The sequence below is a fragment of the Pseudooceanicola sp. NS-SX9 genome (genome assembly GCF_057380705.1).
Genome location: NZ_JBXXRN010000002.1, coordinates 279460 through 336249, shown reverse-complemented (window position 1 = coordinate 336249; position 56790 = coordinate 279460). Strand labels below are relative to the sequence as shown.

Here is a 56790-nt window from a genome sequence, read left to right as displayed (position 1 = left end):
ATGTCAGTCCTTCCCAGCGGGCTTGGCGTTGCGGATCAGCCGGTAGCGGGCGAATTCGTCGCCGATGGCGGCGTAGAACAGGATCAGCCCGGTGACGGCCAGCACGGTCTGGGTGGTCAGCCCCTGCGGTTGCAGGATGATGCCGCCGTTCAGGATCACTGCCATCAGCAGCGCGGTAAAGATCACCCCCAGGGGGGCGGCGCGCGCCAGCACCGCGACCATGATGCCGATATAGCCGAAGTTGTTGGAAATCCCGCCCTGCAGGCGGTGCACGGTGCCTGCGACCTCCATCATGCCGCCCAGGCCCGCGATGGCGCCCGACACCAGCATGACGGTGATCAGGTGGCGCCGGACCGGCATCCCCGCATAGCGCGCGTTGCCGGGGTTCGAGCCCCCGATGCGCACCTCGTAGCCCCATTTCGTGACGCTGAAGACGACGGCCATCACCAGCGCCAGGATCACGCCGATGGGCAGGCCCCAGTGCACGATGTCCCAGACCGCGGGCACCTCGACTGGCAGGCGCGCGGTGGTGGCCAGCGCCATCCCCGAGGGATCCAGCCACGGCCCCGTCGACACATAGGTCACCAGCAGCGCCGCGACAAAGTTCATCAGCAGCGTGGTGATCAGTTCCGACACGTCCGCATAGGCGCGCGCCAGCGTCGGGATCAGGATCCACAGCGCGCCCGCGATCATGCCCCCGACGGCCATCAGCGGCAGGATCAGCGCCGGCGGGCCGGGGATGAACAGCCCCACGGCGGTGGCCGCGAAGGCGCCCAGGTTGAACTGGCCCTCGGCGCCGATGTTCCACACGCCGATGCGCAGGCCCACCGCCACCGCCAGCCCGGTGTAGATCAGCGGCGAGAACAGCAGCGCCAGATCCGCCAGCCCGAAGCTGTCACCGAAGGTCGAGGACAGCACCCGCCCGCCAAGCGCCAGCGGGTTCATCCCGACGGCTGCCAGGATCAACCCCGCCGTCACCAGCGCCAGGATGACCGAAACCAGCCGCGCGGTCAGCGACACCGCGGCCGAAGCCGCGGGAAGACGTTGCAGACGATAGCTCATGCGGCGCGCCTCCCGCCCATCATCATGCCGATATCGTCGATATCGACCCCCTCGGCGGGCACGATGCCCATGACCTCGCCGTGGAACATCACCGCGATGCGGTCCGCGAGGTTCATCAGCTCTTCCAGTTCTTCCGAGATCAGGACGACCGCGACACCGCTGTCGCGCAGTTCGACGAAATAGCGCATCATCGTGTTGATGGCGCCGACATCGAGGCCCCGCGACGGGTAGGCGGCGATCAACACCTTGTCGGCGATCCGCATCTCGCGCCGGGCCACCAGACGCTGCTGGTTGCCGCCCGACAGGTTGCGGGCGGGCATGGCGAAATCGGGCACGGCGACCTCGGCGATCTTCGCGATCTCCTGCGCCAGCAGGAAGGCCTGGCGGGGCAGGTACCAGGGGCCCTTCGCCAGCGGCGGCTGGTCGTATTCGCGCAGCACCGCGTTATCCGTGATCGGCAGGGCGGGGGCCATGCCGGCGTGCAGGCGGTCTTCGGGGATATGCCCCACGCCCGCCTTGGCCAGCGCCCGCGCGCCCTTCGACGACACGTCCTGCCCCTCCAGCAGCAGCTGGCCAGAGGTCGGACGCGCCATGCCGCTCAGGACGTGGCTCAGTTCGCGCTGGCCATTGCCCGCGACGCCCGCGATGCCCAGCACCTCGCCCGCGTGCAGCGTCAGCGAGACATTCTTCAGCAGCAGTGCGCCACCCGACACCAGCGAGACATCGCGCAGCTCCAGCACCGGTGCCCCGATGCCCGCCCCCGGGGGCCGCCCGCGCAGGGTGTTCAGCACGATCTCGCGGCCGACCATCATCTGCGCCAGCCCCTTTTCCGAGCAGTTTTCCGTCCATTCCGTCGCCACCTTGCGGCCGCCGCGCAGGATGGTGACGCGGTTCGAGATCTCCATCACCTCGTCCAGCTTGTGGCTGATGAAGATCACCGCATTGCCGCGCGCGGTGAAGGCGCGCAGGGCCGTGAACAGCTCCTGCGCCTCGGCGGGGGTCAGCACGGCGGTCGGTTCATCCAGGATCAGCACGCGGGCATCGCGGCTGAGCACCCGCAGGATCTCGACCCGCTGCTGTTCGCCGGTCGACAGGTCCGACACCCGCGCCGCGGGGTTCACCGCCAGCCCAAGGTCCTGCGACAGCTTCAGCGTGCGCGCCTCCAACGTGCGCGCCGAGATCCGCCCCGGCGTCTGCGACCAGCCTAGATGCACGTTCTCGGCCACGGTGAAGGCCTGCACCAGCTTGAAATGCTGGTGCACCATGCCGATCCCGGCCGCGATCGCGTCGATCGGAGAGGAAAACGCCACCGTTTCACCGCCGACGATGATTTCCCCCGCATCGGCCTGGTAGATGCCGGTCAGGATGTTCATCAGCGTCGACTTGCCCGCGCCGTTCTCGCCCAGCAGGGCGTGGATCTCTCCGGGGTAGATGGAAAGGTTGACGTCCTCGTTGGCGATCACGCCGGGAAAGTACTTGGCCACGCCCTTCAGCGCCACCAGCGGAGGCGTCCCGGGCTTCAGCCCGAGACGTGATTGCACGCTTTCCTCTGCCATGGATCAGCTTTCGAGGCCGCTGACGCCCTCGATGGACCAGTTCCAGTGATAGAGCTCCTGCTCGGTCATGGTCTGGCCCTTGGCAACCTTGACGTTGCCCTTGGCATCCTTGATCTCTCCGACGAAGGGGCTCCAGCCGCCCAGCATCTTGGTGCGCGCCTCGTCGGCCTTGGCGGCGACATCGGCGGGGACGCTTTGGCCCCAGGCATCGCGGTCGACACCGCCGCCCATCGGCAGGATTTCATAGGTGGGGGTCCAGGTGCCGTCCAGGCGGCGGCCCACCTGTTTCACGTACCAGTCGTTGAAGTTCACGACGATCGAGGTGATGTAGGCATCGGGCCCGAAGCGGCGCTGGTCGGTGTTCCACATCACGGCCTTGACGCCGCGCTGCTGGGCGACCTGAAGATAGCCTGCCTCGTCCATGATGCCGAACAGCACGTCGCAGCCGTTGTCGATCAGCGCCGTGCCGGCCTGGGTGGCGGCCTGCGGATCGAACCAGCTGTTGATCGAGATGCATTGCAGCGTGGCCTTCGGGTTGACCGTGCGCGCGCCCATCAGGAAGGCGTTGGTGCCCGAGAAGACCGAGGGCACCGGGAACGAGGCCACATAGCCCATCTTGCCGGTGGGCGACATCATCCCCGCCGCGATCCCCGCGACATAGGACGGATACCAGTGCGCCACGTAATAGGTGCCAAGGTTGTCCATCGGATGGCGGCCGTCGCATTCGTAGAAGGCGACCTTGGGGGCGCGTTTCGCCACGTCGTACAGGAAATCGCCGTAGTTCGAGGTCGAGAACACCATATTGGCGCCCTGGCTGACGAACTGGCGGAAGATACGCGTCGCATCGGCGGAATAGGGGATCGATTCCACATAGGTGGTCTTGATGCCCGGATAGGCGGCCTGCACGGCCTTCATCCCCTGGTCATGCGCCCAGGTCCAGCCCTCGTCCGAAACGGGGCCGGTGTGGCCGAAGGCGATCAGCGCGTCCTCGGCCTTGACGGCGGGCAGGGGGGCTGCGGCCATCGCCGGGCGGATCAGCCCGGTCTGCGACAGCACAAGGCCCGCGCCGGCGGCCGCGCCCAGGTTCAGGAAACCCCGGCGGGAAAGCTCTTTGGTGGAAATCATCTTGGTCCCTCTTGTGGTTGAGAGCGCTCTTCTGCGGCAGTCCGGCGCCCCTGGGGCACCCGCCCCACCGGGCGTCCCGGGGGCGGGTCCGACAGCCGGTATGGCAGATGCCGCCGGAACCCTGCGAAATCGGAAATCACGTGCCAAGAGCGAAAAATCCGATGCAGTTGTTGCGTAATACGCAACACTTGACCCCCATGTCAGGGCTTGCCTAACTGTCCCTGAATCGCCCCGAAACAGGGGCCGAAAGCCTTGCAAAAGGCCATAAAACCAAGGCGGAATACCCTCGTGAGCACCCAGGACAGGACCGTGACATTCACCTTCACGGGGCATCTTCCCGAGGCCAGCTTTGCCGAATTCGCGCAACACCGCGCAACACGGCTCTCGATTATTTTGAACACGGTTGCCCAAACTTCGGGCAGCGCTACGCTGCGGGTGCACGGCCCGGTAGATTTGCTGGAGGCCTTCGAGATGGCGATGAGCCTCGGGCCCGCCGACTGCCTGGTGCAAGAGGTGCACCGCGTCGACAACGACAGCCAACAGGAGTGAACTGAGATGACGATGACGGGATGGATCCCGCTGGCCCTGTCGCGCGAGATCGAGGCCGGGACCTCGGCCGGGGCGGTGCTGGAGGGGGCCGAGATCGTGGTCTGGCGCGACAGCGCCGGCGCCCCCCATATCTGGGAGGACCGCTGTCCCCACCGCGGCATGAGGATGAGCTTTGGCTTCGTGCGCGGCGATCACATCGCCTGCCTCTACCACGGCTGGGAATTCGCGGGCTCGGGCAACTGCCAGTACATCCCCGCCCATCCGCAGCTCGAGGTCCCGGCCTCGATCTGCGTGACCACCTATGCGGTGGCCGAGGCGGCCGGGATGATCTGGGTGCACGCCCCCCTCGGGGGTCCGGCCGAAGGCGCGCCCGAGGCAGCCGAGGTGACGCCGGTGCGCTCGCTCTACCTCGATGCGTCGCTGGATGCGGCGCTGGCGGCGCTGCCGCAGGTTTTCGAGGGGCCGATCACGCGCGCGGCTTCGGTGGCGGTGCTGGACGCAGGCGCGGTGACGCTGCGCATCGGTCTGCAACCGGTGGGCGCGGACAGATGCGCGCTGCACATCACGGCCATGGGCCATCCCGACACCGGCCTGCTGCTGGACCTGCTGGAGCGCGCGCAACGCCTGCGCGCCCTCGTCGAACCCGCGGAGATCGCCGCATGAGCCTGCCGCTGCTGTCGAATTACGACCTGGACGACCAGTGCTACCGGATCCGCCTGACGGCTTCGGTCTGCGGGGTGGAGCTGGCGATCCGCAACCTGGATGTCTTTCCTGGCGCCGATCACCGGGCGCCGGAGTTCCTGGTGCAAAACCCCCTCGGGCGGTTGCCGCTGCTGGAGCATGACGGCCAGTTTCTGCGCCAGACCGGCGCCATCCAGTACCATATCGCGACGCAGCCCGGCGCACGGCCGCTGATCCCCGCGGATGCAGCCGCGATGTGGGACTGGATCCTGCTGGCCGATGGCGATCTGCGCGCCGCCAGCCAGGCCCGCGCCGTGTCGCTGATGGATGCGCCCGGCGATATCGACACGCTGCGCGCCGCAGCCCGGCGCCTGTTTCGGATGATGGATGACCACATGACCCGCCAGGGGCTGCTGGGGCAGGGGTTCTTTGCGGGTGCGCTGTCGCTGGCGGATCTGGCGCTGTTTCCGCCCTTCGCGCTGTCGCGCGATTTCGGCATCGACCATGACGAATATCCCGCCCTGCGTCTCTGGGCGCGCCGGGTGCGGCTGGTCGAGGGTTTCATCACCATGCCCGGCATTCCCGATTACCACTGACCCCGCAGGAGGCCCCTCATGACACCGATCACCCGTTTCTCGGTCCCGCCCCTGTCGGGGATGACGCGCCGCCTGGCCGATGTGGCCTCGGGGCGGGTCGATCCGGACCTCGTGATCACCGGCGCCCGGGCGCTGTCGACCTATTCGCAGCGTTTCCTGCCAGAGCGCGAGCTGTGGCTTTCGGGCGGGCGCATTGCCGCGATGAAGCCCGCGGGCAGCTACAAGGGATCCGCGCCGCGCCATGACGCGGGCGGCGGCATCCTGGCCCCCGGGCTGGTCGATCCGCATATCCACATCGAAAGCTCGATGATCACGGCCTGCGCCTATGCCGAGGCGGCGCTGCTGAACGGTACCACCACGATCTTCTGCGACAGCCACGAGATCGGCAACGTCATGGATGTGGCGGGGGTCGAGGCGATGCTGCACGATGCCCGACAGGCGCCGCTGTCGATCTTCCTGACGGTGCCCTCGACGGTGCCGGCGACCTCGGCCGAACTGGAAACCGCCGGGGGGGACCTGACGCCCGCCAAGATCGCGGCGCTGTTCGACCACTGGCCCGAGGCCGTGGCCCTGGGCGAGAAGATGGATTTCGTCCCCGTCGCCATGTCCGACCCGCGCAGCCATGCGATCATCCAGGCGGCGCTGGAACGCGGGCGGCCGGTTTCGGGCCATGTCTACGGCCGCGAATTCGTGGCGGCCTATGCCGCGGGCGGCGTCACCGACACCCACGAGGCCATCGACGTCGACATCGCCGAGGACCTGATGGAGGCGGGCCTGTGGCTGTTCCTGCGCGGCGGCCCCCCCACCACGCCCTGGCATTCCCTGCCCGAGGCGATCAAGGTCATCACTGAACGCGGCGCCAGCCCCAAGCGTGTCGCCGTCTGCACCGATGACCGTGACGCCGATGATCTGCTGATGTTCGGCCTGGACTGGGTGACGCGGCAGGCGGTCGCTTGCGGGATGCGCCCCGAAACCGCCTGGTCCATGGGCTCGCTGCACGGTGCCACGCGGTTCGGCATGGGCGACGAGATCGGCGGCCTGGGCGGCGGGCGCCGTGCCGATCTGGTGCTGCTGGATGACGATCTGAAGCCGGTCAACACCTGGTATGGCGGCGAGCTGATGGTCGAGGGGGGCAAGATCACGCCGCTTCTGGATCAGGCGCTGTCGCAGCCCTACCGCTATCCGGAAGCGGCCTATCACACGGTGAAGCTGCCGAAGGGGCTGAAGCTTGCGCCCGATCTGCCCACCACCCCCGTCATCGCCCATGCCATCCGCACCGAACTGCCCGGCATCACCCTGCCGCATGAGCGGATCCGGCTGGAGCCCGCCAACGACTGGCAATCGCATTTCGACACTCACGGGCTGTGCTTTGTGACCGTGGTGGAACGGCACGGCAGGTCGCAGGGGAACGTGGCCCATGGCCTTCTGTCGAACTTCAACCTGAAGGACGGCGCGGTGGCGTCCTCGGTCGGGCATGACAGCCACAACATCATCGTCGCCGGCACCAACGAGGCCGACATGCAGACGGCCCTTGCCGCCATCGAGGCCGCGCAGGGCGGCGTCTGCGTGGTGCGCGGGGGCCAGGTCACGGCCATGGTCGAACTGCCCGTCGCGGGCCTTCTGTCCGACAAGCGCGTGGGCGTCGTCGCCGAAGAGGTCAGGGCGCTGAAGGCCGAATGGCAGAAGATGGGCTGCACCATCCCCTACATGGGCTTCAACCTGATCCCGCTGTCGGTCATCCCGGAAATCCGCATCACCGACAAGGGTCTGGTGCTGGTGCCGGAAATGGCGATCCAGCCCCTGTTCGAGCCCGCCTGATGGATCTGCACCGACTTGGCCTTGTGTCCTCGCGCGTCCATCACTTCATGCTGGTGGCGCGGCTGGGGTCGATCCGGCAGGCGGCGCTGGCGCTGAACGTGGCGCCCTCGTCGATCAGCCGGACGATCAAGCAGCTGGAGGACGACGTGGGCATGCCGCTTTTCGAGCGCACCAAGCAGCGGCTGCGGCTGACCTCGGCGGGGGAATTGCTGTCGTATCACCTGCAGGAATCGACCTCGGAGCTGAACCGCGCGATGACCGAGCTGGGCGACCTGCGCGGCCTGCGCCGGGGCACGGTCAAGCTGGCGGTGATCGAAAGCGCGGCGCGCGGGCTGGTGCCGGATGTGCTGTCGTCCTTCTGGGTGCGGCACCCGGAAATCAGCGTCGACGTGCGCGTCTGTTCCGGCGACGAGGCCGCCACCCTGGTCGAGGAAGGCGAGGCTGACATCGCCCTGGCCTTTGACGTGCGGGTTCCGCGGCGGGCGCGGCGGCTGGGGGCCATCAGCCTGCCGCTGGGCGTTCTGGTGCCCCCCGGCAGCCCGCTGACGCGCCGCGAGGGGCCGCTGAAGGTCTATGACCTGACGGGGGAACGGGTGATCCTGTCGGACGGCTCGCTGACGCTGGCGAATTCGGTCGAGCAGGTCTTTGCGGGCAGCATCGTGGAATTTTCCCGCCGCACCAGCACCAATTCGATCGCCCTGATGATCGAGCTTGCGATGCGCGGCCTTGGCACGGTGATGCAGACCCGGCTGGGGGTGCAGGCGGAAATCGCCTCGGGTCAGCTGGTGTTCATTCCGCTGAACGACGCGCGGCTGGCCTCGCGGCGGCTGACGCTGATGTGCCGCCAGAAGGGCGAGACGTCAGACGCCGCCGAGGCGCTTGGCCACAGCCTGCTGCGCGCCGTCGAGAGGATCTGACAGATGTTGCGTCGGGACGAACAACTGGTTTCCAAATCTCTGTCTTTTCGGAACATCTTCCCTCTGACACCTATGCCGCATCACTGGTTTGAAAGAGACGTCCCATGCAGCAGACAGCCGTCGACGCGGTGATCCGCGGGCTGAAGCGGGCGGGGGTCAGCATCGTGTGCTACCTGCCCGACAGCCTCTTCAAAGAGCTTTACCCGGCTCTTGATGCCGATCCCGACATCCGCACCATCCCCGTCACCAACGAGGGCGAGGGGGCCGCGATCTGCGGCGGCGTGTTCCTGTCGGGCAAGCGCGCGGCGCTGATCATGGAGAACTCGGGGCTGCGGGCCTCGGTCGAGCCGCTGGCGCGGATGGGCCTTGGCGCGGGCATCCCCGTCATCATGCTGATGAGCTATCGCGGCGACATGGGCGAGAACAACTGGTGGGCCGTCCCCCATGGCATCACCATGGAACCCGTCCTGCAGGCCCTGCGCATCCCCTATGTGGTCGAGCGTCAGGAAGACCGGATCGAACAGGCCATCGTCGATGCCTATGAACTGGCCTATGCCAGCTACTACCACGCCGCGGTGGCGCTTTCGGGGGGGATCGTGCGGTGAAACGCTATGATTGCATGACGAAACTGGCGGCGCGGTTGCAGGATGAACTGGTGATCCTGTCGCTGGGGGCCTCGGTCGATGAATGGTACAATGCGGCGCCGCACATGCGCGCGGCCTCGCTGTTCCAGCAGCAGCTGGGCTGCGTGACGCCGCAGGCCTTCGGGCTGGCCGCCGGTCTGCCGCATCGCCGGATCGTGTCGCTGGATACCGACGGGGGGCTGCTGTTCAACCTCGGGATCCTGGCGACGCTGGGGAACGAGCGGCCGAAAAACCTCTTCATCGTGGTCTGGGACAATGAGATGTACCAGTCGATCGGCGGGCCGCGCACCCATACTGCCGCCGGTCACGTCGATCTGGCGGCAATCGCCAAGGGCGCGGGCATCCGCCACGCCTACACCGCCCGCACGCTGGAGGAGTTCGACGCCCATTGCGCCCGGGGTCTTCAGGCCGAGGAGCCCTATATCGTCGTCGCCAAGGTCGCGGGCACCGTCCAGCCCGAGATCCGCCGCAAGCATTCCGACGGCCGCGAGGACAAGTACATCTTCGTCCGCCATGTCGAGGCGACCGAGGGCATCACCATCATGGGCCCGTCGGAGCACAACTGATGCCGTCCAGCGACTACATCGTCATCGGATCGGGCAGTGGCGGCGCCCCTGTCGTGCGTCGCCTGCTGGAGGCGGGCGCGACCGTCACCCTGATCGAGGCCGGGCCCAGCACCCTTGGCGTGCCTGAGATCGAGGATGCCTCGGGCTGGTTCGCCCTGCAGGGCAGCCGCTGGGACTGGGGCCATGCCTATCAGCCGAACGAGCGGGTGCTGAACCGGGCGATCCCGATCCCTCGGGGGCTGGGGCTGGGCGGCAGTTCGGCCACCAATGCGATGATGTGGTATCGCGGCGTGCCCGCCGATTACGCCCGCTGGGATGCCCATGCCCCCGGCTGGGACTGGGACGCCTGCCTGCCCGCCTTTCGCGCCTGCGAGGCCTGGGCGGGTCCGCCCGGCCCCCTGCGCGGCAGCGATGGCCCGCTGCGGATCACCGCGTCCGGGCCCGCGCATCCGCTGACCCGCGCCATGCTGGGCGGCGCCCGCGCCATGGGCCTGCCGGAAAACGCCGACCCGAACGGGCCGGAACCCCTGGGCGTGGCGCTGGCGAATTTCAACATCGCCCCCGACGGGCGGCGCTGGACCTCGGCCATGGGCTATCTGGCCCCCGTGCTGGACCATCCCGGGCTGCGCCTGCTGCTGGACACCCGCGCGACCGAGGTCCTGTTCGAGGGCGATCGTGCCTGCGGTGTCCGGGTGGTGACAGGGGGCAGGGCGCAGGACCTTCACGCAGGCACAGGCGTGATCCTGGCCGCGGGCGCGCTGGAAACCCCGCGCCTGCTGCAGCTTTCCGGCATCGGCCCCGAGGCCGAGCTGTCGCGCCTTGGCCTGAAGACCCGCATCGCCGCGCCCGGGGTCGGGCAGAACCTGCAGGACCATCCGCTGATCCGGGCGCTGAATTTCCGCGCCTCACGCCCCCTCGGCCCGATGCAGGGCAATGGCGGCGGCACGCTGACGATCTGGAAATCGGACCCCGCGCTTGAACAGGCGGATCTGCTGGCGTTTCCGGTGCAGGGGCGATCCGCCGTGCCGACCCTTTGGGATCACTACGATCTGGGCGGCGATGTCTTTGCCATTGGCCTGGGCGTCATGCGCTCGCATTCCCGGGGGTATCTGCGCCTGACCGGCACCGCCCCCGACGCCCCCCTGCAGATCCAGCCCAACCTGCTGGCCGATCCGCGCGACCTCGACGCCCTGATCCGCGGCGTGGCCTTCCTGCAGGAGATGGTCGCAACAGAAGGCTTCGGGGATCTGTTCGCAGGCTTCGCCGCCCCCGACACCAGGGTCAGCGGGCCGGAGGCGGAAACCTTCGTCCGCCGCGCGACCTCGACCTTCTTTCACTGCTGCGGCACCGCGCGGATGGGCCAAGGCGATGACGCCCCCGTCACCCCGCGCCTGGCCGTGAAGGGCACAAGGGGCCTCTGGGTCGCCGATGCCTCGGTCATCCCCGAGATCCCCGCCTGCCACACCCATGCCCCCGTCACCATGATCGGCGAACGCGCCGCGCAATTCGTACTGGAAGCCTCATGACCGACCTGATCCTGACCGCCGATGCCGTGGTCACCATGGATGACGCCCTGACCACCATCGCCGGCGGCGCCATCGTGGTGCGGGGCAGCCAGATTGCCGCAGTAGGCCCGAAGGCGCAGATCCTGGCCGATTACCCCGATCTGCCGGTGCGCGATCTGGGCCGCGCGGTGCTGATGCCGGGGCTGATCAACGCCCATGCGCATTCCGGGTTCCTGCGCGGCACCGCCGAACACCTGCCCGTGTGGGACTGGCTGAGCCGCCACATCAACCCCATGCACCGCTGCCTGAAGGCCGAAGAGGCCGAGGCCGCCAGCTACCTTGCCTATGCCGAAAGCCTGCTGGGCGGGACCACCACCATCGTCGACATGTGGCGCTACATGGAGGGCTCGGCGCGCGCGGCCGACACGTTGGGCAACCGCCTGATCGCCGTGCCCTATGTGGGCGAACATCCCGATTACGACTATTTCGACACGCTCGACATGAACGAGGCGCTGATCGAACGCTGGCATGGCGGCGCCGAGGGGCGGGTGAACGTTTGGGTCGGGCTAGAGCACCTGTTCTACGCCGATGAAAAGGGCCAGCAGCGCGCCATCGACATGGCCAAGAAGCATGACACCGGCTTTCACACCCATTCGTCGGAGGCCGAGATCGAAAAGCAGGGCTATCTGGATCGCTACGGCAGGAAACCGATGCAGGTCTTCCACGATCTGGGGTTCTTCGAATGCCCCTGGACGATGTTCGCCCATGCCGTCTGGCTGGATCAGGACGAGGTCGAACTGATCGCGCAGCACCGTGTCTCGGTCGCCCACAACCCGGTGTCGAACATGAAGCTCGCCTCCGGGATCGCCCCCATTGCCGAGATGCTGTCCCTGGGCGTGCCCGTCGGCATCGGCACCGATGGCGAGAAGGAAAACAACAATTTCGACATGTTCGAGGACATGAAGGTGGCCTCGCTGCTGGGCAAGCTGCGGCACCGCGATGCGGCCGCCATGGACAGCTGGCAGGTGCTGCGCATGGCCACGTCGCTGGGCGCGAAGGCCGTGGGGCTGGGCGATGTGACCGGATCGCTGGAACCCGGCAAGAAGGCCGACATCATCGCCGTGCGCGCCGATCAGCCCCGCATGGTGCCCTTCCATCCCGACGGGCCCTGGTTCAACCTGCAGCACAATCTGGTCCATGCCGTGCGCGGCGGTGATGTCGCCATGACCATGGTGAACGGCCAGATCGTCGTCGACAACGGCCGCCTTGTCACCGGCGACATGACCGAGATCATCGACCGCGTGCATCGCCTGGCGCCGGCGCATTTCACCCGTCGTCAGGCGTGGCTGGATGCCAATGGCGGCGGCACCAAGCAGTGGACGGACTGAGATGACCCGCACGACCGACCCGGTGGCGCTGGACGACTGGTATGCCGTGGCCTCGCTGGGGGATCTGGGGCGGGCCAGCGCCACCCGCCTTCTGGGCCAGGACATCACCGTGGGTCCCGGTCCTGAGGTCACCTGCGATGGCGCCCCCCTGCCGGTGCAGCAGAAATACGGCTGCCTCTGGACCACCCTCGGCCAGCCCGCGAAGGATCTGTTCGAGATCGCCGAAGCCCGCGATCCGACCCGCCGCTTCGTGCCCTGCGGCTGGGTGACGATGCGCGCCTCGGGGCTGCGGGTGGTGGAAAACTTCCTCGACATGGCGCATTTCCCCTTCGTGCACACCGATATCCTGGGATCGGAACCCCATACAGAGGTGCTGCATTACACCACCGAGATCCGCCGCGACGTGGACGAGGTCTGGGCCACCAACTGCCGGTTCTTCCAGCCGCAGATGACGGCCTCGCGCCCGGGGGGGGAATTCGCGCAGCTGATCTACCGCGTCATGGCGCCCTTCCAGGTGATGCTGTACCGCGTGGTGCCGGGCGGCGATCTGCTGGATGCGATCGCGCTGTTCATCCAGCCGATGGAGGCGGGCCTCTGCCGGGCGCAGCCGGTCATGTACCTGACCGATCAGCAGGCCAGCCACACGGATCTGCTGCGGTTCGAACAGGTGATCTTCCTGCAGGACCGCATCATCGTCGAGAACCAGCGCCCGCTGCTGTTGCCGCTGGAACCCCGGGCCGAGGTGCCGACGCGTGCCGACGGATCCTCGATCGCCTATCGCCGCTGGCTGAAGGAAAAGGGGCTGACCTTCGGCACCACCCTGCCGGAGGTTTCCGCATGAAGATCCTGCATCCGCATTCGCTGCCCGAGGCCCTGTCGATGATCGCCGCGGGCGCGGTGCCCGTCGCGGGCGGCACGGCGCTGCATCTGCAATGGTCTCAGGGCGCGGAACGGCCTGGGGTCATGGCCGAGGTCGCCCCCCTGCTGCCCCGCGGCATCCATGGCCTGAGCATCGGCGCCGCGACCCCGCTGGAGGATCTGCGCATCGCCCGCCTGCCGCTTTTGTCGCAGGCGCTGCGCGATGTGGCGGCCCCGGGCATCCGGCGGCTGGGGACGCTGGGCGGACAGATCGGCTTTGGCGCCGGATGCCTGCTGCCCGCCCTTCTGGTCATGGATGCGGAACTGGAGACCACCGAAGGCCCCCGCGATCTGGCCGATTACCTGCGCGCGCCCCGGGGGCTGATCCTGAAGATCCGCCTGACGCCCGCCGATCGCTACGGCTGGCGAAAGACCGGCCTGCGGGCGGCGTTTTCCCCGGCCATCCTGACCTCGGCCATGACGCTGAAGATGCAGGGCACCCGCATTGCCCATGCCCGCGTCGCGGTGGGCGGCGGCCCGGTGCCGCCCCGGCGGCTGGACACCATCGAGGGCTGGCTGGCCGGGCAGGACCCCGACACGCTCGACCCTGCCGAGCTGCACGCCCGCCTGCTGAGGGCCGTTCAGGCGCCCGACTGTGCCTTCCGCAGCGCGAGCTACCGCCGCAAGATCGCCGCCAACGCCCTGACCCATGCGATCACCGGCCGTCTGCCCGCGCGCCCGGGCCGCCTGCATCCGGTGCCCGCCCATGCCCTGCCCCCCGCGCAGACGCAGCTGTCGCGGGCCGAGGGCGGTGCCCGATGGCAGACCCGCCCCGACATGCCCGCCAAGGTGCGCGGCGCCATGCCCTATCTGACCGACGCCCGCGCCCCCGACATGCTGGTGGGGCGCATCCTGCGCGCCGCCCATCCCCATGCCCGGATCCTGTCGATCGACACCACCGCGGCCGAGGCCCTTCCCGGCGTCCGCGCCGTCGTCACCCATCGCGACGTGCCGGGGCTGAACGCCTTCGGGATCATTTTTCAGGACCAGCCGGCGCTCTGCCATGACAGGGTGCGCCACATCGGTGACATGGTGGCCGCTGTTGCTGCCGATACGGACCAGATCGCCGAAGCGGCGCTGGCGCTGATCCGGGTCGATTACGATCCGCTGCCCGTCGTCTCGGACGTGACCGCAGCGCTCGCCCCCGATGCCCCCTCCCTGCACGATGGCGGCAACCTGATCGCCGAATTCGGGCTGGAGCGCGGCGATGTGGATGCGGCCTTCGCCACCGCCGCCCATGTGGTCGAGGACACCTATACCACCCCCCGCCAGATGCATGGCTTCATGGAAACCGAGGGCGGTTGGATCGCCCCTGAGGGCGACGGCCTGCTGGTCTGCGTTGGTGGCCAGCACGGCGCCCGTGACCGGCTGCAGCTGTCGCGCATCCTGAACCTGCCCGAAGCGAAGATCCGCGTGATCACATCCCCCATCGGCGGCGGCTTCGGCGGCAAGGACGAGCTGACGGTGCAGCCTCCGCTGGCGCTGCTGGCGCTGAAGACGGGGCGCGCGGTGCGGCTGCAGCTGTCGCGCGCCGAAAGCGTCCGCGCCGGGATCAAGCGCAACCCGATGACCATTCGGATGCGCACGGCCTGCGATGAAACCGGCCGCCTGATCGCCCAGCAGGTCGATCTGACCGGCGACAGCGGCGCCTATGCCTCGCTCTCGCCCGGGGTGGTGGAAACCGCGATGGAACATTGCGCCGGCCCCTATGTGATCCCCAACATCCGCACCCATGGGGCCTGCGTCTATACCAACAACGGTGTCGGCGGCGCGTTCCGGGGGTTCGGCTGCAACCAGATGACCTTTGCGGTGGAATGCCAGATCGACCGGCTGGCGGCGAAAGCGGGCCTTGATCCGGCCCGGATGCGCCGCCTCAACCTGCGCCCCGTCGGATCGCCGGGCTATCTGGGGCAGGTCGTCGGCCCCTCGGAACGGCTGGCCGAGATGCTGGATGCGGCGCAGGCCTCGGACATCTGGGCGCCCTTCGACGTGGCCCCGGACGAGATCCCCGGCACCGGCATGGCGCTGGCCTATCAGGGCACGGGCCTTGGCAGCATCCACCCGGACGAGGCCGATTTCGCCCTGCGCCTGACCAGTGGCCGGGTGCAGGCGCTGTGTGGCCTGGACGAGATGGGGCAGGGGCTGGTGGCCTCGGTGCAGGCGGCGGTGGCGGACCGGCTGGGCTGCGCACGCGGCGACATCGACGTGATCTTCGGTGACACCGGCGCGGCGCCCGACAGCGGATCGACCTCGGCGGCGCGGGGCGGCTATGTCGTCTGGAAGGGGGCCGAGCAGACCGCCCCCGGTTTCGCGACCCGCCTGCTGGATCATGCGGCCGCCCTGCTGGACCTGCCGCCCGAGGCGCTGGTGATCGTGCCCGGCGGCATTGCCGAACGCACCGCGAATGCCGCCACCCCGCGCCTGACCTTTGCCGATCTGGGCGATCTCGCCCCGCAGGAGGCGCATTACCATTTCCCGAAGACCGATCACACGACCGGCAATGCCCGCTTCCTGTTCACCTTCGGCGCGACGCTGGCGCGCGTCGCCGTCAACCGCCTGACCGGCACCGTCCGGCTGCTCCGGCTGGAGTTCCACTCGGCCGCCGGTCCCGTGATCGACATGGCCTCGTACCTTGGCCAGATGGAGGGTGCGCTGGTGCAGGGCGCGGGCTTTACCCTGAGTGAGGACGTGACGATGCGCGAGGGCCGTATGCTGACGAAGAACCTCGACACCTATGCCCTGCCGACCCTGCAGGATGCGCCAGCCGAAATGCATGTCACTGCGCATGAGGATCTGGATCCCGGCGATCCCTTCGGGCCGCGCGGCGCGGGGGAACTGGGGATGGCCTCGGTCACGCCGGCGATCGTCAATGCGGTGGCGGATGCGACGGGCGGCTGGTGCCCCACCACGCCGCTGCCCCCCGAAGCGATCCTGTCCCTGATGGAGGCCGCGCGATGATCCGCTTCAGCCTGAACGGTCAGCCCGCCTCCATGCCCGAGGACGCGACGCTGGCGCATGTGCTGCGCGACGACCTGGGCCTGACGGGCACCAAGATCGCCTGCGACATCGGCCGGTGTGGCGCCTGCATGGTGCTGCTGGACGGGCAGGCGGTGAACGGCTGCCTGCTGATGGGCTGGCAGGTGGCGGACCGCGCCGTCACCACCATCGAGGCGCTGGAAACCCTGCCCGTCGGCGCCACCCTGGCCCGCGCCATGGCCGAGGAAAACGCCTTTCAATGCGGCTATTGCGCACCGGGCGTGATGATGACGCTGGCGGGGCTGCTGTCGGCCGGGCCCGACATCCCCGACGCGGGCCTGCAAGAGGCGCTCGGGGGCAATATCTGCCGCTGCACCGGCTATCATTCGATCCTGCGCGGCGCGCGACGCGCCCGGGACATGCTGAAGGACCTGCAATGACCTTTACCCTCCGCCCCCAGACGCCCCGGACCGAGGGCGCCCGTGCCTTCCTGCAAGGCGGCCCGAAGCCCGTGCTGATCGGGGACGACTGGCAGGTTCTGCCCCGCACCTTCGAGACCCGCGACCCCGCCACCGGCGCCCCCCTTGCCACCCTGTCGCGCGCAGGCGAGGCCGAGGCCGATGCCGCCGTTGCCGCCGCCCGGACCGCGCTGGACAGCCCCGCCTGGGCCGGGATGCTGCCCGCCGCCCGCCAGGCGCTGCTGTGGAAGATCGCCGATCTGATCGACGCCCATGCGGACGAGCTGGCCGAGCTGGAAACCCTCGATCAGGGCAAGACCTACGCCACCGCACGTTTTGCCGAGATCCCGGCCTCGGCGGCGCAGTTTCGCTATTACGCGGGGCTGGCGACCAAGATCCATGGCCAGACCATCACCCCCTCGATCGGCTATGCGCCGAAGGGCAGGCAGGTGATGGCCTATACCCGGCCCGAACCCATCGGTGTCGTGGCGGCGATCACGCCGTGGAATTCACCCATGCTGATGGCCGCGATGAAGCTGGCGCCGGCGCTGTGCGCGGGCTGCACCGTGGTGCTGAAACCGGCCGAGGAAACATCCCTGACCGCGATCCGTCTGGTGCAGCTGATGCAGCAGGCGGGGTTGCCCGCAGGCGTCGTGAACCTGCTGACGGGCTTTGGCCACGAGGTGGGCGATGCGCTGGCCCGCCATCCGGGCGTCGCCAAGGTGGCCTTCACCGGCTCGACCGAGGTGGGGCGGATCCTGCTGGGATCGGCGCGCGGCAACCTCAAGAAACTGACGCTGGAGCTGGGCGGCAAAAGCCCCGCCATCGTCATGCCCGATGCCGAGATGGCGCTGGCGGTGCCGGGGGTGGCGCGCGGGATCTTCGCCAATTCCGGTCAGGTCTGCGTGGCGGGATCGCGCGTTTACGTGCACCGCTGGATCTATGACCGCTTCTGCGAGGGGCTGGCGGCCGAGGCCGCGCGGCTGTCGCTGGGCCATGGCCTTGACCCCGAAAGCGATCTGGGTCCGCTGGTCAGCGAGGCCCAGGCGGCCCGCGTCGCCTCTTACGTCGAGGGCGGCCTTGCTGCGGGCGCCCAGGTCCTGTCGGGGGGCACCAGCCCGGGCGGCGCCTTCTACGCCCCCACCGTGATCACCGGCGCCACCCCGGACATGCCCCTGATGAAAGAAGAGATCTTTGGCCCCGTCACCGCCGTCACTCCCTTCGATGACGTCGAAGAGGTGCTGGCACTGGCCAATGACACCGAATACGGGCTGGCGGCCTCGGTCTGGACGCAGGAGCTGTCGGCGGCGCACCGGATGGCGGCAGCCATACGGGCGGGCACGGTCTGGGTGAACTGCCACAGCTATTTCTCGCCCGAGCTGCCGAAGGGTGGCATCAAGGCTTCGGGCTGGGGGGTGGAAAACAACCTGGCGGGCCTGTCGAACTACCTTGAGGAAAAGACCGTCTGCATGGTGATCTGACCGCTCAGGCGCGGGCGGTTTCCTGATCGCGGTAAAGGGCGGAAAGCGGCAGCGCGCGGCTTTCATCGACCTGCAGCGGTGCCGGATGGCCAAATCCGCCCGCATGGCCGCCCGGGCGGCGGCGGCAAGCACCGTGCCAGGGACCTCGGCCGTCAGCAGCCCGAAAAGCGTGCGGGCGATGCAGCTGTCGCCCGCCCCCAGCCTGTCCAGCACCTGCCCGGGTGCGGGCCGGGTGGTGAAAAGGCCATCTGGCCCGGCCAGCCGAGGCCCCCTCGGCGCCGCGCGTCATCAGAACCCAGCCGGCCCCCGAGGCCAGGCATGATCCTTCAGCGCGCGGGCCCCGGCCACCTCCAGATCCCCGCCCGAGAAACTGGCCAGGAAGCACAGCCGTGCCAGTGCCGCGAACGGCCCCGGATCGCGGATCACCGCGAAATCGAAGGACAGCCGCGTGCGGGCGGCAAAGGCGCCGAGATGCGCATTGACATGGCTAAAGCGCCCGGTATGCACCGCATCCGCTGCGGCGATCCGCGCCAGGCCCTCCGTCGCCGGTGCGATGATCGAGGCCCCCAGGTTCGCGCCCGGGAACGCGCGCTCGCCGTTGCGGGGGCCGATCAGGCAGAAGGCGGTATGGCCGGGCAGGGTGCACAGGCCCGACACGTCGCCCCCCTCCGGCCTGAAGGCTGGCGCGGATGTGCGGGCCCGCGGCATCCTCTGCCACCGCCCCGCAACAGGCCGCGCCCCGCCCGCACGAACTGGGCCGCGACATTGGGCGTGTTGCCGCCCGGAAACATCCGTCCCTGATCGGCATAGCAAACCACCACGTTGTCTCCGCACCTCACAAGTAACGGCTGCCCAATTCCTCAGCCAGGTATGTGAGAGCTTTCTCAGTTGGACTGCCGCACTGTCATGACGGGCGCGGCCGGGATTGACGCACGGCCGAGCCGTCCAATACGTCATGGGACGTCATATAGTTGCCGGAGGTCCCGATGCCCCTGCCTGCCCTTGATCCCGCCTTTGATCCCGGCGTCGCCCAGGCGCTGACGACCCTGGCCGAGCGCCCGATATCGCATGTCTTCTTCGAGGCCTGCGGCGGCGCCATCTCGATCATGCATCCTGCGAAATTCCTTCTGGACCAGCACTCTGACCTGCCTTCGGATGGGCTGAACGCGGCCAAATTCACCACCCGCGCGCCGCGCCGCCCGGGGCGCTGGTGATCCTGTGTTCGATGACCGGCACGACCAAGGAAGCCGTGGCCGCGACGGCCTTTGCCCGGCAGGACGGCGCGCTGACGGTGGGGCTGACGACCGAGGGCGCGGGCCGTCGATCATGTCGTGGGTTTCGAGGCGCCCTATACCACCGGCACGCCGAACGGCGCGAAAAACAGCAACCACGCCCGGATCCACCAGTTGGTGATGGGGATCGTGGCGCTGAAGGACGGCCACGACCAGCTGCCCGAACTGCTGGCCTCGCCTACAAGATCGCAGACCTGCATGCCCAGAAGATGCTGGCGGCGCGGCGCTACATGAAGAAACTGCACGATTGCTGACGAAGGGGCCCTGATTGGAACAGGTGGATCCGCTGGCGCCGCTTTATGCGCAGGTCCGGCAGCGTCTGGCGGCCCGGATCGGCGCGGGCATCTGGCCCGAGGGCAGTTTCCTGCCGCCGGAACCGGCGCTGTGCGCCGAGATGGGCGTCAGCCGCATCACCCTGCGCCGCGCGGTGAAGGCGCTGTGCGACGAGGGGCTGCTGATCCGCCAGCAGGGCCGGGGCACAGTGGTGGCGCGGCGCAAGATCCGCCAGACGCTGGTGGCGCTGGCGGGCTTCGCCGAGGCCTTCGAGGACCAGGGCGCGGTCGAACATCAGGTGCTCTCGGTGACGGAAGGTGCCCGCGATGCGGGGGCCGCGGTGCTGGGGGCGGGGCCGCTGGTGCGCATCGACCGGATGATCCGGGTCGGCGGCCGCCCCCTGTCGCTGGAGCACCTGTTCTTCGATCTCGTCCGGCTGCCGGACGTCGCGGAACCGGTGCGCGCCGGCGCCTCGTTCTTCCGCAGCCTGCGTGCCACCGGCGGTCCCGTGCCCGAGGGGGCGCAGCGCCTCATCAACGTGGGCTTTGCCGATCCCGACGAACGCCGCCACCTGGGGATCGACCCCGGCCAGCCGGTCTACCGGATCGACAAGACCGTGCTGGATGCGGCCGGGGATCCCCTGGCCTTCTTGCGGCTGGTCACGCCCACCCACCTCATCATCTATTCCCTGCGCAGCTGAGCGAAAGGCCCCCCATGCGTCTTGTCACCGCCGAACAGGTCCATGACCTGCTGGACTATCCCACCCTGATCGCCGCCCTGAGAGAGGCCCATCGCGACGCCCCGCCGCTGGGCGACTACATCGTCGCCGACGACCCCTCGGGCAGCGGCAACCAGTTCGTCAGCCTGCTGGGCTGGCAGGGCGGCCGGGCCATCGCCGCCAAGCTGGTGGGGGTGTTTCCCGGCAACCTGTCGATGGATCCGCCGCAGGCCAGCGTCCAGGGGCTGGTGGCGGTCTTCGACCCCGGGACCGGCGCGCCGCTGCTGGTGGCGGATGGCGAGGCAATGACCTTCCGCAAGACCGCAGCCGACAGCGGCATGGGCAGCCAGCTTCTGGCCCGAAGCGATGCGCAGGTGCTGCTGGTGCTGGGGGCGGGGGGGCTGGCACCGCATGTCATCGCCGCCCATTGCGCCGCGCGCCCCTCGATCCGCGAGGTGCTGATCTGGAACCGCACCGCCGCCCGGGCCGAGGCGCTGGCCGCGCGGCTGCATCAGCCCGGCTGCAGCATCCGCGCCGTCGGGGACCTGGATGCGGCGGTGGCGCGGGCCGACGTGATTTCCTGCGTGACGATGTCGCGCGCGCCCCTGGTCAAGGGCGCCCTGCTGAAGCCCGGCGCCCATCTGGATCTGGTCGGCGCCTACCTGCCCGACATGCGCGAGGCCGACGATGCCTGCATGACCCGGGGCACGATCTTCATCGACAGCCGCGACGGCATGAAGGATGCGGGCGATCTGGCGCAACCGGTGGCCGCCGGTGTGATCGGCTGGGATGCGGTGCAGGCGGATGCCTATGCGCTGGTGCAGGGCCTGCATCCGGGGCGGACCTGCGACAGCCAGATCACCATCTACAAGAATGCCGGCGGCGGCCATTTGGACCTGTTCACGGCACAGGCCCTGCGCGCCCGTCTGGAGGCTGCGGGCTGAAGTCGCCATCCGGTCAAGGGGCCTTGGTCAGGCGTGCCCGTCGTCGCACCGCAAGGCCCCCCGGGGGGCGTCACCACCAGGCAGCTCTCTTTTGGACCGCCGGTTGCCCATGGCCAGCCGGCGGCAGGGCCGCGGCCTGGTGCGCCTGGGACAGGACGCGCGACAGGAAGGCGCGGGTGCGCTCGTGCCGGGGCCGGGTCATGGTGGCGCGCGGATCGCCCTGTTCGACGATGACGCCGCCCTCCATGAAGATCGGGTGATCGGCGACATCGCGTGCAAACATCCTCTCGTGGGTGACGACGATCATCGTGGTGCCCTCGTCAGCCAGCTGGCGCATCGTCGCCACCACCAGCAGCGGGATCGTCTGGCAGGCGCGGGCATAGATCATCTGCGCCGAATAGAGCACGTCCGGCAGCGCCAGAACGCCGACCCGAGAGGCGAATTTCAGCATCGAGAGCGTGTCATTGCCGATCGGCGGGATGGCGATGCGCAGCGCCTGCGGCAGCACGATCCGTCGCAGCGTCTGGCCCCGGGTCATGCCCAGCGTGGCGCAGGCCTCGGCCGGGCCATGGGCCACGGCCTGGATGCCAGCGCGATCACCATCGCCAGCACCTTCAGCAGGATGGTCATGCCCAGCCCGGCCAGGATGTGGCGCTCGAACAGGTGGTGGCCGACGACGGGCCATTGCATGTTGGCATTGCTGCCCAGGCTTTTCAGCATCAGCGCCGCCAGCACGATCAGGACCGCGCCGCCGGAGGACCGCGCCGTCGGCCCACTGACCGTAATTGCGCACCGGCACCGGCCGGGTCACGTGGATATCGGGTCTTGGCATGGGTCAGCATTCCGCTGTCATCCATGCCCCATTTCGCCATGATCTTCTGATAGCTGCCGTCGTCGATCATGCTCTGGATGGCATCGGCAAAGACCCTGCCCAGCGGGCTGCCCTTGAGGACGCCGATGTTGGCATGGATCGCCTCCGGCATCAGATCCGAGACCCGGAACTGGCCGGTCTGCTGCGCCATGCAGGCCATCTTGGCCGAACTGGCGAGGGGCGCCTCGGCGCGGCCCGACCGCACGGCAAGCTCGGCCGGGTTCCGGGTTCGGTGCTGCCGGATCGTGACCGGGGGCAGGCCGCCGCCGCCGCAGGCATTCAGCTTGTCCAGCAGCTGGTTGTCCCACGACCCCGAGATCACGGCCACGGTATGGCCGCAGACATCGGTTGCCCTGGCGATCTTCAGCGGGCGGCCGACGGGCAGGCCGAAGGCGGTGCCGATCTTGCGCTGCGGCACGAAATCCAGCTGCTGCAGGCGCTCGGGCGTGCTGCCGAACGAGGCAAGACCCGCAGCAAAGCGCCTGGCCATCAGCCCCGGGATCACCGCGTCGAAACTGGTCCCCGTATAGGTGAAGGGCACCCCGATCTGAGATCGCATGGACGAGGTCAACGCTCCAGCCGACCAGGGGGTCGTCCTGCAGGAATTCGTCCGGCGGCCGGTCGTTGAAGACGGCAACCGTGATGCCCTTCTGGTAGGTCGCGGGCACCTCGTCGTGCGGCGCGGGGATCACGTCGGCCATCGCTGGCGGCGCGCCCAGGGCCAGGGCCTGAGCCCAAAGGTGGTTCGTCTTCATCCCGTTCTCCGTTCCGGCTTGTGCTTGCTGCCGGGGGCGGGACGCGGGAGGATATGAGAGGGTTCTCATAGCGATTTGCCCGGCGTCAAGGACATCTGCCGTCCCGGCGCGGAAATGCAGCGGCTGCGGGGAAACTCGCTTGGGAACGGGGGGCGGCGCGCGCAGGACGGCGCCAGCAACGAAAGGGCGCGGGATGAACGACAGGCGCAGGGCGACGATTGCCGACGTGGCGCGGCGGGCCGGGTGCTGGGCAGCTACGGCTATGTCAGCGGCCCGATGCGCGACCGGGTGATGGAGGCGGCCGAGGCGCTCGGCTATCGCGCCAACCAGCTGGGCGCAGCCTGATCACCGGCCGGACCCGCACCATCGGCGTCGTCGCGGCGATATCCAGAGCCCGTTCTACGCCAAGATCCTGCGCGGCGTCTCGGATGTGCTGGAGGCCGAGGGGATCGGCCTGCTGATCACCAACAGCGACAAGCGCGTCGAGACCGAGCGCACCGCCCCGGGGCTGTTGCAGGAAAAGCAGGTGGACGGGCTGATCGTCTCGCCCTGCGATACCGAAGGGGCGGCACATCTGCGCCGTCTGGCCGCCAAGATGCCGCTGGTGCTGATCGACCGAGAGGTCGCGGGCCTTGCCGCCGACAGCGTCGGCATCGACAATGTCGGGGCGGCCGAAACCGCGGTGGCGCACCTGATCGCGGCCGGGCACCGGCGCAATGGCATGGTGGCGGAACTGCATTCCGGCCCCTGGCGCGATCTGGGCAGCTTTGTCGCGCTGGCCCGCAGCCGTCCCGCCGAACGGGCGGCAATCCATCCCAGCTGGCAGCGTTTCATGGGCTATATCCACGCCCATGACGCGGCGGGTGTGGTGCTGGAGGTGTCGCTGATCGCCCGGGTGAACAGCTCTTCGACCAAGGATGCGCTGCACGCGGCCACCCGGCTGCTGGCCCGTCCCGACCGGCCGCAGGCCCTTTTCACCGCCGACGGGCTGATGACCGAAGGCACGATGGCCGCAATCACCGGGGCCGGGCTGCAGATGCCGCAGGCGCTGTCGCCGGTGGCCTTCGACGACCTCGACTGGATGCGGTTCCTGCCGCCCGGGATCGAGGCGGTGGCGCAGCCGCGCCGCCAGATGGGCGAAACCGCCGCGCGGATGCTGCTGGAGCGTATCGCCGGGCTGCAAGGCCCCGCCCGGCGCATCCGCCTGACCCCGCGCCAGGTGACGCGGGGCCCGGTCGTGCGGGCCTAGGCCTCGACCGGGGTGCGGGCGAAACGCTCGGGGCGGAAGGTGGCCAGCATCGGGTGCCGCAGGTCGAGGGCGATTTCCTCGGCCAGGATTTCGCCGATGATCAGCCCCAAGGTCGCCCCGGAATGCGAGAACGCCACGTAGCAGCCGGGCAGCTCGGCCAGTTCGCCGAAGACCGGCTCGCCGCCGCCGGGGATGGGTTTGGGGCCCATGTGCACGGCCTTGACCTTCAGTGCGGGCTTGGGCGACAGGACCTCTTGCGCCGCCGCGATCAGCCCCTCGACGGTCGAGGGCCGGGCCTCCCAGGTGCCGTCATCGTGGATCACGACCTCTTCCTCGGACCAGCCGGAATCCAGGAAGAAGGCGCCCTCGGGGGTGGGGCGGATGGCGACGCGGGGGGTGTTCAGTACCGCCTTCAGCGGGTGATCCAGCGGCTCGGTCTCCAGCAGCAGGGCGATCGGGGTGTCGTCGCCGATGGTGATGCCGAAGGGCGCGACCATGGCCGGAACCGCGGGGCCGGTGGCCAGCAGCACCGCATCTGCGGTGAAGGTCCGGCCATCGGCCGCCTTGGCACCGACTGCGCGGCCGTTTTCCACCAGCGGCTGGGCCGCGCCCGCATCGGTGACGACAGTGCCGCCAAGCTGCACCAGTTCGCCCGCCAGCAGGGTGATCAGCGAAGGCAGGTCGACCCAGCCCTCGTTCGGGTTGAAGATCGCGCCGGGGGCGGTGACGGTGCTGCCGTCGACGCCGGGGAACTGGTCCGAGACCTCCTCGCCCGACAGCAGATGCGCCTGATAGCCCAGGTCGCGTTCAAAGCGGTAGATCGCGGCGATCTCGTTCGCGGCATCGTCGGCATCCCAGGTCAGGCCGCCGGCAAACGACAGCCAGGGCGCACCCGGATGCTGGTCGGCCAGCACGCGGTAGCGTTCGATCCCGGCCTGCCGCAGCCGGTGATAGGGCGCCGAGCGCCGCCGCGCGGTGTTCAGCCACGCCAGAGAGCGCCCCGAGGCGCCATTGGCCAGCGGCCCGTCGTTGATCAGCGTCACGGCAACGCCCATCCGGGCCAGCTGCACCGCGGTCGAGGTGCCGAAGATACCGCCGCCGATGATCACGGCGGAACGGCGGTTCAAGGGGGGACGGGGCATGGTCAGTTTCCTTGCAGGTCTTGGGAGGTCGAAAGGGGATCCGTGGCGGGGGCATGACCGGCGCGGGTCAGGGCCTCCAGCGCGCGGGCATTGGCGCGGAATTCGGCGCGGGCGGGGGCGGGATCGGCGCCCGAGCGCACATCGCGCACGAAGGCATCCAGCTGCGCGCGGTACTGGTCGGTGGCGGGGATCGCGAAGACCTCTCGGTCCGTTCCCAGCAGGTCGGCGCCGGGATCCAGCACCAGCTGCGCCACATGGTCGGGCGGGCAGTTGAACGGGGCATCCAGTTCGATCCGCCCTTCCGAGCCCAGCAGCACCAGCGACTGCGCCAGGCTGGATTGCGTGGCGACGGTGAACGAAAGGTGCCGCCCGCCGTCAAAGCCCAACAGCCCGGTCGCCAGCCGGTCGGTGCCGAAGGCCGGGTCCAGATCCATCAGGCAATCGCCGCGCAGGGGCTCGGATCCAAAGAAGAACCGCGCGGTGTCGACGGCATAGCAGCCGATGTCGTAAAGGCCGCCGCCGCCGATGTCGGCCTGGTTGCGGACATTGGCGGGATCGCGGTTGGCGTAGCTGAACAGGCATTGGATGGCGGTCAGCTCTCCGATGCGGCCCTCTTCGACCAGCGCGCGGGCCTTGTGCCACTGGGGATGGTGGCGGGTCATGAAGGCCTCGACCAGGCGGCGGCCGGTATGCTGGGCGACAAGGGCGGCCTGCTCGGCCGCCTGTACGGTCATCGCCAGGGGCTTTTCGCACAGCACGTCCTTGCCCGCCTCCATGGCGCGGATCGCCCAGGGGACGTGCAGGTGGTTGGGCAGCGGGATGTAGACGGCCTCGATCTCGGGATCGGCCAGGATCGCGTCATAGCTGTCATGGGCGCGCGGAATCCCGAAGGTGTCGGCCATGGCGCGGGCCTTGGCCAGATCGCGGGACGCGATGGCCAGCGGCTGGCACAGGTCGCTTGCGACCATCGCGGGCAGCACGGCCTTGCGACCGATGCCCGAAGCCCCCAGGATCCCCCAGCGAAGCGGTGTCATGTGATGTCCTTTCGGCAGTCAGAGGACCTCGGCGAAGAATTTCTTCAGCCGCTCGGTCCTGGGTTCGGTGAAAAGCTGTTCGGGCGTGCCGGATTCGACAATGCGCCCCTCGTCCATGAAGACGATCTGGTCGGCCACCTGACGGGCAAAGCCCATCTCGTGGGTGACCACGACCATGGTCATGCCGCGCCGCCCCAGATCCGCCATCAGGTTCAGCACGCCCTTGACCAGCTCGGGATCGAGGGCGCTTGTCACCTCGTCGAAGAGGACCACCTCGGGCTGCATGGCAAGGGCACGGGCGATGGCGACGCGCTGCTGCTGGCCGCCCGACAGGTTCGCCGGACGGTGATCGCCGCGCCCCTCCAGACCCACATCGGCCAGACGCGCATCGGCGATGCGGCGGGCCTGGGCGCGGGGCAGGTGCTTGATCTTGGTCAGCGACAGCATGATGTTTTCCCGCGCCGTGTGGTCCGGGAACAGGTTGAAGTGCTGGAAAACCATGCCGATCTTGGCGCGCAGGGTCTCGGGCTTCATGGCGCGGATGTCGGCGCCGTCCAGCGTGACCTCTCCGGCGTTCATCTCGACCAGGCGGTTCAGGCTGCGCAGCAGCGTCGACTTGCCCGACCCCGACGGCCCGATGATGCAGGTGACGGATCCCTTGGGAATGTCCAGATCGATGCCGCGCAGCACCTCCATCTGGCCATAGGACAGGCGCAGGCCGCGGATCGCCAGGCTGCCGCCGTCAAAGCGCGGCGCGTCCGAGGCGGGGGCCTTGTGCAGTTCTTCGACCTCCTCAAGGCCCGAGGCCGGTTGCAGGTTCGACAGGCGCCGACCGGTCCGCAGGTGGTGGTCGATGAAGTTCACCAGATGCGTCAGCGGCACTGTGATCACAAGGTAGAAGACCCCCGCCAGCAGCAGCGGCGACAGGTTCCCGGTGACCACGGCCGCATCCTGGCCGACGCGAAAGATCTCTCGTTCCGAGGCCAGCAGCCCCAGGAAATAGATCAGAGAGCTGTCCTTGACGTTGCCGATGAACTGGTTGACCAGCGCCGGCAGCACCCGGCGGATGCCCTGTGGCACGACGATCAGGCGCATGCCCTGGCCATAGCTCATCGAGAGGGCGCGGCAGGCTTCCATCTGGCCGGTGGGCACGGCCTGGATGCCGGAACGGAAGATTTCTCCGATATAGGCGCCGGCGATCAGCGACAGCGCCAGGATGCCAAGCGGGTAGGGCGAGGGCCCGAACAGATGCCGCCCGATGACGGCAAAGCCCTGTCCGATCAGCAGGATGGTGACGATCGCGGGCAGGCCGCGGAAGATGTCGGTATAGACCCGGGCCGGGATGCGGATCCAGGCGGATCGCGAAATGCCCATGACCGCCAGCACGATGCCGATCAGCGTGCCCAGCACCGTCGAGGCCGCCGCCAGGATCAGCGTGTTCTTCAGGCCCGTGGTGATCATGACCGGCAGGATCTCGGCCATTGCGCCCCAATCAAGGAAGGTGCGCTGGAGGTTTTCCAACCACATGAGGAATGCTCCGCAGGCCCCGGGGGCCCGTTCTTGAAATGAGTGAGAGAGAGGCGAGGGGGCCGGACAGGCGGCCCCCCCCGAAGATCAGCAAGCGGGGATCAGCAAGCGGGGATCAGCCCTTGGCGGGCAGGTATTGTTCGGGCATCGGCGAGCCGGGGAACCATTTCTGGTAGAGGGTTTTCCAGGTGCCGTCCTGCATCGCCTCGTGCAGGGCCTTGTTCAGCGCCTCGCGCAGCGCGTCGTTGCCGGGATGCACGGCAAAGCCCGCGGGGGCATCGAAGGAGGGGATGTTTTCCTTGATCTCGAGCTTGTAGCGCTCGGCGTAGCTTTTGGCGGCTTCGTAATCCAGGAACTGGGCGTCGATGGTGCCGTTGTTCAGCGCCGCGATGCCGGTGTTGTTGTCGGGGAACTGGACGATCGCAGTGTCGGTGAAATGCGTCTTGGCGTACATTTCCTGCAGCGTGCCCTGCACCACGCCCAGCCGCTTGCCGGCCAGGGTCTTGGGATCCTCGGTGATGGCCTTTTCGCCCGACAGCACCGACAGGTAGCCCGCCAGATAGCCGTCCGAGAAATCGACGACCTTCTTGCGCGCATCGGTGATGCCGATGGCGGCGGCGGCAATGTCGAAGCGCCCGTTCGCCACCGACGGCAGCAGGGCCGCGAATTCCTGGCCGGTGAACTGGATCTGCTCGGGCTTGATGCCCATGCGGCCCAGGACGTTCCTCAGCAGTTCCACGTCAAAGCCGGTGAATTCGCCGGTGGCGGTGGTGAAGGCATAGGGTTTCGCATCCCCCAGAGAGCCCACCATCACGGTGCCCGGTTCGATCAGGTTGTAGGGATTGGCATCATCGGCCTGGGCCGCACCCGTCAGGGTCACGGCCGCAGCCAGCGCCATGGCAGGGCGCGCAAGGCGGCGCAGCAGGGTCAGGGTCATCGGGATCTCCACTGTTGTCGGTCTGCGTTGGATTTTTCCATTTTGCATCTTGAGACCGGTCCCAAGGCAGTTGATACCGGTCTCAATAGGTTCATGCTGCATGTTTGTTTTGCCTCCCGTCAAGAGGCAGGATAGGAAAATCCGACCGGCCCCGGGGAAAAGGCGAAGATGAGTTCACGAAGCAAGAAGCTGACGGTTGCGGATGTGGCACGGGCGGCGGGCGTGTCGAAGGCAACGGCGGCGCGGGTGCTGGGCGGCTACGGCGTGACCAGTGACCGCACCCGCGAGGCGGTGCTGCAGGCGGCGCAGGAGCTGGGCTATCGCCCGAACGAGCTGGCCCGATCAGTCAGCACCGGGCGCAGCGGGCTGATCGGCGTGGTGGTGGGCGATATCGAGAACGCCTTCTTCTCTCGTGCGGTACGCGGCATCAGCGACCGGGCGCGGGCGGCGGGGCTGAACGTGATCATCTCGAATTCCGGCGAGGAGATCGCCCAGGAACGCCGCCTGGTCGAAATCCTGCTGGCGCAGCAGGTCGAGGGGCTGATCGTGGCGCCCACCGATGACCGCGACGTGGCGCATCTGGCGGGGGCCATGGCGGGCGGCACGCCGGTGGTGACGCTGGACCGCCGCGCCGAGGGGCTGGGGGCGGATGCGATCTGCGGCGACGACCGGCGCGCGACACGGGCGCTGGTGGAACGGCTGCAGGGGCTGGGGCATCGCCACATCGCCTATGTCTCGGCGGTGCAGACGGCGGAACCCCGGCTGAAGGCGCTGGACGAGGTTCGGATTTCCGCGGTGCGCGAACGCATCGCGGGCTTCCTGTCGGGGGCGCCTGCCGGGCAGGACTGGCGCGGGGCGGTCTTTACCGGCGCCGCCGGTTCCGCTGCGACCGAAGGCGTGGTGGCGCGCATCCTGGCGCAAGCCCCGAAAATCACGGCGATCCTGGCCTCGGACAGCCTGGTGGGGGCGCAGGTCTTCCGCGCCCTCAGCGCCCGGGGGCTGATGATGCCCCGGGATCTGTCGCTGGTGTCATGGTTCGATGCCGACTGGACGCGGGTCACTTCACCCGCGATCACCGTCATCGACCAGCCGACCTACCGTTTCGGCACCCTCGCGGCCGAACGCATCATTGCCCGCATCAGTGGCGACACCAGCCCGCCCGGGGCCGAGCTGGTCGAGACTCCGCTGATCCTGCGTGGTTCGCTGGGGCCGGTGCCGGATCCCGCCCGGCACCCCTGACCCGCGGCCTCAGTGGTCGTGCTCAGTGATCGTGGCCGCAGCCGCAGGCATTGCCGCCGCTCCAGTTCGCGCGCTTCGTCGTGCGCCCGATGCCGGGGTTGAAGCTGTTGGTCGGGTCGAGCGTGCGATAGTGCCGCTCCAGCGCCGGTTTGGCGTGGTAGAGGTGGCCGACGTTGTGCTCGGCCGGGTATTCGGCGCCGCGGTGGTCCAGGATCTCCCACATCTGCTCTTCCAGGGCCATCACGTCATGGCCCTTGGCGATCAGGTATTCCTGGTGGAAGACGTGGCAGAAGAAGTGGCCATAGTAGATCTTGTGCAGGATCGGGGCCTCGATCTCGGCCGGCAGGCTTTCCACCCAGTCCTGATCATTGCGCCGCAGCGCGATGTCGAGCGCCAGCAGGTCCTCGACCTCGCGGGTGTGCACGGCCCGGTAGCGGTTGGCGGCCCCCGCCACGGCAAAGCGGTGCAGGAAGGCCTTGGTGCCCTCTTCCGGGGTGCATTCGAAGAAATCGCCCATGTCCGAGGGGAAGATCGACGACAGGTAGTCGCGCGCCTCGGCAATGCCCGTGCCGCCCATCTTGATGATCAGGTGGTGTTCGTAGCGGTCGCGGTAGTCCGTCATCCGCTTGGGCAGATGCGCCGGGAACAACGCACTTGCCGCCTGCATCAGCCGGTCGCTGAGGTTCGCGGGCAGGAACCTCAACCGCGAGGCCACCGCATCGAAGCGCGCCTTCAGCGCCATCATCCTGGGGATGCGGCCGGTGCCCAGGTACTGGATCGCCAGGAAGGTGTCCTTGCCGTATGTCTCGGCCAGGCGATAGGCGTGCTGGTGGACATATTCCCCCGACACCGGCAGCGAGGTGAAGTTGGCCAGCATGTGGCGGCGGATGTCCTCCAGGTCCTTGGGATCGTTGGAGCCTACGTAGAAAACACCAGTCTGGGCGTCCTTCTCGAAGGTATCAAGGCGCACTGCCAGCAGCATCACCTTGCCCGCGCTGCCCGAGCTTTCGAACAGCCGCGAGGGGTCGGCGTTGAAGCGCGCGGGGGTGTCGGCCTCGACATCGCGGACATGGGCGGCGTAATTGTGGTCGGATGCTGCCCGGCCGCTGGCATTATCGACATCGGCGGCGGTGAAATCGCCTTTTTCCAGCCGGGTCAGGATCTGCTCCGGGCTGCCGCCCAGCCGGATGCCAAGGTGGTTCACCAGATGCAGATGCCCCTGCGCATCGACCTGCGCGTAAAGCGACAGCTGGGTGAAGGCCGGCCCGCGGTGAATGAGCGCCCCGCCCGAGTTGTTGCAGATCCCCCCCAGCACCGAGGCGCCGATGCACGAGGACCCGATGACCGAATGCGGCTCCCGGTTCAGCGGGCGCAGCATGTCCTCCAGCTCGTAGAGGCGCGATCCGGGCAGGCAGACCACCTGGCGCCCCTCGTTCAGCAGGTGGATGCCGGCGATGCGGGTGACGCTGATGATCACCACGTCGCGGTCATAGTCGCTGCCATCGGGGGTAGAGCCGCCGGTCAGGCCGGTGTTGGCCGATTGCATGATGACGATCTTGTCCGCCGCGACGCAGGCCTGCAACACCCGCCACTGTTCCACCAGCGATCCCGGCCGCACCACCGCGATCACCGGACCCGAGCCAAAGCGGAAGCCGGTGCGGTAGGGCCGGGTGGCCTCGGGGCTGGTCAGCAGGTGGGGGGCGCCGACGATCTCTTTCAGGACGCCCAGAAAGCCCGCGTTGCTGCCCACCTTGTCGGCGGCAAAGACCTGGTTCGGGGCAACGGGAATGTCGAGGAAAGCGGAACCCATGGCGGTTCTCCTGTCTTGGCGCGGTGTCCCGCGGGGGGCCTGCGACGGGGTGGGGGGCGCGGCCCGATGGCCACGTTGTTGCAAAGACACATAAAAGCCCGGCCCGGCGCTGCTAACCCCGGAAAAACTTTGATCCGCTCAACGGAAATCGTTTAACTGACCGGGAAACCACCCGGGATCTTCACACGTTTTCGTGTGGCGCAAGGGGATATCATGGACCAGATCACCGCCTTTCGCATCTTCGAACGCGCCGTCGCGACCGGGTCGCTGTCGCAGGTGGCGCGCGAGATGGGCATCAGCCAGCCCGCCGTCGCCCGCCATGTCTCGATGCTGGAAGAGCGTTACGGCGTGGCGCTGCTGCATCGCACCACCCGTGGCATCGCGCTGACCGACCCGGGCCGCGACCTGCTGGAACCCGCCCGCGCCGCCATCGAGGCCGCCGAACTGGCCGATGCGGCGCTGGAAGGCGGCGGCAGCGCGGTCTCGGGTCGGGTGCGGATCGGGCTGACGGTGGCCTTCGGGCTGTTCTTCCTGTCGCGGATGGAGAAATTCCGCGCGGCCTACCCCGGCCTCTCGATCGAGCTGGTGATGCGCGACGGTTTCGGCTCGATGATCGAGGAAAACATCGACGTGGCCGTGCGCACCGGCGAGGTCAGCGATGCTGCGCTGATCATGCGGCTGGCGGCGGAAAACGGGCGCTACGTGGTGGCCGCGCCAGGCTATCTGGCGGCCCATCCCGCCCCGCGCCAGCCCTACGAGCTGACGCGCCACAACTGCATCGCCTATACCGGCGACACCGACGAATACGAATGGCGCTTTGACGCGGGCGATGACACGATCGCCGTGCCGATCACCGGCAACCTGCGCCTGAACAACCGCTACGCCATCCACAAGGCGGTGCTGCAGGGCTATGGCGTGGGGCTGCTGCAACATTACATCGTCTCGGACGACATCGCCGCCGGACGGCTGGTGCATCTGCTGCCCGACTGGAAGCCGAAGGCGCTGCCGATCCACATCGTCTACCCCTCGCGGGCGGTGCTGACCCGGCGCAGCCGCGTCGTCATCGACTGGCTGCTGGAGGTGCTGAAGGACACCATCGTCTTCCCCGACTGATGCCCGGTATGTGCAAATGGCTGGGCAGCAAGTCCTTTTCGACAATTCACCCCGGCGGCGCCTTGCCCTAGGTGTGCGCCAGCACGAACCAGTTCCAGGGGGGCGCCTGCATGGCCAGCCGAACACCGCACGCACATCTGCCACCGCCTTCGGGCTCGGCCATCTACCGGCTGGCCCGCAGGCTGGAGGGGTATTCCTTCGGCATGGTCCCGGAATACATCGGCATGGCAGAAGGGTTGCGCGCCTCGGTCGCCTTCGCGGTGATGGTGCTGGTGGCCTATACCAGCGGCGAGACGCGCCTGCTGTGGGCGGCCTTCGCGGCCTTCTGGGTCTGCCTGTGCGATCCGGGCGGCCATGATGGCGTGCGCTTTCGCGCCATGGGGGCCTTTGTGGCGGCGGGAACCCTGGCGGCCTTCCTGGGGGCGGCCTGCGCCGGGGTCGGGCCGCTCTGGGCCAGCCTGGTGCTGCTGCCGCTGATGTTCCTGCCCGCGCTTGGCGGCGCCTTCGGACCGGCGGGCGTGCAGTCGGGATCGCTGATCTGCGTGGTGGGGGGCGTCGCGGTGGGCTTTCCCAGCTCGCCCGGCGTGGCGCTGCAACTGGCGGGGGCCTTCCTGCTGGGCGGCCTCTGGGCGCTGCTGTTCTGCTTTCGGATCTGGCGGCTCAGGCCGCAGGGGGCGTCGCGCCGGGCGGTCGGGTCGGTCTTTGCCCGCCTGGCCGAGATGAACGCCGCCATGCGCGCGCGGCTGGGCACCGGCGAAGCCGTCGGTGCCCGCGCCCCCGAACACCGCCGCGCCCTGCGCGCCGCGATCGAGCGCGCCCGTGGCATGATCCTCGCGCAGGGCAACGGGCAGGGGCCGCTGATGGCGCAGCTGGGCTGCGCGGACCGGATCTTTGCCGCGATGATCGCCCTTGACCACCTGATCGCCCATGCCCCCGCCCAGGCGCTGCGCGGCCTGCCGCAGCAGATGGACCGGATGTCGGTTCTGCTGGAGGAGGCCCAGGCCCAGGTCATGCTGCGCGCCCCCGCGCCTGATCGCCTGTCCTGGGAGGCCGACGACCTGAAGCACGCAGCCGAGCGGGACGCCGCCGAAAGCCGTGGGGTCGTGGTGGCCATCGCCGCCGCCTTCACGCGGCTGTCGGACCAGCTGCGCATCAGCGCCAGCACCCCCGCGACCGACACCGCCCTGGCGCCGCTTCGTGCCGGTCTGCCGGCGATCCCCGCGCCGATCCTGCGCCATGCGGTGCGGCTGACGGTGGCGGTACTGGTGACCTATCTGCTCTGCGTGGGCTTCGGGGTGAAATACCTCTACTGGGCGACGATGGCGACGATCGTGGTGCTGCAACCGGCGTTCTCGACCACCTGGCCCAGGATGCTGGAGCGCGTTCTGGGCTCGATCGCGGGGGGCATCGTGGCCTCGGGGCTGATGGCGCTGCACCCCGGTCCGCTGGTGCTGCTGGCGGTGATCACGCCGCTGGCTGCGGTGACCATCGCCTGCAAACGGGTCAACTATACCCTCTTCACCGGCTGCGTCGGCGCATTGTTCGTGCTGGTGACCGAGCTGGTGATGCCCAGCGGCGGCATCGCATTGTCTCGGGCGCTGAACAACACCATGGGATCGCTTGTGGCCTTCGGGGTGGGGGCGCTGCTGTGGCCCGGCCGGGGCGAAACCCGCTTTCCCCAGGTTCTGGCCGAAGCCGTACGGGCCAACCTGGCCTATGCGGCGGGGGCCGTGGGGGCGGGGACGCTTGACGATGCGGTCGATGCGCTGCGCCGGCAGGCCGGTGTGGCCAGCACTGCCGCCGAAACCGTGCGCCAGCGCCAGCTGCTGGAAGGCCGCCGCCGCCATGCCCATCTGGATCAGGCGGGCGGGGTGCTGCAGGCGCTGCGGGTGCTGGCGGGGGCGGTCACGGGCCATGCGCTGCTGGCGCCCTCGGCCGATGCCGAACGCGCCGGGCGGCTGCAGGCCGCAACCCAGGCGATGCTGGCGGATCTGACCAGCCCCGGCAGGGGCGCGGCCCAGACCCCGCCGGACATGCTGGGCGATGACGATCTGGGCCGGGCGATTGCCACCGTTCAGGACCAGCTTGCGGGCTACCTTCAGGCTGCGGCCCGGCAGGGCTGAGGCCCGCCGGATTCTAATCCCCGGGGCAGTTCTCGGGAAAGAAGATCTGCACCGGGGTGATGCCGTCAGGCGCCACCGGCAGGCGCCCGAAATGGGCGGCCAGCAGTTCCAGCGCCGTGCGTGCCTCCAGCGCCGGGGCCTGGTCGATCACCGCATCGATCCTTGAGGCCCGCAACAGCGCCCGGCGGCGTGCCGTCAGCTCGTGGGTGACAAAGACCAGATCCTGCTGGCGGCCGGCGTCGCGGATCGCATCCGCCACCGCCGCAGCCCCCGATGAGGCATTGTAGATCCCGGCGATGGCGGGGTTCGCCTGCAGCATCTGTTCCGCGATCCGCCCGGCACGCACCGGATCCTCGTGAAATTCCCGAAGCTGGACGATCCGGCAGCGCGGGAACCGTTCTGCCAGGGTACTGCGGAACCCGGCCACCCGCTGGGCCTGGCCGGTCATGCTCAGCAGCCCCGCCAGCACCAGGATCTCGCCGCCGGAGGGGCCGATCAGCCGCGCCGTCAGCTCGGCCGCCAGCCGCCCGGCCTGGCGGTTGTCGGGCCCGACATAGCTGTGGGGGCCACGGGTCTCGATCTCGGTTGCCAGGGTCACCACCGGGCAGTCGCGCGCGATCAGCCCGTCCAGCGCCTCGGCAATCGTGGGATCGTGGGGGACACAGATCACCACGGCGTCGTGGCCCGGGCAGAGCCCCGACAGCAGCCGCGCCGTACCAGCCGGATCCTCGGGGCGGATGTGATGCACCCGCACCTGCAGGTTCAGCGCCGCCATCGCCCGCGCCGCATCGCGGAACGCCGCCGCCAGCGCGGCATGGAACGGGTTGCCGGGCGGCTGCACCAGAACCGCGATCCGCAGCGTCCGGGCCGGCCGCTGATCCAGCGCCCGGTCCAGGCCCAGCCGGCGTGCCCAGTCCAGCACGCGGCGTTCCTTGTCCGCATCGACGCCGCCGCGATTGTTCAGCACCCGGTCCACGGTCGACACGGATACCGCCGCCGCCCGTGCCACGTCCGCCGCCGTCGCCTTTCGTGCCATGTCCATCCCCCATGGTTTTTTTCTTGCAGAGATCTCCTCAAAGCATCGCTACCAGAGCAGGCGCGCCGCTGCTAGATCCGGGGCAGGCCCGCCCGCAGAGGAGACGGAGCGGGCCCTTTCAACGGAGATCTGACCATGCCCACCCTCGCCCTGTTCGGCGCGGGCCGGATCGGTGGCGTGCATGCCCGCACGGTGGCGGCACGACGCGACGCGACTCTGGCCTGCATCGTCGATCCGATCGACAGCCCCGCCCGCACGACCCTGCTGCAGGACACCGGCGCGCGGCTGGCCCCGGCCAGCGCGGTCTTTGCCGATCCCGCCATCGACGGCATCATCATCGCCAGCTCGACCGAAAGCCATGCCGGGCTGCTGATGCAGGCAGCCGAGGCCGGCAAGGCGGTGTTCTGCGAAAAGCCCGTCAGCCTGGATTTCGCCCTGACCCGCCAGGCCTGCGCCCGGGTCGAGGCGGCAGGCATTCCCTGCATGATGGGCTTTCAGCGCCGTTACGACCCGTCGTTCCGGGCGCTCAAGGCGCGCATCGCCTCGGGCTGTGCGGGGCGGCTGGAACATCTGGTGATGCAGTCGCGCGATCCGGCGCCGCCGCCGGTGTCCTATGTGCGCACCTCGGGCGGGATGGTCCGCGACAGCGCCATCCACGACATGGACATGGCCCGCTTCCTGCTGGAGGAGGAGATCGCCACCGTCTATGCCACCGGCGCCTGCCTGATCGCCCCCGAAATCGGCGCCGAGGGCGATATCGACACGCTGATGATCACGCTGACCACGCGCTCGGGGCGGATGGCGCAGGTGATCAACTGCCGCCGTGGCCCGATGGGCTATGACCAGCGGCTGGAAGCGCTCTGTGCCAACGAGGTCCTCTTCGTCGAGAACCGCGCCGCCACCTCGATGCGCATCGAGGGACCATCGGGCGCCCTGCATCCGCCGCCGGAAAGCTATTTCATCGACCGCTTCGCCCGCGCCTATGCCGCCGAGATGGAGGATTTCATCGCCCTGATCGCGCGCGGCACCCCGGCGCTGACGACAATCCGCGACGGGCTGGAGGCACAGCGCCTGGCCGAGGCCGCCATCGTGTCGCACCAACGCGGCCAGGTTGTCACCCTGACCCCCGACTGGCAGCCCTGAGGAGGCCCCATGACCGATCCTATCCTTCTGCCCGAAACCGTCCGCCTGGGGGTCAGCCCGCTCAGCTGGACCAATGATGTCCTGGAGGACCTGGGCGGCGACATCCCGCTGCAGACCTGCCTGGACGAGGCCGCCGGTCTGGGCTTTGCCGGGGTCGAGCTGGGCCGCAAGTTTCCCCGCGATGCCGCCACGCTGGGCCCGCTGCTGCAGGCCCGCGGGCTGGCGCTGGCCTCGGGCTGGCATTCTGGTGGGCTGGCCGAGGGCGATCTGCAGACCGAGATCGCCGCCGTCGCCGCCCATGCCGCCCTGCTGCGCGACCTGGGCGCCGGGGTGATGGTCTATGGCGAATGCGCCATGATGGCCTCGCTCGATGCGCCGATGTCGCAGCGGCGACGGATGCCGCGCGATGCAGTGCCCGCCTATGCCGCACGGCTGCGCGGGCTGGCCCGCCATCTGCAGGATGATTACGGGCTGCGGCTGGCCTATCACCACCACCTGATGATGGTGGCGGAAACCTTCGACGAGACCTCGGCGCTGCTGGCGGCGGCGGGCCCCGAGGTGGGGTTGCTGCTGGACACCGGGCACGCCGCAGCGGCGGGGTTCGACTATGCCCGCCTGATCGCGCGCTTCGGCGAGCGCATTGCCCATATCCACCTGAAGGACCTGCGCGGGCCCGTCATGGCGCAGGTCCGCCGCGACGACCTGGGATTCAATGCGGGCGTGCGCGCGGGCATGTTCGCCGTGCCCGGCGATGGCGATGTCGATTTCGGGCCGCTGGTGCGCTTTGTCCGGCAGGGTGGCTATCGCGGCTGGATGATCCTTGAGGCCGAACAGGACCCCGCCCTGGCGCCGCCGCGCGCCACCGTGGCCCGGGGCCGTGCCTGCCTGCGGGCCCTGTTCGATCCCGCAACCACCTGAAAAAGGAGATGTCTTCATGACCCGCAAGGATCTTAACATCGGGCTGATCGGCTCGGGCTTCATGGGGCAGGCGCATGCCGATGCCTTTGCCCGGGCGGCGATGCTTTATCCCGACCTGCCGATGGTGCCGCGGCTGGCGCTGCTGGCAGATGCCACGCCGGAACGGGCAGCCAGCGCCGCTGCGCGCCTGGGCTTTGCCCGCAGCACCGGCGACTGGCGCGCGCTGGTGCGCGATCCGGGGGTTGATGTGGTCGACATCACCTCGCCCAACCTGCTGCACCACGAGATGGCCCTGGCCGCAATCGCCGCCGGCAAGCATGTCTACTGCGAGAAGCCCCTGGCCGTGACCCTGGAACAGGCCGAGGAAATGGCCGATGCGGCCCGGCGTCAGGGCGTGCTGACCATGGTGGCCTTCAACAACATCAAGACCCCGGCCGCGATGCTGGCCCGCCAGCTGATCGCCGCCGGAGAGATCGGCACCCCGATGCGGTTCCGCGGCTGGTTCGACCAGGGCTTTTTCAATGATCCCGACCTGCCGTTTTCCTGGCGCTGCACCCGGTCCGATGCGGGGTCGGGGGCGCTTGGGGATCTGGGCAGCCACGTGCTGTCGGTGGCGCAGTTCCTGATGGGCGACATCAGCGCCGCCACGGCTCAGGCGCAGACCTATTTCCCGACCCGCCCCGAAGCGTCTGACGGCATGGGATATGGCGCCAGGGCCGGGGCCGATGCCCCCCGCCGCAGGGTCGAGAACGAGGACCAGATCCAGGCGTTGGTGCGCTTTGCCAGCGGTGCCGGCGGCACGATCGAGGCCAGCCGCGTCAGCGCCGGCAAGGTCTTTGGCATCTACTGGGAGGTCTCGGGAACCGAGGGCACGATCCTGATGGATGGCGAGCGCTTCAACGAGCTGAAGGTCGCCCGGTTCACCGATCCGAAGGCGGACCGGGGATTCAAGACACTGCTGGCGGGCAGTCAGGTGCCCCAGTTCGGCGGCTTCTTCGGATTTGATTTCGGCGGCGGCGGCCTGGGCTATTTCGACGTCAAGGTGATCGAGGTGCACGACCTGATCCAGGGCATTGCCGCCGGGCAGTGCAGCCCGGATTTCGACTTTGGCGTGCAGAACGCCCGCATCATCGACGCCATGGAACGCTCTCTTCTGACGGGGGCATGGGAAACGGTCCGCGCGGCGCGGACCCACGACCGGCAAGGAGTACCCGCATGACCTTCCCCACCGCATTGCCCGCCGCGCGCGTGCCCGATCCGATGCAGGCCCCGGCGCTTCGCTGGGGCATCCTGGGCACCGGCTGGATCGCCGAACAGTTCATCGCCTCGGTGCGTGCCCATACCCGCCAGCAGATTGTCGCGGTGGGATCGCGCAGCCAGTCCGGCGCCGATGCCTTTGCCGCGCGCTGGCAGATCGGGGCCGCGCATGGCAGCTACGAGGCGCTGGTGGCCGATGACAGCCTGGACGTGATCTATGTCGCGACGCCGCACAACCTGCACCATGCCCATGTCGGCCTGGCGCTGCGGGCCGGACGCAACGTGCTGGTGGAAAAGCCGATGGCGCTGGACCGGGCCGAGGCGGCCGAGATGATCGACCTGGCGCGCGACCGGGGCCTGTTCCTGGCCGAGGCCCTCTGGACCTATTTCCTGCCCAAGTTCGACGTGCTGCGGCAGGTCTTCGACAGCGGTCTGCTGGGCGAGATCAAGTCGGTTCATACCGATTACGGCGAGCATTTCACCCGCGATCACCGGATCTTCAACCCGGCGCTGGCGGGTGGGCCGCTGCTGGATCTGGGCACCTATCCGGTCTCTTTGCTGGCCCGGCTGATGCCGCCGCCGGTGCAGATGATCGGGCAGGCCCAGGCTGATCCTTCGGGGGTGCATGGGGCGCTTTCGGTGGTGATGTCGGATGCCGCCGGCAACCAGGGGACATTGTCGACGACGCTTTATGGCTTTACCCCCACCAATGCCGTCATCGTCGGCACCGGCGGCACGGTCAGCTTCGACGGGCCGTTCAACCTGCCCGGCAGTTTCCGGGTGGCCTCGGCCGATGGTGGCACGGTGCTGCGCTACGATGAACCTGCGGGGCGGCATTTCGAGGGGCTTTTCTACGAGGCGGCCGAGGTCGCGCGCTGCATCGCCGAAGGCCGCCCCGAGACCGCCTGCCGGCCGCTCTCGGACACGCTGGCGACGATGGCGCTGCTGGACCGGATCCGCGCCGCGACCGGCATCCGCTTTGACGCCGCCCGTGCCCCGGCTGCGGTGTCCTGAGGCGGCCCGGCGCGGGGATCATGAAAGAAATCCCTCATCCGGGTTGATGAAGGCCTTTCATTGGTGACATCCTGACCCGCAACACCGGGGACACCGGGCCATCAGGAGGCAGCATGAAAAGACCGACCATCGCCGATGTGGCCCGGGCCGCCAATGTCAGCGTCGCCACCGTCGACCGGGTGATGACCGGTCGCGCTGCGGTGCGCGAGGAAACCGCGCGCCGCGTCCATGAGGCCGCGCTGAGCGTCGGCTATCACGGGGCCGAGGCGATCCGCCACCGGATCGTCAACGAACGCCCCGAACTGCGCCTGGGCGTGGTGCTGCAGAAAGAGCGCCACGCCTTCTACCAGGCCTTCCGCGAAGAGATCGAGACCCAGGCCCGCGCCTCGCTGACGCGCAACATCCGCACCCGGATGGTCTTTGCCACCTCGACCCGCCCCGAGGAGCTGTCCGAGATCCTGCTGAAACTGCGTGGCCAGGTCGACGTGGTGGCCGCCACCGGCATTGATCATCACGAGGTCACCGCCGCAGTGCAGGCCCTGCGCGACGACGGTATCGCGACCTTTTCGCTGCTGTCGGATTTTGCCCAAGGCGTGCGGGAAAGTTACTTTGGTCTCAATAACCTGCGGGTTGGTCGCACGGCCGGGTGGCTGATCTCGAAGGTGGCGCCCCGGCCCGGCAAGGTGGGGATCTTCGTCGGTGCCCACCGCTATCACGGTCATGAATTGCGCGAAACCGGCCTGCGCAGCTACTTCCGGGAAGTCGACGGCGGCTTTCGCATGCTCGAGGCGCAGATCAACCTGGAGACCCGCCAGCTGACCTACGAGGCCACCACCGAACTGCTGCACCGCCATCCCGACCTGGTGGCGCTTTATGTGGCTGGCGGTGGCATGGAGGGCGCGATCAGCGCCTTCGAACGCCACAGCCCCCCCGGCGAACGCGCCCTGCTGGTCAACGAACTGACCCCGGAATCGCATCGCGGGTTGCAGAATGGCACCGTTTCGATCGTCTTCGGTACGCCGATCCGCCAGATCGCCACCGATCTGCTGGCGCTCGCTATTGCCAAGGTCGATCACGGCCTGTCGGAAACCCCCGGCCAGCGCTTCTTCTTTCCGATGATCTATACCCCGGAAAGCCTGTCTTGATAGAAAGCTATCATTTCATGTGACGTTTCTATCAAGGATGATGGGAAACGGGTCATCAAGCGCGTTGACCCGGCCCGGTGTTTGGAGAAAGTTCAGCTTGCGGGATCGGAGGAGGATCCCGCGTCACCCGCGGCAAGACAGTCCCGTGCGGCCCGTTCCCCCCCCGGAATGCGGCCCCCGGAGACCTGCATCCGCGGGCACAGGGAGGCACCGGCGCAGGCCGGGCCAGAGCTTGGAGGAGCTGAAGAATGAAAACCTACCTGATCACGACCGCGCTGGTCGTGAGCCTGGCCGGGGCCGCGCAGGCCGAGACCATCGGCGTCAGCATGTCGCGCTTCGACGACAATTTCCTGACCGTGCTGCGCAACGGCATGATTGCCAAGGCCAAGGGCATGGACGGTGTCGACATCCAGGTCGAAGATGCCCGCGAGGACGTCGCCCGCCAGCTGGACCAGGTGAAGAACTTCATCGCGACCGGTGTCGATGCGATCATCGTCAACCCGGTCGATACCTCGGCCACCCAGGCCCTGACGGACGAGGCCGAGGCCGCCGGTGTGCCGCTGGTCTATGTCAACCGGATGCCGGTCAACATCGACACGCTGCCGGCCGACCAGGCCTTTGTCGCCTCGGACGAACGCGAATCCGGCACGCTGGAGACGATCCAGGTCTGCGACCTGCTGAAGGCCGCCGGCAAGACCGACGCCCGCGCCTATGTGCTGATGGGCACCCTGTCGAACCAGGCCGCGCTGCAGCGGACCCAGGACATCCATGACGTCATCGACCAGGGCAAATGCGCCGTCAAGCTGACCATCATCGACCAGCAGAGCGCCGACTGGCAGCGCGATGCCGCCCAGGACATGATGACGAACTGGCTGTCTGCGGGTGAACCCTTCGATGCGGTGATCTCCAACAATGACGAGATGGCGCTTGGCGCGATCCAGGCGATGAAGGCCGCCGGTGTGTCGATGGCGGATGTCGTGGTGGGTGGGGTGGATGCCACCCAGGATGCGCTGCTGTCGATGGCGGGGGGCGATCTGGACGTGACGGTGTTCCAGGATGCCGGTGGCCAGGGCGCAGGGGCGCTGGATGCCGCGCTGAAGCTGGCCCGCAAGGAACCGGTCGATCAAAAGGTCTATGTGCCCTTCAAGCTGGTCACCCCCGAGACCATGAAGACCTTCGTGCAGTCGAACTGATCTGTGCCGCCCGGGAAGGGGACGACCCCTTCCCGCATGGCCCGCCGCGCGGCGGGCACCCCCTGGGAGGAAACCCATGTCCGACACGACACACGGAACCGGCGGCCTGGCCTTTGACACGTCCCGCCGCAGCTGGCCGCCCGAGGTCGGGGTCGCGATCGCCCTGGTGCTGATCGTCGCCACCTTCGAGATCCTCGGCCGGCTGCTTTATGGCGAAAGCTTCATCTTCAACACCCGCGACAATGTCGAGGGCCTGTTCAACGTCCAGCGCCTGCAGGTGATCATCCTTCAGGTCTCGATCATCGGGATCATCTCGCTGGGTGTGACCCAGGTCATCCTGACCGGCGGCATCGACCTCAGCTCGGGTTCGGTGGTGGCGATGACGGCGATGATCGCCATGAGCTTTGCCCAGGTCGGCGCCATCAACGGCATGGCCAACAGCCGGGCGGTGTTCTTTGCCAATGGCTGGGTGGATCTGCCGACGATCCTGCCGGTGCTGATCGCGCTGGCCATCGGGCTGGCCGCCGGGGTCGTCAACGGCGCGCTGATCGCCTGGACCGGTATCCCGCCCTTCATCGCCACGCTGGGCATGATGGTGGCCGCCCGCGGCGCCGCGCAGTGGTGGACCGCCGGCCAGCCGGTGTCCTTCCCGACCCCGGGCTATGCGGCGATCGGCAAGGGGATGACACCGGTCTTCATCTTCGTGGGCCTGGCCATCCTGTCGCACCTGATCCTGAAATACACCGTCTACGGCAAGCACACCTATGCCATCGGCTCGAACGAGCAGGGCGCACGGATGGCCGGCATCAACGTCGGGCGCCACAAGGTGATGGTCTATGCCATGGCCGGGCTGATGACCGGGATTGCGGCGCTGGTGCTCAGCTCTAAGAACCTGACGGCGCAATCCGGCATGGGCATGATGTACGAGCTGGACGCCATCGCCATGGCGGTGATCGGGGGCATCTCGCTGCAGGGCGGGCGGGGTTCGATCCTGGGCACGGTGCTGGGGGCGCTGATCTTCGGCGTCATCATCTCTGGCTTCACCTTCCTCAAGCTCGACGCCTACTACCAGGAAATGGTCAAGGGCGCGATCATCGTCGGGGCCGTCGTGCTGGATCAATGGCGCCAGCGCCGCGCCGCCATCGGCCGCTAAGGAGAACCGTCATGAGCGATCTTCAGACCAACATCCGCGGCGCCGGCCACCCCGCCCCCCATACGGGAGAGGTGATCCTGCGCACCGAGGGGCTGACCAAGCATTACGGCGGCGTCCAGGCCCTGACCGACTGCAACTTCGAGATCCGCAAGGGCGAACATGTTGCCATCATGGGGGACAACGGCGCCGGCAAGTCGACCTTCGTGCGTCAGATCACGGCGGTCGAACAGAAATCCTCGGGCAAGATCTGGTTCGACGGCCGTTATGTCGAATTCGACGGCCCCCTCGAGGCCCGCGAGGCCGGCATCGAAACCGTGTTCCAGAACCTGGCGCTGGCCGATCACCTGGACGTGCCCGACAACCTGTTCCTGGGCCGCGAGAAGCGCCTGATCAACCTCGGGCCGTTTTCGATCCTGGATTACCGCGGCATGCGCGAGGCGACGCTGCGGGGCCTGGAAAAGACCGGGGTGAAGATCCCCAACATCTCGAACACGATCCAGAACATGTCGGGCGGCCAGCGCCAGTGCGTCGCCATCGCCCGCACCGCCACCTTCCATTCCAAGCTGACGATCATGGATGAACCCACCGCGGCCCTTGGCGTGCAGGAAACCGCCCAGGTCGAGAACATCATCCGCACGCTGAAGGAACAGGGCGAACCGCTGATCCTGATCAGCCACAACATGCGCCAGGTGATGGACCTGTGCGACCGCATCGTCGTGTGGCGCCGCGGTCGGGTCTGCGCCAACCTGCGCGTGTGCGACACCACCGGCGAAGAGGTGGTGGCCTACATCACCGGCGCCAAGACCCAACCGGACTACGCCGCGGCGCTCTGAGCGCCCGGTCCCTTCCCCCTTGCACACCGATCCGACGCGCCCCCGGGCGTGACCGGAGCGGTCATGCCCGAAAGACCCCCGGAGCTGTCATGAAGATTGCCATCGACCCGTTCATGCACCGACACCTGAGCCTGGAACAGCTGCCCTCGAAAGTGGCGGAACTGGGCTACGACTGGATCGAACTGAGCCCCCGCGCCGATTTCCTGGAATGGTTCAAGGCGCCCCGCGTCTTCCCCGACCGGGTGAAGGCGTTGCGCAAGGCGCTGTCGGATGCCCATGTCGGCATCGCCTCGCTGCTGCCGATGTACCGCTGGGCCTCGAATGACGAGGACGAGCGCCAGGCCGCCGTGCGCCACTGGAAACGCGCCATCGAGATCGCCGTCGAACTGGGTGTCGACACGATGAACAGCGAATTCGGCCGCGGCCCGCATCCCGACAAGGGCAGCTGCTACTGCTGCCACACCGGATCGCGGATCGAGGCCTGCGAGGACGCCTGGTGGCGCTCGATGGAGGAACTGGTGCCGCTGTTGGAGCGCGAGGGCATCCAGCTGAACATCGAACCCCACCCCGAAGACTGGGTCGAAACGCTGCAGCCCTCGGTCGATCTGATCCGCACGGTGAATTCCCCGAATGTGCGGTTCCTCTATTGCACGCCGCACACCTTCTATTTCGGCGACGATACCGTGGCCATGCTGAAGGAATGCGCCGACGTGCTGGCCCATGTGCATATCGCCGACACGTTCAACCACCGGGCCAGCTCGGGGCTGCGTTACATCCTGAACCCGCCGGGCACCCAGGCCCGCGTCCACCAGCACCTCAACATCGGTCAGGGTGAAGTGCCCTGGGACGATTTCTACCGCACCCTGGCAGAGGTGGGCTTTGACGGGATCATGACCGCCTGCGTCTTTGCCTGGGAAGAAAAGGCCGACGAGAGCGGCCGGTTCATGCGTGCGGAAATGCAGCGCTACATCGACACCTATTTCAAGTGAGATCCTGAAATGACTGTGAAAATCGGAGTCATCGGCACCGGCATGATCGGCCGTGACCACACCCGCCGCCTGTCCCGGGTGCTGACCGGCGCGCAGATCGTTGCCCTGAGCGACTATCACCGCCCGGCCGCCAAAGCCGTCGGCGCCGATCTGGCGCCCCAGGCCGTCATCCACGACACCGGCGAGGCGCTGATCGCCGATCCCAACGTCGATGCGGTGCTGGTCTGTTCGACCGGCGCCACCCACGAGGCCTATGTCCTGGCCGCCATCGCCGCCGGCAAGCCGGTGTTCTGCGAAAAGCCGCTGGCCACCACCGCCGAAGGGGCCCGCCGCATCCTGGAGGCCGAGGTCGCCGCAGGCCGACGGCTGGTGCAGGTGGGTTTCATGCGCCGCTACGACGCCGGATACCGGATGCTGAAACAGGTGGTCGACAGCCAGATCGGCGCGCCGCTGATGGTCCATGCCGCGCATCGCAACCCCTCGGTGCCCGAGCAATACGTGACCCCGATGGCGATCCACGACACCCTGATCCACGAGATCGACGTGCTGCGCTGGCTGCTGGACGATGATTACGTCTCGGCCCAGGTGGTCTTCCCGCGCCGCAGCACGCATGCCCATGCGGCGCTGGCCGATCCGCAGATCGTGCTGCTGGAGACCGCCAAGGGCATCCGCATCGACGTCGAGATCTTCGTCAACTGCCGCTACGGCTATGACATCCAGTGCCAGGTCGTCGGCGAAGAGGGGCTGGCCAACCTGCCCGAACCGATGGCGATCGTCACCCGCCAGGCGGCGGCGCTGTCGCAGCCGATCCTGACCGACTGGAAGCAGCGCTTCATCGACAGCTACGACGTCGAGCTGCAGGACTTTGTCGATGCCGCCGCCCGGGGCACTGCTGCGGGCCCCTCCAGCTGGGACGGCTACGTGGCCGCGATCTCCTCGGATGCCTGTGTCGAGGCACAGGAGAAGTCCGGCCAGATCATCCCGATCTCCCTGCCGGCGCGCCCGGCGCTTTATGCCTAAGGAGGCTGCCTTGGATTTTGCGATCAATCATATCTGTGCACCCAGCCTTTCGGTCGAGGCGTTCTTTGCCATGGTGCGGCGGCTGGGCTCTGACAAGGTCGAGATCCGCAACGACATTCCCGATGTGCTGGGCACCTACCCGCCCGAGGCGGTGCGCGATGCCGCCCGCGCCGCCGGGGTCGAGATCCTCTCGATCAACGCGCTCTATCCCTTCAACTGCTGGTCGGGCGATCTGCCCGCGCGGGCCCTGGCGATGGCCGATTACGCGTCGGCCTGCGGGGCCAGGGCGCTGGTGATGTGCCCCCGCAACGACGGCACGCCCGTTGCGCCCGAAGAGGTGGTGCGCGCCCTGCGCGAAATGGCTCCGATCCTGCGCGAGCGCGGCCTGACCGGGCTGGTCGAGCCGCTGGGCTTTCCGGTGTCCTCGCTGCGGCGCAAGGCCGATGCCATCGCCGCCATCGAGGCGGCCGAGGGGGGCGATGTCTATCGGCTGATGCATGACACCTTCCACCATCACCTGGCTGGTGAAACGCAGATCTTCCCGGACTGGACGGGCCTCGTGCATATCTCGGGGGTGACCGATCCCGGGGTCGCGGTGGATGACATGCTGGATGCCCACCGTGTGCTGGTCGATGACGGCGACCGGCTGTGCAACATCGCGCAGATCCGCGCCCTGATCGCGGCCGGCTACAGCGGCCCGTTCTCTTTCGAACCCTTCGCCGAAGAGGTGCATGCGCTGGCCGATCCCGAATCCGCCCTGCGCCGCAGCATCGACTTCGTGACGCGGGAAAGCGATCACGCCGCCTTCCTGGCGTGAGGGGCGAGCGGTCCGGTTCCCCGCCCCGCCGGGCGCCATCCCTTCCTCCCCGATGGCGCCCGGCCCTCAGCGGTCCGGGACGGGCCGAGACACTGGAGAATGAACATGATGAAAGACCTTGACGTATTGACGATTGGTCGAGCTGGCGTTGATCTTTACGGTTTGCAGGTTGGCGGTCGTCTTGAGGACATGGGGACGTTCGAGAAGTACGTTGGCGGCAGCCCGACGAACATCGCCTGCGGGACGGCGCGTCTTGGGTTGCGCTCTGGGCTGATCAGCCGTGTGGGCAATGAACACATGGGGCGCTTCATCCTTGAGGAACTGGCGCGCGAGGGGGTCGAGACGGCGGGGGTGAAGACCGATCCGGAGCGGCTGACGGCGCTGGTGATCCTGGGGATCCGCGACGCGGAGCAGTTTCCGCTGATCTTCTACCGCGAGAACTGCGCCGACATGGCGCTGTGCGAGGATGACATCGACGAGGCGCTGATCGCGCGGGCCCGGGCGGTGGTGCCCACCGGCACGCATCTGAGCCACCCGCGGACCCGGGCGGCGGTGCTGAAGGCGCTGGAGCTGGCGGCCAAACATGGCGCGCGCCGGGCGCTGGACATCGACTATCGCCCCAACCTGTGGGGCGTGGCGGGCCATGGCGAGGGTGAGAGCCGCTTTGTCGAAAGCGCCGCCGTCACGGCGCAGTTGCAGCAGGTGCTGCACCATTTCGACCTGATCGTGGGCACCGAGGAAGAGTTCCACATTGCCGGCGGCACGACCGACACGATCGCGGCGCTGCGGGCGGTGCGGGCGGTCAGCGATGCGGTGCTGGTGTGCAAGCGCGGTGCCGCGGGCGCCGTGGCCTTCGAGGGCGCGATCCCCGACAGCCTGGATCAGGGCCAGAGCGGCCCCGGTTTCCCGATCGAGGTGTTCAACGTGCTGGGCGCGGGGGACGGGTTCTTTTCCGGTCTGCTGAAGGGCTGGCTGGACGGCGAGGACTGGCCGGTGGCGCTGACATACGCCAATGCCTGCGGCGCCTTCGCGGTGTCGCGCCATGGCTGCACCCCGGCCTACCCGAGCTGGGAAGAGCTGCAGTTCTTCCTGGAGCGCGGGGTCGTGCGGCCGGATCTGCGCAATGATGCGGCGCTGGACCAGCTGCACTGGGCCACCACGCGCAAGGGCCACTGGCCCGAGATGCGGGTCTTTGCCTTCGACCACCGGATGCAGCTGGAAGAGCTGCCGGGCTATACGCCTGCGAAGGGTGGCGCCTTCAAGGCGCTGTGCCTGCGCGCGGCGCTGCAGGTGGCCGAGGGCCGTCCGGGGCACGGGATCCTGTGCGATGACCGGATCGGGCGGCAGGCGCTGCAGGCGGCCAGCGGCTCGGGGCTGTGGATCGGGCGGCCCTGTGAATGGCCGGGCTCGCGGCCGCTGACGCTGGAGCCGGATCTGGGCGAGGATCTGGGGGGGCTCCGGGCCTGGGCGCGCGAGAATGTCATCAAGGTGCTGTGCTTCTGCCATCCGCAGGATGATCCCGGCCTGCGTGCGGCCCAGGAGGCGACGGTGCGGCGGCTGTTCACGGCGGGGCGGCGCAACGGGCTGGAGTGCCTGCTGGAGATCATCCCCTCGAAGGTGGGTCCGGTGGACGAGGACACGACGGCGGTGCTGATCCGGCAGTTCTACGCGGCCGGGATCCATCCCGACTGGTGGAAGCTGGAGCCGCTGCAGAGCGATGCGGCCTGGGCGGAGGCGATCCGCGCCATCGAGGAGAACGATCCCCATACCCGCGGCATCGTGGTGCTGGGGCTGGATGCGCCCGAGGCGGAGCTGGCGGCCAGTTTCGCGGTGGCGGCGCGGCATCCGCTGGTGAAGGGCTTTGCGGTGGGCCGGACGATCTTTGGCGCTGCGGCGCGGGAGTGGATGGCGGGCCGGCTGGGCGATGCGGAGGCGGTGGCGCAGATGGCGGGCCGCTACCGGCGGCTGTGCGAGATCTGGGATGGCGCGCGGGCCCGTGCGGGACGCAGCGCCGCCTGAAGGGGCGGCGGCGGGGGCCAGCCCCCGCACCCCCGGAGTATTTTGGGCCAGATGACGGGGAAGCCCGTTGCGGCCGGGAGGAAGAGCGGATGACGAAGACCATCACGATGACGGCGGCGCAGGCGATGGTGCGCTGGCTGTCGGTGCAGCAGACCGAGGACGGTGAGCGGTTCATCGAGGGCGTCTGGGCGATCTTTGGCCATGGCAATGTGGCGGGGATCGGGGCGGCGCTGGCGGAGGCGCAGGAGGTGCTGCCGACCTGGCGCGGCCAGAACGAGCAGACCATGGCCCATGCGGCCATCGCCTTTGCGAAGGCGAAGAAGCGGCGGCGGGCGATGGCGGTGACGACCTCGATCGGGCCGGGGTCGACCAATGTGGTGACGGCGGCCGCGCTGGCGCATGTGAACCGGTTGCCGCTGCTGATCGTGGCGGGGGATGTCTTTGCGGGCCGGCGCCCGGATCCGGTGCTGCAGCAGGTCGAGGATTTCGACGACGGCACGGTCAGCGCCAGCGACTGTTTCCGGCCCGTCAGCCGCTATTTCGACCGCATCACCCGACCCGAGCAGCTGCTGAGCGCGCTGCCCCGGGCGCTGCGGGTGCTGACCGATCCGGCGGGCTGCGGCCCCGTCACCCTGGCCTTTTGCCAGGATGTGCAGGCCGAGGCGCATGATTTTCCCGAGGCGTTCTTTGCGCCGCGGGTCTGGCACATCCGCCGCCCGGCGCCGGATGCGGCCGAGCTGGCGCGGGTGGCGGCGCGGATCCGGGCGGCGCGGCGGCCGGTGATCGTGTGCGGCGGCGGGGTGATCTATGCCGGGGCCGAGGCAATGCTGGCGGATTTCGCGACGCGCCACCGGATCCCGGTGATCGAGACGCAGGCCGGCAAGTCGGCGCTGCCGCAAGCGCATGAGATGAACTTTGGCGCGGCGGGTGTGGATGGGTCGGCTGCGGCGAATGCGGTGGCGCGGCAGGCGGATCTGGTGATCGCCATCGGCACGCGGCTGCAGGATTTCACCACCGGGTCGCGGACGCTGTTCGGCGCCGGGGTGCCGCTGGTGGCGCTGAACATCCAGGCCTATGACGCCGCCAAGCATGGCGCCGAGAGCCTGGTGGCGGATGCGCGGGTGGGGCTGGAGGCGCTCGGGGGGGCGTTGCAGGGCTACCGGGGCGATCCGCCGGATGCGGCGGCGCGGGCGGACTGGCTGGCGGCGGTGGATCAGCATTGTGCGCGGCCCGCGGCCCAGGCGGCGCTGCCGACGGATGCGCAGGTGATCGGCGCGGTGCAGCGGGCCAGCCGCGCCGATGCGGTGGTGCTGTGCGCGGCAGGCACCATGCCCGGGGCGCTGAAGCTGCTGTGGCAGGCGGGGCAGGGGGGCTATCACATGGAATACGGCTACAGCTGCATGGGCTACGAGGTGGCCGGTGCGATGGGGCTGAAGCTGGCCTGCCCGGAGCGCGAGGTGATCTGCTTTGTCGGCGACGGCAGCTACATGCTGGCCAATTCAGAGCTGGCGACGGCGGTGATGCGGCGGATCCCCTTCACCGTGGTGCTGACCGACAACCGCGGCTACGGCTGCATCAACCGGCTGCAGACGCTGGGCTGTGGCGGGGTGGCGTTCAACAACATGTATGTCGATTGCGCCGTCGAGGCCCAGCCCGAGATCGACTATGCGATGCATGCGGCGGCGATGGGGGCGCATGCGGTGAAGGTCGCCGGGACCGACCAGCTGGAGGCCGAGCTGGCGGCGGCGCGGCAGCGTCAGATCCCCACGGTGCTGGTCATCGAGACCCAGGCCCGCGATTTCCCCGGCACCGGCCTGCAGAGCGCGTCCGGCGCGCCCGGCTGCTTCTGGGACGTGGCCGTCCCCGAGACCGGCGGCCCCGAGAGCACCCGCGCCGCCCATCTGCGCTATCTGCAGAATGCCGCGCGGCAGCGGCTGCTCAACTGACGGCGGGCGCCTGCCCTTTTTCCTTCCTGTACGGAGAGACCGATGATCCTGTTCGGCACCAACCCCATTGCCTGGTCCAATGACGACGACTGGTCGATCGGCGACCACCTGAGCCTTGCGGACTGCCTGTCCGATTGCCGCGAGATCGGCTTTGACGGCATCGAGAAGGGCCACAAGATGCCCGATGACGGCCCCGCGCTGCGTGCCGTTCTGGATGGCTACGGGCTGCGGTTCGCGGCCGGGTGGTTCTCGACCAACCTGCTGGTCAACGACCTGCAGACCGAGGTCGCCCGGCTGCGCGACTGGATCGCCTTCACCCGTGCCGCCGGTGGCAGCCATGTCAACGCCTGCGAATGTTCGAACACGGTGCATGGCACGGATGCGGTGGCGGTCAATGACCGGCCGGTGCTGTCGGAGGCCGGCTGGGAGCGGTTCTCGGCCGGGTACGAGGAGCTGTCGCGGATCGCCCGCGAGGAGGGGGTGGCGATGGGCTATCACCACCACATGGGCACGATCATCGAGAGCGCGGCGGATATCGAGCGTTTCATGGCGATGGCGGGGCCGCATACGCGGCTGCTGCTGGACACCGGGCATGCCTGGTTCGGCGGCGCCGATCCGGCGGTTCTGGCGGCGCGCTACATGGACCGGGTCAGCCATATCCATTGCAAGAACGTGCGCCCCGGCATCGCCGCCGAGGTCCGCGCCCAGGGGCTGAGCTTTCTTGAGGGGGTGCGGCGCGGTGCCTTCACCGTGCCCGGCGATCCCGAGGGGGTGGTGGATTTTGCCCCGGTGCTGAAGGCTGCGGCCGAGGCGGGCTATGACGGCTGGATCGTCATCGAGGCCGAGCAGGACAGCGCCCTGCGCGATCCGCGCCATTACCAGCAGATGGGGTTGCGCAGCCTGCGGCAGATGGCGGCCGAGGCGGGTCTGATCCCGGCGGCGGTGGCCTGATGGCCGCCCCGCGCCGGGCGCTGGCCGGGCCGCGTGGCACCGACGGCTGGCCCGTGCCGCCCGCCGGTCTGCGGCGCGGCCTGGCCCGGAGGGGGCTCGGCCCCACCCTGGCCCCCGGCCCGCTGGCGGCAGGGGCTGTCGGGGCGGGGCGCCCGGGGCTCTGGCCCCCGCGCCATCCGCCCACTTGCCGCCGCCCCGGAAGGGGCCGCGCCCATCCCGCCCCGCGGGCCGCAGGGCAGGGCCGGACGAGGCGCCTGGTTGCGCCACCCCCGGCCCGGTTCCGGGCCTGTTGACCTGCCGTCCCGGGGCCATGGCGGCCCCGGACCCCACTGAAAGGATCCCTCATGAGCCCCCTTCTGAAGAAACCCTTCGGCCGGCATGGCGAAGTCCACCGCATCACCCCGCAAAGCGCCGGCTGGCGCTACGTGGGCTTTTCCCTGCACCGGCTGCGGCCGGGCGAGAGCACCGCCGCGCTGACCGGCCCGCGTGAGGTCATCCTGGTGCTGGTCGAGGGCCGGGCGCGGATCACCGCCGCGGGCCGCGACTGGGGCGAGCTGGGCGAGCGGATGTCGGTCTTCGAGCGCCTGCCGCCGCACAGCCTCTATGTTCCGGACGGCAGCGAATGGAGCGTCGAGGCCACGACCGAATGCACCCTTGCGGTCTGTTCGGCACCGGGTCGGGGCGGCCATCCGGCGCGCCGCATCGGCCCCGAGGGGATCACCCTGACGGCCCGCGGCGAGGGCACCAACACGCGCTACATCAACAACATCGCCATGGAGGCCGACGACTGGTGCGACAGCCTGCTGGTGACCGAGGTCTTCACCCCCGCGGGCCACTGGTCCAGCTACCCCAGCCACCGCCATGACGAGGACGACTTTCCCCGCATCACCTACCTCGAGGAAACCTACTACCACCGCCTGGACCCGGGCTGCGGCTTTGGGCTGCAACGGGTCTATACCGACGACGGCCAGCTGGACGAGACCATGGCCGTAGCGGATGGCGACGTCGTCCTGGTCCCCCGCGGCCACCACCCCTGCGCCGCCCCCCCGGGCGTCCAGATGTACTACCTCAACGTCATGGCAGGACCCAAAAGACACTGGCGCTTCCTCCCTGCACCGCAACTCAAACACCTCTTGTGATCAGGAGGAAGCGATGAAACCCATGCGCCAATGCCGGGTGTGTGGCCCCGGATCCGCCCCGGAGGAACGCTGACCGTCCGGGTGCCGCCACAGGCTGGCACGGATATTTTCACCCAAAGCATTTTCAGGGCTCCCCCCGGGGGGCCGCCAGATCCGCCGTTCCGCTGCAGGAGAGGCAGCGGGACGCGCGGAACGAGAGGAGGACTAGAATGAGCTATTCAGACACGGGCGCCGCGGCGACGGCCCCCGGAGGCCGGGCCGAACCGCATGTCCGCCGGATGAGCATCCTGGTGATGGTCGCCACCTTTGGCGGTTTGCTGTTCGGCTATGACACCGGCGTCGTCAACGGCGCCCTCGGGCCGATGCGCAGCGACCTTGGCCTGAGCGCCACGACCGAGGGCTTCGTTGTCTCGATCCTGATCTTCGGCGCGGCCCTCGGGGCGCTGAGCGGCGGCTACCTGGCCGACCGCTTCGGGCGGCGGCGCAATATCCTGGGCCTGTCGGGGCTGTTCATCCTGGGCACCCTGGGGGCGGCGCTGGCGCCGGATTGGGAAGTGCTGGCGCTGTTCCGCTTCCTGCTGGGCCTGGCCGTGGGCGGGGCCTCGACCACGGTGCCGATCTATCTGGCGGAATGCGCCCCCGCCGACCGCCGGGGCAGCCTGGTCAGCCGCAACGAGCTGATGATCGTCTTCGGCCAGTTCGCCGCCTTCGTGATCAACGCGGTCATCTACAACATCTGGGGCAGCTACCCGGGGATCTGGCGCTACATGCTGGTGATCGCGGTGCTGCCCGCCATCGCCCTGCTGCTGGGGATGCTGCGGATGCCGCCCAGCCCGCGCTGGCTGACGGCCACCGGCCGCCATGACGAGGCGCTGGAGGTGCTGCACAGCATCCGCCCCGCCGAAGAGGCCCTGCGCGAACATGCCGAACTGCGCCGCCTGCATGCCGCCGAGCGCGCCCGCCCGCCCCTCTGGCAGGAACCCTGGGTCCGCCGGCTGATCTGGATCGGGGTCGGGCTGGGGATCTGCCAGCAGCTGACCGGGATCAATGCCGTCATGTATTACGGCACGCAGCTGCTGCAGGATGCGGGCTTTTCCGCCCGCGCGGCGATTGTCGCCAATATCCTGAACGGGGTCACCAGCCTGGCGGGGATCGGCGTCGGGCTGCTGCTGATGAACCGGATGCCGCGGCGCTGGCTGCTGCTGGGCGGCTTCGGCCTGATCGCCGTGCTGCATGTGATGGTGGGCGCGGCCGCCCTGTGGCTGCCCGAAACCGCCGCCAAGCCCTATGCCGTCATGGCGCTGATCGCGCTGTTCGTCTTCCTGATGCAGGGCACGGTCGGTCCGCTGGTCTGGCTGCTGCTGGCCGAGATCTTTCCGCTGGGGATCCGCAGCTTTGCCATGGGGGTTTGTGTCTTCGCGCTGTGGATTGCCAATGCGGCGCTGACCTTCGTCTTTCCACCGCTGGTGGCGGGCCTTGGCATCGGCGCAACCTTCTTCCTGTTCGCGCTGATTGCCGCCGTCTCGTTCCTGTTCGTCTGGCGGCGCGTCCCCGAGACCATGGGCCTGTCGCTGGAAGCGGTCGAGGCAGGTTTCCGCGAGGGGCGCTTTTGATCGCGACGGGGGGCTGGCGACGGCCCCCCGTCAGGCGGTTTCGGGAATGCGGATCTCGACCGGAACCTCGTGCAGATCCGGGGCCGGGGGCGGGCCGAACAGGTGCCAGGTTTCCAGCACCTCAAGGGCGGTGCGGATGACGCGCTCGGACGGGTGGCTGAGGACCGCGGCCATGCGACCCTCCTGCAGGGCCCGGATCGTCGCCGCCCCAAGCTCGGTCGAGATCAACGTCAGATCGGGGCGCGCCCGGGCCTGCGCCCGCAGCACCCCCTCGATGCCGCCACCGGCCACCATGATGGCGCTCAGCTCCGGGTGCCGGGCCAGCAATCCGGTGGTCAGCCGCTCGGCCTCTTCGTCGCTTTCGAGGGTCTCCAGCGGCGGCAGGATGCGAAGGCTGCTGCCCCGGGCGCGCAGCTGGTCGATGAAGCCTTCGACATAGGCGGCCTGGGCCCGGTAACGCTGTGATCCGGTCAGCACCGCCACCGTGCCCGGACGCGGGTGCAGATGATGCATCACCCAGCCCGAGCCGCGCCCCATCTTGCCGCCATCCGCTCCGATGAACCCCGCCCGTGCCGGGCTGCCCAGATCCGTCAGCAGCGCCAGGACCGGGATGCTGCGCGCGGCCAGGGCCTCGACCTCGGCATTGATGGCGGGGGTGTCCATCGCCACCACCGCGATGGCATCGCAGCGCTCGCCCAGATGGCGCATCGCGGCGACGGTTGCCGCTTCGGTCAGACGGGGCAGGTGATGCACCAGGATGCGGGTCCGCAGCTGCCGCGACAGCCGGGCCTCGGCCTCGATCGCCTGGGCGAAATCGCGGTAGAAGCTGCGTTCGGCGGTGTTCAGCACGAAGCCAAAGGTGGCGGGCGGGGCGTTTTCGCTCAGCCGGTCGCGGATCACCGGGACGCCGTAGAAATTCAGCCTTTGCGCGGCTTCCAGCACGTTCAGCACGGTGGCCCGCTGAACCGGGCTGCGCCCGTTCAGAATGCGGTCCAGCGTCGACAGGCTGACGCCCGCCGCCTGGGCCACATCCTGCATTGTTGCGCGCCGCGCCATGTCGTCTTCCTTGTGCTGCCCGGATCAGCCCTAGCCGAGCGGCCCCCGGGGGGGCAATGGGAACCGGGCGCCAGGGTGGCGCCCGGTTCCGTGCCTTAGTGGCCCAGCACGTCGCGTGCGGCCAGCGTGGCACGCAGCCCCGCCACCTGCGCGCGATCCACGGCCGGTGCCGCGTTGCCCCAGCTGTTGCGCACATAGTCCAACACCTCGGCGATCTGCTTGTCGTCCATCTTCCAGGCGAAGGACGGCATGCCTGCGCCGGTTGGCCGGCTGTCGGTGGC

At 68.7% G+C, this 56790-nt stretch carries 51 protein-coding genes and 2 pseudogenes (2 of these 53 cut by a window edge); 38 read left to right on the top strand and 15 right to left on the bottom strand.

What is annotated here, in order from left to right:
• The 4 genes in view from AC2ITM_RS18535 to AC2ITM_RS18520 are tightly spaced (at most 3 nt apart) and all read right to left on the bottom strand, a layout consistent with a single transcriptional unit that may run on beyond the window.
• A protein-coding gene (locus AC2ITM_RS18535; protein ID WP_486469613.1) for an ABC transporter permease crosses the window boundary here: on the bottom strand, positions 1-2 show a 2-nt sliver of it. The gene continues 934 nt to the left of window position 1, outside the view; just 2 of its 936 coding nucleotides fall inside the window; its start codon straddles the left edge of the window (only 2 of its three bases are visible, at positions 1-2); its stop codon lies beyond the left edge, outside the window.
• A 1-nt stretch (position 3) separates the two neighbouring features.
• On the bottom strand, positions 4-1062 hold the full coding sequence (locus tag AC2ITM_RS18530) for an ABC transporter permease (protein WP_486469612.1): 1059 nt from the start codon (positions 1060-1062) through the stop codon (positions 4-6).
• Positions 1059-2618, bottom strand: coding sequence for an ABC transporter ATP-binding protein (locus AC2ITM_RS18525; protein WP_486469611.1), 1560 nt, complete (start codon positions 2616-2618; stop codon positions 1059-1061). The genes AC2ITM_RS18530 and AC2ITM_RS18525 overlap by 4 nt, the downstream gene beginning before the upstream one ends.
• 3 nt (positions 2619-2621) lie before the next feature.
• Positions 2622-3743, bottom strand: coding sequence for a BMP family ABC transporter substrate-binding protein (locus AC2ITM_RS18520; RefSeq protein ID WP_486469610.1), 1122 nt, complete (start codon positions 3741-3743; stop codon positions 2622-2624).
• A 309-nt stretch (positions 3744-4052) separates the two neighbouring features.
• Here AC2ITM_RS18520 and AC2ITM_RS18515 point away from each other — a divergent pair, with 309 nt between their 5' ends.
• The 13 genes from AC2ITM_RS18515 to AC2ITM_RS18455 all read left to right on the top strand — a co-directional run bounded on the left by AC2ITM_RS18515 (position 4053) and on the right by AC2ITM_RS18455 (position 18240).
• Entirely contained in the window at positions 4053-4292 is a 240-nt protein-coding gene (locus AC2ITM_RS18515) for a hypothetical protein (RefSeq protein ID WP_486469609.1), read from the top strand.
• Positions 4293-4298: 6 nt separating this feature from the next.
• Positions 4299-4955 (top strand): Rieske 2Fe-2S domain-containing protein, encoded by a 657-nt coding sequence (locus AC2ITM_RS18510; RefSeq protein ID WP_486469608.1) that lies wholly within the window; start codon positions 4299-4301, stop codon positions 4953-4955.
• On the top strand, positions 4952-5569 hold the full coding sequence (locus AC2ITM_RS18505; RefSeq protein ID WP_486469607.1) for a glutathione S-transferase family protein: 618 nt from the start codon (positions 4952-4954) through the stop codon (positions 5567-5569). The genes AC2ITM_RS18510 and AC2ITM_RS18505 overlap by 4 nt, the downstream gene beginning before the upstream one ends.
• 18 nt (positions 5570-5587) lie before the next feature.
• Positions 5588-7387, top strand: a complete 1800-nt coding sequence (locus tag AC2ITM_RS18500; protein WP_486469606.1) for an adenine deaminase C-terminal domain-containing protein — start codon at positions 5588-5590, stop codon at positions 7385-7387.
• Positions 7387-8304, top strand: a complete 918-nt coding sequence (locus AC2ITM_RS18495) for a LysR family transcriptional regulator (RefSeq protein WP_486469605.1) — start codon at positions 7387-7389, stop codon at positions 8302-8304. The genes AC2ITM_RS18500 and AC2ITM_RS18495 overlap by 1 nt, the downstream gene beginning before the upstream one ends.
• A gap of 104 nt (positions 8305-8408) precedes the next feature.
• Positions 8409-8909, top strand: a complete 501-nt coding sequence (locus AC2ITM_RS18490) for a thiamine pyrophosphate-binding protein (RefSeq protein ID WP_486469604.1) — start codon at positions 8409-8411, stop codon at positions 8907-8909.
• Positions 8906-9514 (top strand): thiamine pyrophosphate-dependent enzyme, encoded by a 609-nt coding sequence (locus AC2ITM_RS18485; RefSeq protein WP_486469603.1) that lies wholly within the window; start codon positions 8906-8908, stop codon positions 9512-9514. Before AC2ITM_RS18490 ends, AC2ITM_RS18485 begins: the two co-directional genes overlap by 4 nt.
• Positions 9514-11040, top strand: coding sequence for a GMC family oxidoreductase (locus AC2ITM_RS18480; RefSeq protein ID WP_486469602.1), 1527 nt, complete (start codon positions 9514-9516; stop codon positions 11038-11040). The genes AC2ITM_RS18485 and AC2ITM_RS18480 overlap by 1 nt, the downstream gene beginning before the upstream one ends.
• The gene (locus AC2ITM_RS18475; protein WP_486469601.1) at positions 11037-12407 is read left to right on the top strand and encodes an amidohydrolase family protein; all 1371 of its coding nucleotides are present in this window, start codon (positions 11037-11039) and stop codon (positions 12405-12407) included. The genes AC2ITM_RS18480 and AC2ITM_RS18475 overlap by 4 nt, the downstream gene beginning before the upstream one ends.
• A gap of 1 nt (position 12408) precedes the next feature.
• Positions 12409-13248: an aromatic ring-hydroxylating dioxygenase subunit alpha gene (locus AC2ITM_RS18470; RefSeq protein WP_486469600.1), complete on the top strand. Its 840-nt coding sequence runs from the start codon at positions 12409-12411 to the stop codon at positions 13246-13248.
• A complete protein-coding gene (locus AC2ITM_RS18465; RefSeq protein WP_486469599.1) occupies positions 13245-16283 on the top strand; it encodes a molybdopterin cofactor-binding domain-containing protein in 3039 nt (1012 codons plus the stop codon). Before AC2ITM_RS18470 ends, AC2ITM_RS18465 begins: the two co-directional genes overlap by 4 nt.
• The gene (locus tag AC2ITM_RS18460) at positions 16280-16741 is read left to right on the top strand and encodes a (2Fe-2S)-binding protein (protein WP_486469598.1); all 462 of its coding nucleotides are present in this window, start codon (positions 16280-16282) and stop codon (positions 16739-16741) included. Before AC2ITM_RS18465 ends, AC2ITM_RS18460 begins: the two co-directional genes overlap by 4 nt.
• Entirely contained in the window at positions 16738-18240 is a 1503-nt protein-coding gene (locus AC2ITM_RS18455) for an aldehyde dehydrogenase family protein (RefSeq protein ID WP_486469597.1), read from the top strand. Before AC2ITM_RS18460 ends, AC2ITM_RS18455 begins: the two co-directional genes overlap by 4 nt.
• 288 nt (positions 18241-18528) lie before the next feature.
• On the opposite strand, the gene AC2ITM_RS18450 is transcribed toward AC2ITM_RS18455, so the two are convergent.
• Entirely contained in the window at positions 18529-18897 is a 369-nt protein-coding gene (locus AC2ITM_RS18450) for a carbohydrate kinase family protein (protein ID WP_486469596.1), read from the bottom strand.
• 329 nt (positions 18898-19226) lie between these two features.
• Here AC2ITM_RS18450 and AC2ITM_RS18445 point away from each other — a divergent pair, with 329 nt between their 5' ends.
• Genes AC2ITM_RS18445 through AC2ITM_RS18430 form a run of 4 tightly spaced genes read left to right on the top strand, consistent with a single transcriptional unit; the run spans position 19227 to position 21467 of the window.
• Complete coding sequence (locus tag AC2ITM_RS18445) at positions 19227-19454, top strand: phosphoheptose isomerase family protein (RefSeq protein WP_486469595.1); 228 nt, start codon at positions 19227-19229, stop codon at positions 19452-19454.
• A gap of 11 nt (positions 19455-19465) precedes the next feature.
• Positions 19466-19786 (top strand): hypothetical protein, encoded by a 321-nt coding sequence (locus AC2ITM_RS18440; RefSeq protein WP_486469594.1) that lies wholly within the window; start codon positions 19466-19468, stop codon positions 19784-19786.
• 23 nt (positions 19787-19809) lie between these two features.
• On the top strand, positions 19810-20505 hold the full coding sequence (locus AC2ITM_RS18435; protein WP_486469770.1) for a GntR family transcriptional regulator: 696 nt from the start codon (positions 19810-19812) through the stop codon (positions 20503-20505).
• A gap of 14 nt (positions 20506-20519) precedes the next feature.
• The gene (locus AC2ITM_RS18430; protein WP_486469593.1) at positions 20520-21467 is read left to right on the top strand and encodes an ornithine cyclodeaminase family protein; all 948 of its coding nucleotides are present in this window, start codon (positions 20520-20522) and stop codon (positions 21465-21467) included.
• A 142-nt stretch (positions 21468-21609) separates the two neighbouring features.
• Here the strand turns inward: AC2ITM_RS18430 and AC2ITM_RS18425 are convergent.
• Positions 21610-22299: pseudogene (locus AC2ITM_RS18425) on the bottom strand (ABC transporter permease subunit); the annotation flags it as partial.
• An 85-nt stretch (positions 22300-22384) separates the two neighbouring features.
• Positions 22385-22897 (bottom strand): annotated as a pseudogene (locus tag AC2ITM_RS18420) (type 2 periplasmic-binding domain-containing protein); the annotation flags it as partial.
• 271 nt (positions 22898-23168) lie between these two features.
• On the opposite strand from AC2ITM_RS18420, the gene AC2ITM_RS18415 reads away from it, so the two are divergent.
• Together AC2ITM_RS18415 and AC2ITM_RS18410 are read left to right on the top strand one after the other, a co-directional pair.
• A complete protein-coding gene (locus tag AC2ITM_RS18415) occupies positions 23169-23438 on the top strand; it encodes a hypothetical protein (protein WP_486469592.1) in 270 nt (89 codons plus the stop codon).
• An 85-nt stretch (positions 23439-23523) separates the two neighbouring features.
• Positions 23524-24342: a substrate-binding domain-containing protein gene (locus AC2ITM_RS18410; RefSeq protein ID WP_486469591.1), complete on the top strand. Its 819-nt coding sequence runs from the start codon at positions 23524-23526 to the stop codon at positions 24340-24342.
• On the opposite strand, the gene AC2ITM_RS18405 is transcribed toward AC2ITM_RS18410, so the two are convergent.
• The 4 genes from AC2ITM_RS18405 to AC2ITM_RS18390 form a co-directional block, all read right to left on the bottom strand.
• Positions 24339-25484, bottom strand: coding sequence for an NAD(P)/FAD-dependent oxidoreductase (locus AC2ITM_RS18405; protein WP_486469590.1), 1146 nt, complete (start codon positions 25482-25484; stop codon positions 24339-24341). The genes AC2ITM_RS18410 and AC2ITM_RS18405 overlap by 4 nt on opposite strands.
• Positions 25485-25486: 2 nt before the next feature.
• Positions 25487-26518, bottom strand: coding sequence for a Gfo/Idh/MocA family protein (locus AC2ITM_RS18400; protein ID WP_486469589.1), 1032 nt, complete (start codon positions 26516-26518; stop codon positions 25487-25489).
• Positions 26519-26536: 18 nt separating this feature from the next.
• Positions 26537-28045 (bottom strand): amino acid ABC transporter permease/ATP-binding protein, encoded by a 1509-nt coding sequence (locus AC2ITM_RS18395; RefSeq protein WP_486469588.1) that lies wholly within the window; start codon positions 28043-28045, stop codon positions 26537-26539.
• Positions 28046-28160: 115 nt separating this feature from the next.
• Entirely contained in the window at positions 28161-28943 is a 783-nt protein-coding gene (locus tag AC2ITM_RS18390) for an ABC transporter substrate-binding protein (protein ID WP_486469769.1), read from the bottom strand.
• Positions 28944-29150: 207 nt separating this feature from the next.
• Between AC2ITM_RS18390 and AC2ITM_RS18385 the strand changes: the two genes are divergently transcribed.
• Complete coding sequence (locus AC2ITM_RS18385; protein WP_486469587.1) at positions 29151-30221, top strand: LacI family DNA-binding transcriptional regulator; 1071 nt, start codon at positions 29151-29153, stop codon at positions 30219-30221.
• 22 nt (positions 30222-30243) lie between these two features.
• Here the strand turns inward: AC2ITM_RS18385 and dld are convergent, their stop codons facing one another.
• Positions 30244-32031: a D-lactate dehydrogenase gene (gene dld, locus AC2ITM_RS18380; RefSeq protein ID WP_486469586.1), complete on the bottom strand. Its 1788-nt coding sequence runs from the start codon at positions 32029-32031 to the stop codon at positions 30244-30246.
• 213 nt (positions 32032-32244) lie between these two features.
• On the opposite strand from dld, the gene AC2ITM_RS18375 reads away from it, so the two are divergent.
• Both AC2ITM_RS18375 and AC2ITM_RS18370 read left to right on the top strand, forming a co-directional pair.
• Complete coding sequence (locus AC2ITM_RS18375; protein ID WP_486469585.1) at positions 32245-33144, top strand: LysR family transcriptional regulator; 900 nt, start codon at positions 32245-32247, stop codon at positions 33142-33144.
• Between the two features lie 110 nt (positions 33145-33254).
• Entirely contained in the window at positions 33255-35267 is a 2013-nt protein-coding gene (locus tag AC2ITM_RS18370; RefSeq protein ID WP_486469584.1) for an FUSC family protein, read from the top strand.
• Positions 35268-35280: 13 nt separating this feature from the next.
• Here the strand turns inward: AC2ITM_RS18370 and AC2ITM_RS18365 are convergent, their stop codons facing one another.
• Entirely contained in the window at positions 35281-36303 is a 1023-nt protein-coding gene (locus AC2ITM_RS18365) for a LacI family DNA-binding transcriptional regulator (RefSeq protein WP_486469583.1), read from the bottom strand.
• Positions 36304-36438: 135 nt separating this feature from the next.
• On the opposite strand from AC2ITM_RS18365, the gene AC2ITM_RS18360 reads away from it, so the two are divergent.
• The 16 genes from AC2ITM_RS18360 to AC2ITM_RS18285 all read left to right on the top strand — a co-directional run bounded on the left by AC2ITM_RS18360 (position 36439) and on the right by AC2ITM_RS18285 (position 55453).
• Positions 36439-37446 carry a Gfo/Idh/MocA family protein gene (locus AC2ITM_RS18360; protein WP_486469582.1) on the top strand — a complete coding sequence of 336 codons (1008 nt, stop codon included), beginning with the start codon at positions 36439-36441 and terminating at the stop codon, positions 37444-37446.
• A 9-nt stretch (positions 37447-37455) separates the two neighbouring features.
• The gene (iolE, locus tag AC2ITM_RS18355) at positions 37456-38364 is read left to right on the top strand and encodes a myo-inosose-2 dehydratase (RefSeq protein ID WP_486469581.1); all 909 of its coding nucleotides are present in this window, start codon (positions 37456-37458) and stop codon (positions 38362-38364) included.
• 16 nt (positions 38365-38380) lie between these two features.
• Positions 38381-39583, top strand: a complete 1203-nt coding sequence (locus AC2ITM_RS18350) for a Gfo/Idh/MocA family protein (RefSeq protein ID WP_486469580.1) — start codon at positions 38381-38383, stop codon at positions 39581-39583.
• Positions 39580-40635, top strand: a complete 1056-nt coding sequence (locus AC2ITM_RS18345) for a Gfo/Idh/MocA family protein (protein WP_486469579.1) — start codon at positions 39580-39582, stop codon at positions 40633-40635. Before AC2ITM_RS18350 ends, AC2ITM_RS18345 begins: the two co-directional genes overlap by 4 nt.
• A 113-nt stretch (positions 40636-40748) precedes the next feature.
• Positions 40749-41780: a LacI family DNA-binding transcriptional regulator gene (locus AC2ITM_RS18340; protein ID WP_486469578.1), complete on the top strand. Its 1032-nt coding sequence runs from the start codon at positions 40749-40751 to the stop codon at positions 41778-41780.
• Between the two features lie 248 nt (positions 41781-42028).
• Complete coding sequence (locus tag AC2ITM_RS18335) at positions 42029-42973, top strand: sugar ABC transporter substrate-binding protein (protein ID WP_486469577.1); 945 nt, start codon at positions 42029-42031, stop codon at positions 42971-42973.
• 76 nt (positions 42974-43049) lie between these two features.
• Positions 43050-44126: an ABC transporter permease gene (locus AC2ITM_RS18330; protein ID WP_486469576.1), complete on the top strand. Its 1077-nt coding sequence runs from the start codon at positions 43050-43052 to the stop codon at positions 44124-44126.
• Between the two features lie 11 nt (positions 44127-44137).
• Complete coding sequence (locus AC2ITM_RS18325) at positions 44138-44959, top strand: ATP-binding cassette domain-containing protein (protein ID WP_486469575.1); 822 nt, start codon at positions 44138-44140, stop codon at positions 44957-44959.
• An 89-nt stretch (positions 44960-45048) separates the two neighbouring features.
• Positions 45049-45948, top strand: a complete 900-nt coding sequence (locus AC2ITM_RS18320) for a sugar phosphate isomerase/epimerase family protein (RefSeq protein WP_486469574.1) — start codon at positions 45049-45051, stop codon at positions 45946-45948.
• A gap of 9 nt (positions 45949-45957) precedes the next feature.
• Positions 45958-46968 (top strand): Gfo/Idh/MocA family oxidoreductase, encoded by a 1011-nt coding sequence (locus AC2ITM_RS18315; protein ID WP_486469573.1) that lies wholly within the window; start codon positions 45958-45960, stop codon positions 46966-46968.
• Positions 46961-47785, top strand: coding sequence for a TIM barrel protein (locus AC2ITM_RS18310; protein ID WP_486469572.1), 825 nt, complete (start codon positions 46961-46963; stop codon positions 47783-47785). The genes AC2ITM_RS18315 and AC2ITM_RS18310 overlap by 8 nt, the downstream gene beginning before the upstream one ends.
• Before the next feature lie 105 nt (positions 47786-47890).
• Positions 47891-49804: a bifunctional 5-dehydro-2-deoxygluconokinase/5-dehydro-2-deoxyphosphogluconate aldolase gene (locus AC2ITM_RS18305; protein WP_486469571.1), complete on the top strand. Its 1914-nt coding sequence runs from the start codon at positions 47891-47893 to the stop codon at positions 49802-49804.
• 89 nt (positions 49805-49893) lie between these two features.
• Positions 49894-51750 carry a 3D-(3,5/4)-trihydroxycyclohexane-1,2-dione acylhydrolase (decyclizing) gene (gene iolD, locus AC2ITM_RS18300; RefSeq protein ID WP_486469570.1) on the top strand — a complete coding sequence of 619 codons (1857 nt, stop codon included), beginning with the start codon at positions 49894-49896 and terminating at the stop codon, positions 51748-51750.
• 42 nt (positions 51751-51792) lie between these two features.
• On the top strand, positions 51793-52701 hold the full coding sequence (gene iolE / locus AC2ITM_RS18295; RefSeq protein WP_486469569.1) for a myo-inosose-2 dehydratase: 909 nt from the start codon (positions 51793-51795) through the stop codon (positions 52699-52701).
• Between the two features lie 344 nt (positions 52702-53045).
• On the top strand, positions 53046-53840 hold the full coding sequence (gene iolB, locus AC2ITM_RS18290) for a 5-deoxy-glucuronate isomerase (RefSeq protein WP_486469568.1): 795 nt from the start codon (positions 53046-53048) through the stop codon (positions 53838-53840).
• A gap of 209 nt (positions 53841-54049) precedes the next feature.
• Positions 54050-55453 carry a sugar porter family MFS transporter gene (locus AC2ITM_RS18285; RefSeq protein WP_486469567.1) on the top strand — a complete coding sequence of 468 codons (1404 nt, stop codon included), beginning with the start codon at positions 54050-54052 and terminating at the stop codon, positions 55451-55453.
• A 30-nt stretch (positions 55454-55483) separates the two neighbouring features.
• Here AC2ITM_RS18285 and AC2ITM_RS18280 read toward each other — a convergent pair whose 3' ends face one another.
• Together AC2ITM_RS18280 and AC2ITM_RS18275 are read right to left on the bottom strand one after the other, a co-directional pair.
• Positions 55484-56509 (bottom strand): LacI family DNA-binding transcriptional regulator, encoded by a 1026-nt coding sequence (locus AC2ITM_RS18280; protein WP_486469566.1) that lies wholly within the window; start codon positions 56507-56509, stop codon positions 55484-55486.
• Between the two features lie 95 nt (positions 56510-56604).
• Positions 56605-56790: the 3' portion of a c-type cytochrome gene (locus tag AC2ITM_RS18275; RefSeq protein ID WP_486469565.1), read on the bottom strand. 1140 nt of this gene lie beyond the right edge of the window; the window shows 186 of its 1326 coding nt (coding positions 1141-1326); its start codon lies off the right edge, out of view — the gene reads right to left on this strand; the stop codon is at positions 56605-56607.

Excerpts from the sequence above, each read along its gene's own strand:
- AC2ITM_RS18445 (WP_486469595.1), top strand. The coding sequence starts at position 19,227 with ATGCCCCTGCCTGCCCTTGATCCCGCCTTTGATCCCGGCGTCGCCCAG.
- AC2ITM_RS18360 (WP_486469582.1), top strand. The coding sequence starts at position 36,439 with ATGCCCACCCTCGCCCTGTTCGGCGCGGGCCGGATCGGTGGCGTGCAT.
- AC2ITM_RS18325 (WP_486469575.1), top strand. The coding sequence starts at position 44,138 with ATGAGCGATCTTCAGACCAACATCCGCGGCGCCGGCCACCCCGCCCCC.
- AC2ITM_RS18510 (WP_486469608.1), top strand. The coding sequence starts at position 4,299 with ATGACGATGACGGGATGGATCCCGCTGGCCCTGTCGCGCGAGATCGAG.
- AC2ITM_RS18480 (WP_486469602.1), top strand. The coding sequence starts at position 9,514 with ATGCCGTCCAGCGACTACATCGTCATCGGATCGGGCAGTGGCGGCGCC.
- AC2ITM_RS18430 (WP_486469593.1), top strand. The coding sequence starts at position 20,520 with ATGCGTCTTGTCACCGCCGAACAGGTCCATGACCTGCTGGACTATCCC.
- AC2ITM_RS18375 (WP_486469585.1), top strand. The coding sequence starts at position 32,245 with ATGGACCAGATCACCGCCTTTCGCATCTTCGAACGCGCCGTCGCGACC.
- AC2ITM_RS18475 (WP_486469601.1), top strand. The coding sequence starts at position 11,037 with ATGACCGACCTGATCCTGACCGCCGATGCCGTGGTCACCATGGATGAC.
- iolE (WP_486469581.1), top strand. The coding sequence starts at position 37,456 with ATGACCGATCCTATCCTTCTGCCCGAAACCGTCCGCCTGGGGGTCAGC.
- AC2ITM_RS18345 (WP_486469579.1), top strand. The coding sequence starts at position 39,580 with ATGACCTTCCCCACCGCATTGCCCGCCGCGCGCGTGCCCGATCCGATG.
- AC2ITM_RS18350 (WP_486469580.1), top strand. The coding sequence starts at position 38,381 with ATGACCCGCAAGGATCTTAACATCGGGCTGATCGGCTCGGGCTTCATG.
- AC2ITM_RS18455 (WP_486469597.1), top strand. The coding sequence starts at position 16,738 with ATGACCTTTACCCTCCGCCCCCAGACGCCCCGGACCGAGGGCGCCCGT.
- AC2ITM_RS18465 (WP_486469599.1), top strand. The coding sequence starts at position 13,245 with ATGAAGATCCTGCATCCGCATTCGCTGCCCGAGGCCCTGTCGATGATC.
- AC2ITM_RS18405 (WP_486469590.1), bottom strand. The coding sequence starts at position 25,484 with ATGCCCCGTCCCCCCTTGAACCGCCGTTCCGCCGTGATCATCGGCGGC.
- AC2ITM_RS18495 (WP_486469605.1), top strand. The coding sequence starts at position 7,387 with ATGGATCTGCACCGACTTGGCCTTGTGTCCTCGCGCGTCCATCACTTC.
- AC2ITM_RS18525 (WP_486469611.1), bottom strand. The coding sequence starts at position 2,618 with ATGGCAGAGGAAAGCGTGCAATCACGTCTCGGGCTGAAGCCCGGGACG.
- AC2ITM_RS18390 (WP_486469769.1), bottom strand. The coding sequence starts at position 28,943 with ATGGCGCTGGCTGCGGCCGTGACCCTGACGGGTGCGGCCCAGGCCGAT.
- AC2ITM_RS18335 (WP_486469577.1), top strand. The coding sequence starts at position 42,029 with ATGAAAACCTACCTGATCACGACCGCGCTGGTCGTGAGCCTGGCCGGG.
- AC2ITM_RS18315 (WP_486469573.1), top strand. The coding sequence starts at position 45,958 with ATGACTGTGAAAATCGGAGTCATCGGCACCGGCATGATCGGCCGTGAC.
- dld (WP_486469586.1), bottom strand. The coding sequence starts at position 32,031 with ATGGGTTCCGCTTTCCTCGACATTCCCGTTGCCCCGAACCAGGTCTTT.
- AC2ITM_RS18520 (WP_486469610.1), bottom strand. The coding sequence starts at position 3,743 with ATGATTTCCACCAAAGAGCTTTCCCGCCGGGGTTTCCTGAACCTGGGC.
- iolE (WP_486469569.1), top strand. The coding sequence starts at position 51,793 with ATGATCCTGTTCGGCACCAACCCCATTGCCTGGTCCAATGACGACGAC.
- AC2ITM_RS18280 (WP_486469566.1), bottom strand. The coding sequence starts at position 56,509 with ATGGCGCGGCGCGCAACAATGCAGGATGTGGCCCAGGCGGCGGGCGTC.
- AC2ITM_RS18530 (WP_486469612.1), bottom strand. The coding sequence starts at position 1,062 with ATGAGCTATCGTCTGCAACGTCTTCCCGCGGCTTCGGCCGCGGTGTCG.
- AC2ITM_RS18400 (WP_486469589.1), bottom strand. The coding sequence starts at position 26,518 with ATGACACCGCTTCGCTGGGGGATCCTGGGGGCTTCGGGCATCGGTCGC.
- AC2ITM_RS18340 (WP_486469578.1), top strand. The coding sequence starts at position 40,749 with ATGAAAAGACCGACCATCGCCGATGTGGCCCGGGCCGCCAATGTCAGC.
- AC2ITM_RS18320 (WP_486469574.1), top strand. The coding sequence starts at position 45,049 with ATGAAGATTGCCATCGACCCGTTCATGCACCGACACCTGAGCCTGGAA.
- AC2ITM_RS18490 (WP_486469604.1), top strand. The coding sequence starts at position 8,409 with ATGCAGCAGACAGCCGTCGACGCGGTGATCCGCGGGCTGAAGCGGGCG.
- AC2ITM_RS18310 (WP_486469572.1), top strand. The coding sequence starts at position 46,961 with ATGCCTAAGGAGGCTGCCTTGGATTTTGCGATCAATCATATCTGTGCA.
- AC2ITM_RS18440 (WP_486469594.1), top strand. The coding sequence starts at position 19,466 with ATGACCGGCACGACCAAGGAAGCCGTGGCCGCGACGGCCTTTGCCCGG.
- AC2ITM_RS18365 (WP_486469583.1), bottom strand. The coding sequence starts at position 36,303 with ATGGCACGAAAGGCGACGGCGGCGGACGTGGCACGGGCGGCGGCGGTA.
- AC2ITM_RS18395 (WP_486469588.1), bottom strand. The coding sequence starts at position 28,045 with ATGTGGTTGGAAAACCTCCAGCGCACCTTCCTTGATTGGGGCGCAATG.
- AC2ITM_RS18370 (WP_486469584.1), top strand. The coding sequence starts at position 33,255 with ATGGCCAGCCGAACACCGCACGCACATCTGCCACCGCCTTCGGGCTCG.
- iolB (WP_486469568.1), top strand. The coding sequence starts at position 53,046 with ATGAGCCCCCTTCTGAAGAAACCCTTCGGCCGGCATGGCGAAGTCCAC.
- AC2ITM_RS18505 (WP_486469607.1), top strand. The coding sequence starts at position 4,952 with ATGAGCCTGCCGCTGCTGTCGAATTACGACCTGGACGACCAGTGCTAC.
- AC2ITM_RS18500 (WP_486469606.1), top strand. The coding sequence starts at position 5,588 with ATGACACCGATCACCCGTTTCTCGGTCCCGCCCCTGTCGGGGATGACG.
- AC2ITM_RS18470 (WP_486469600.1), top strand. The coding sequence starts at position 12,409 with ATGACCCGCACGACCGACCCGGTGGCGCTGGACGACTGGTATGCCGTG.
- AC2ITM_RS18285 (WP_486469567.1), top strand. The coding sequence starts at position 54,050 with ATGAGCTATTCAGACACGGGCGCCGCGGCGACGGCCCCCGGAGGCCGG.
- AC2ITM_RS18460 (WP_486469598.1), top strand. The coding sequence starts at position 16,280 with ATGATCCGCTTCAGCCTGAACGGTCAGCCCGCCTCCATGCCCGAGGAC.
- AC2ITM_RS18385 (WP_486469587.1), top strand. The coding sequence starts at position 29,151 with ATGAGTTCACGAAGCAAGAAGCTGACGGTTGCGGATGTGGCACGGGCG.
- iolD (WP_486469570.1), top strand. The coding sequence starts at position 49,894 with ATGACGAAGACCATCACGATGACGGCGGCGCAGGCGATGGTGCGCTGG.
- AC2ITM_RS18305 (WP_486469571.1), top strand. The coding sequence starts at position 47,891 with ATGATGAAAGACCTTGACGTATTGACGATTGGTCGAGCTGGCGTTGAT.
- AC2ITM_RS18330 (WP_486469576.1), top strand. The coding sequence starts at position 43,050 with ATGTCCGACACGACACACGGAACCGGCGGCCTGGCCTTTGACACGTCC.